Consider the following 55571-nt stretch of genomic DNA (forward strand, 5'->3'; position numbering starts at 1 on the left):
ATGAAGCCGGACCCTCCGAACACGGTGACGAGTGGCGGCAGGTTGGCAAGGGTCATGGCAGGCTCCTCGAAAGGCTCAATTGTTTGGTCGATCTGGTTTCGTCTTAGACCAATCGCGGTGCGACGAAAAGGGCCATCGCGCCGCAGTGGTCATGGCTGAGAACTCGCCTCAGATGCCTTCGACGACGACCATCTCGGCGTCGGCGACTTCCTGGCGGATTTTCGCCGCGATCTGGTATTCCGGCGAATTGTAGCAGTCGACGGCGTGCTGCATCGAAGGAAACTCGATCACCACGTTGCGCGCGCGCGCCTTGCCCTCAAGTTCGGTGATCGCGCCGCCACGGGCGAGAAAGTTGGCGCCATACTTTTCGAAGGCCGGCTTTGCCGCCACGACGTAATCCTTGTAGCGCTCCGCGTCACGAACATCGACGCGCGCAATCCAATATCCTTTTGCCAACTTAGGTGCTCCCTGGCTCACGTGACTATTGAAGGGCCGCCGACATTTCGGCAAGTATTGCGCGGGCCGCTTCTTTGGGTTCGGCCGCCTTGACGATCGGGCGAGCAACGACGAGGTGGCTGGAGCCCGCCTTCAGCGCGGCAGCCGGCGTCATCACGCGCTTCTGGTCGCCCCTGTCGGCGCCGGCAGGGCGAATGCCCGGCGTGACGAGCGCCATATTGGGGCCGATGATCTTGCGGACGGCGGACGCTTCCTCGGCGGAACAGACGATACCACCCATGCCGGCGAGGTGCGCCTGTTCGGCGCGGCGCAGGACGAGCGTGTGCGGATCATATTCGTAGCCGGCCGCGATCAGGTCCTGTTCGTCCATCGACGTCAGGACGGTCACGCCGAGAAGGCAGAGATCGGAGCCCCTTGCGGCCTCCACCGCAGCTTTCATCGCCTTCGGATAGGCGTGCAGCGTCAGCATCGACATGCCCATCTTGACGATGTTCTCGACGCCGGAGGCGACGGTGTTGTCGATGTCGAGCAGCTTCATATCGAGGAAAACCTTCTTGCCGCTCCTGGCAAGGTCGCGCGCAAACTCCAGGCCGCCGGCAAAGACCAGCTGATAGCCGATCTTGTAAAAGACGACGTCGTCGCCGAGCGTGTCGACGATCCGTTCGGCCTCGCCAAGCGTTGGAACATCCAGGCCGACGATCAGCCGCTCGCGTGCATCCATGTCACATCCATCCCTGCCACTCTTCGATAGGCGTCCAGTCGCACGACAGGCGTCGATCCGCAAGGCTGAAACAGTAGAGATTGCCGCCGCCGCCCGGTTGATCGCCATCGCGCCGGATCGGGCGGCCTTGCAAATGGCACTTTAGCAAGGTTCCCACGCCTCCGTGGCCGACGAACGCAATGGGCAGGGCGGGATCATGCGACGCGAGAATATTGGTAGCGGCCGAAATGATACGTCGCTGCGCGTCGATTGCCCGTTCCCAACCCCTGTAGCTGTCTTCGGGATGCGCAAAGAACCAGTTGGCGGCCTTCTCGAACTCAGGTGGCGGCAGGAAGCCGGTTGCCGAGCGATCGTTCTCATGCATGCCGTCGACGATCTCGATGGCCAGCCCGGCCGCGGCGGCAAGGATCTCGGCGGTCTCGATCGCCTTCGTCTCGTCGCTGGAAGCGACGCGCCGCAGCTGTTTTACCCAGTCGCTTTCGGCCGCTTTGTGGGTGCGCGCGGCGCCAAGCTCTGACAGCCCCCATTTCGGTACGGGAACCGCCGGATCGATCCTCACCTGCGGATGCGTGATGTAGAGGCCGAACACAGGGTTCAGCCGCGCCGGTAGATCCAGAGCTGCGCCGGCGGGATGTTACGGACGATAAAGTCGAAGTGCTGGATATGATAGCGATCCGGCCGCGCGATGATCGGCGACACAGGGCCGTACGAAATCTGCACGACAGGCCGGCCTGCCGGAAGGCGGTCGAGCAGGCTCTCGAGAAGCGCGATGCGGGCCTGCATCGGGAAGTTCAGCAGTGGGACAGCGGACACGACGGAATCGAACTTTTGATCCCTCATGGCGCCGAGCGTCTTATCGAGATTGAACGCATCGCCATTGATGAAGTTCACGCCCGGATAGAGCCGGACCAGGTGCTCGTAGAAATCCGTCGAATACTCGACAGCGACCAGGTTCTCCGGCTTCACGCCTCGTCCGAGGATTGCCTTGGTGATCGCCCCGGTGCCTGGCCCGAGCTCGAGGACCGGCAGTCCGGAGTGCAGGTTGATGACGCTCGCCATCTTGCGCGCTGTAATGGAGGAGGTGGGAACAATCGAACCGACAGTCTTCGGCCCCTGCATCATTCCCTTGAAGAAGCGGATCTCTTCGTCAAACTTCTTGCCCAGCCGTTCCTTCAGGCGCAACGCCATTCCACCATCCTCCTAGATATGCAACAAAGCAGCCCGGTCTTTACTTGCAGTTGGTTCGAGCGAAAAACAAGGCCCGACGTCGCAATTGGCAAAGTTTGCACGACAAATGCGACGCGGTTAGACCCGCATCGGCATCAGCACGTAGAGAGCGTCGTCGCCGGTCGTGTCGCGAATGAGCGTCGGCGAGCCGGCATCGGCAAGCAGGAAGATCGCCTCATCGCCGGAAAGCTGCGCCGTAATGTCGAGCAGATATTTCGCATTGAAGCCGATTTCCATCGAGTCGGTATCGTAGCCGACCGCGACTTCCTCCGTCGCGCTGCCGGAATCCGGATTGTTGACGGTGAGCAGCAGTTGACCGTCGGAGAGGGCGAGCTTGACGGCGCGGCCACGCTCCGAAGAGATCGTCGAGACGCGGTCGACGGCTTGCGCAAACGTCGTGCAATCGACACGCATTTCCTTGTCGTTATTGGTCGGAATGACGCGCTGGTAATCCGGGAAGGTGCCGTCGATCAACTTCGAGGTCATGACGATCGAGCCGATACTGAGACGGATCTTAGCGTCGGAAACCTCGACGGTCACGATCGCATCCGGCACATCGACGAGCTTCTGCAGTTCGCCCACGGTCTTACGCGGGATGATGATGCCGGGCATGCCTTCCGAGCCCGATGGCGCATTCACGTCGGCGCGGGCGAGGCGGTGGCCGTCGGTTGCGACGGCGCGCAGCTTCAGGTCGCCGTTGCTCTCGATCGTGTGGAAGAAGATGCCGTTGAGGTAGTAGCGGGTTTCCTCGGTCGAGATCGCGAACTGCGTGCGATCGATCAGCATCTTGAGGTCGGTCGCCTTCAGCTTGAAGGTATGGCTGAAGGTGCCGGCGGTGAGATCCGGGAAGTCGGATTCCGGCAGGCACTGCAGCGAGAACTTCGAGCGGCCGGACTGAACCGTCATCGAGCCGCCGTCGGTACTGGTCGCCAGCAGGACTTCGGAGCCGTCCGGCAGCTTGCGCACGATGTCGTAAAGAAGATGGGCAGGAACGGTCGTGGCACCGGCCTGTTCGACATTGGCGGGGGTCGCTTCGGTCACTTCGAGATCGAGATCGGTCGCCTTCATGTCGAGGTTCTGGCCCTCGGCGCGCAGCAGGATGTTGGACAGGATCGGGATCGTGTTCCGGCGTTCGACCACGCGATGCACGTGGTTCAGCGACTTCAAAAGGTTGGACCGCTCAATTGTAATACGCATGGGATGCTACCGCTTTCGACCGTTACTGCTCGAGCGCACATGTTGCGCGCCGCAAGGAATGCTTTTTGCCCAAGAGGGACCGGAGAGTGGATAGGCAAAATGGCAGGATTTTGCGCCCGATTGCAAGAGGTACCAGCGGAAGCCTCAATGCAATTGCCGTTTTCCCGTGCAATGCTCACAGAAATCGCAGCGGCCTTGCCGAACTGCAAGGCCTCGCCCATAAAGGCGCGAAGCCAAAGAAAGCGAAACTATCTTGAGCAATGACGATGTGATGGCCGAAGGTGGCAGGCAACGCAGCTTCCGCCTGCACAATATGTCCATTCCGGCGCGACCATTGGAACCGGCGCTTTACCTCGTCGCGACGCCGATCGGCAATCTCGGCGACATCACATTGCGGGCACTGGAAACGCTTGCAGGTGCGGATGTGCTGGCCTGCGAAGACACGCGCGTCACCCGCGTCCTGCTTGACCGCTACGGCATTCAAAACCGGCCCTATGCCTACCACGAACACAATGCCGATGAAGCCGGGCCACGGCTCTTGCAGGCGCTGAAATCCGGCAAGTCCGTTGCCCTGGTCTCGGATGCCGGGACGCCGCTGGTCTCGGATCCCGGCTATCGTCTGGCGCAAAACGCCATCGAGGCAGACTATCGCGTCATACCCATTCCAGGGGCCTCCGCGCCGCTCGCCGCTCTGGTTGGCTCGGGCCTGCCCAATGACGCCTTTCTCTTCGCCGGGTTTTTGCCGACCAAGGACAAGGCGCGTCGCGATCGGCTGGCCGAGTTCGAAGCCGTTCCCGCAACGTTGATGTTCTTTGAATCGCCGCATCGCATAGCCGCAACGCTGGCCGCCGCCGCCGATGTGCTCGGCGGTGATCGCGTTGCGTCGGTCTGCCGTGAATTGACAAAGACCTATGAGGAGTTTCGTCGTGGCACGCTGGCGGAGCTTGCTGCCCATTATTCCGGCGTCGATAGCGTCAAAGGCGAGATCGTGCTCGTTATCGGTCCGCCTCCGGAGCGCCCGGTGGAACCCTCGAATGTGGATGCGATCCTGGCCGACCTGGCGAAGACCTTACCGACCTCCAAGGCCGCTGCGGAAGCGTCGCGGCTCACAGGCATTTCCAAGAAGGAGCTCTACCAGCGTCTCCTCGATATGAAGGGCAGCGATGAGCGATAGGGCCAACGACCGCCCCAAGGCGCTTCGCCGGGGCCATGTGTCCGAGTATCTGGCTGCTCTTTATCTCATGCTCAAGGAGCTATCGCATCGTCGCCCTGCGCTATCGCACCAAGCTCGGTGAGATCGGCATTATTGCACGCAAGGGCAATCTGGCGATTTTCGTGGAAGTGAAGGCGCGCCGTGACTAATGAGCGCCATCGACGCCGTATCGCCAACGGCGCAAAACTGCATCAGAGCTGCCAGTGATCCGTGGTTGGCGATGCAACGCGATCATGCTGTGCTTTCGCAGCGTTACGACATCGTGGCTATCCTGCCTGGCCGCCTGCCGCGGCATTTTCCGAATGCCTTCTAATGCAGATTGCAATCGTGTGCAAAAAGGTGTCGATGTAACACTCCTGTCATCAAATCATTAAGGAGGCGTCATGGAAGGCCTCTATTGCACTCCTCACCCCAACAACTGGTGGAGAGGGATTAGCCATGTTCAAGAAAATTTCGATGGCGGCTGTGGCCGTAAGCTTTTCGGCATCGTCGTCCTTTGCTGCGACCAGCATCACGTGGTGGCACGGCATGGGCGGCCGCAACGGCGAAGTCATCAATGAGGTTGCACAGAAGTTCAACGCTTCGCAGTCCGCCTGCGCCCTGACCCCGGTCAGCAAGGGTACCTACGAAGAAGCGCTTGCTGCCGGCATCGCTGCCTTCCGCTCTGGCGAGCAGCCGAACATCCTGCAGGTCTTCGACGCGGGTGCTGCAACCATCATCAACGCTAAGGGCGCCGTCGTTCCAGCCGAAGACCTGATCAAGGACGCCGGCTACAAGTTCGACCGCAACGCCTTCATTCCGGGTGTTCGGTATTTCTACGCTGCTGCTGACGGCAAGTTCGTCGGCATGCCCTTCAACTCTTCCGCGCCGATCATGTACACCAATCCGGAAGCGCTGAAGAAGGCTGGCGTCGAAGCCCCGAAGACCTGGGATGAGTTCGAGGCGATCGCTCCGAAGCTCAAGGCCGCAGGCTACATCCCGCTCGTCCAGTCGCAGCTGACCTGGGAGTTCACCGAGAACTTCTTCTCGCGCAACAACATTCAGTTCGCCACCAACAACAACGGCTACGACAGCGTCGTCGACACCAAGCTCAAGGTCACCGATCCGAACCTCATCATGATGTTCGACAAGCTGAAGGCCTGGTCCGACGAAGGCTACTTCAAGTACTACGGCGCCGGCTGGGCCGACAACCAGAAGCCCTTCGAGGAAGGCAAGGTCGCTCTCTGGATCGGTTCTTCGGGTTCCTTCGGCGGTCTGAAGAAGACGGCAACGATGCCCTTCTCGGCAACCTTCCTGCCCTACTGGGGTTCGATCAAGGGCGCTGGCACCCATAGCTTCATCGGCGGCGCGGCACTCTTTGCCATGTCCGGCAAGTCGGCTGAAGAGAACAAGTGCGTTGCGGACTTCTTCCAGTTCCTGACCTCGCCCGAGATCCAGAAGTTCTACCACCAGGCAACCGGCTACGTCGCCATCACCGAGGCAGCTTACGAACTCGCCAAGAAGGAAGGCTACTACGACAAGGAGCCGGTGGCCGAAGTCGGCATCAAGCAGCTGAAGCTCGAAGACGGCGAGTGGTCGAAGGGCTATCGCCTCGGCTTCTATCCGCAGATCCGCGAAATCATGGAACGCGAATACGGCCGTATCTTCTCGGGCGAAACCTCCGTCAAGGAGGCTTTCGATACCATCGAGAAGGAAGGCAACCAGCTCCTCGAGCGTTTTGCCAAGACTGCCGGCTGATAAAACCCATTGCTGAAAACCACGGTTCCGGAGGCGCTCGCCGTCTCCGGAACCGCTTTGCAAAAAGGTCCCGCCATGAAGCGCGTGCAGTTTTCGTCGCCAACGCTGCCTTATCTCTTCCTGCTGCCGCAGATGGCGGTCATCTTTATTTTCTTCTACTGGCCGTCCATTCAGGCGGTGAAGTCCTCGTTCTTCCTCGAAGACCCGTTCGGCTTCGGCTCCAGCTTCGTCGGCTTCGACAATTACAAGGGCGTTCTCGAAAGCGCCGAGTACCGCTCGATTGCTGGCTTCACAGCCATTTTCACGGCGCTCGTCACCTTCTTCTCGCTGTCGCTAGGCTTGCTTCTCGCCGTCAAGGCCGATGCCGTCATCCGCGGCAGCTCGACCTACAAAACACTGCTGATTTCCGTCTACGCGATCGCCCCGCCGGTCGCCGGCCTGATCGGCATGATGTTCTTCGACCAGCATATTGGTCCCTTCGTGCGTTTCGCCGCCTTGTTCGGCTGGGACATGAAGATCGGTCTCAATTATTTCGACACGGCGTTTGCGATGGTGGTCGTCTCCGTCTGGAAACAGATCCCGTACAATTTCATCTTCTTTCTCTCGGGCCTTCAGGGGATTCCCGTTTCCGTTCGCGAGGCTGCGGCGCTCGACTGCCGCTCGGGTTTCCGGCGGTTCTGGACCGTCATCCTGCCGCTCTTGGCGCCGACCGCCTTCTTCCTCTTCGTCATCAACGTCACCTATTCGCTCTTCGATACTTTCGGCATCGTCGACGTGATGGTGAAGGACAAGGCCGCCAACAACCCGATCACGCTCGTCTACAAGGTCTACATGGATGGCTTCCGTGGCAACGACCTCGGCGGCTCCTCGGCCCAGTCGGTGATCCTGATGATCGTCGTCTTCGTGTTGACCGTCTTCCAGTTCCGCTTCCTTGAGCGGCGCGTTCACTACAATTGAGGAGCGCGGGAATGTACCGTCTCAAGATCGTCGATCACGTCATCCTGCTTCTCGGCGTCTTCGTCATGATGGCGCCTGTCGTCGTTGCCTTCTTCACCTCGACGCACGATGCCGCCGAGATCCATCGGCAAGGTTTGACCCTCACCTGGGGCAACCATTTCGCCGAGACCTACAGCACCGTGCTCAATCGCGAAGGCGGCTTCACCGGGCAGGTGACCGGGACGCGTATGCTGATGAACTCGTTGATCCTCGGCATCGGCTTTGCCATCGGCAAGATCATCCTGTCGATGCTCGCCGCCTATGCGATCGTCTACTTCCGTTTCCGGCTCGGAACGCTGTTCTTCTGGATGATCTTCACGACGCTGCTGCTGCCGCTCGAAGTGCGCATCCTTCCCTCTTACGAGGTGATGCACCAGCTGCACCTGATCAACACCTATACCGGCATGATCGTGCCGCTGCTGGCATCGGCAACCGGCACCTTCTATTTCCGGCAGTTCTTCAAATCGATCCCGGACGAGTTGTTGGAAGCGGCGCGTATCGATGGCGCCGGTCCGATCAAGTTCTTCTTCGACGTGATCGTGCCGCTTTCGAAGACGATGGTGGCCGCCATCTTCATCATCATGTTCGTCTATGGCTGGAACCAGTATCTCTGGCCGATGCTGATGACCAACGACGAGAGCTTCTACACGCTGGTGCGCGGCATCAAGCAGATTCTGCTGGTCTGGGTCGGCGCGCAGATCCCCGATTACAACGAAGCCTTCGCCATCGCGATCCTCGCGATGCTGCCGCCTGTCATCATCGTCGTGGTGTTCCAGCGCTGGTTCATCAAGGGCCTCACCGAAAGCGACAAGTAAAGGAAACGCCGATGGCCGCCATCGAAATCAATCAGGTCTCCAAGATCTATACCGGGGACGTGCATGCGGTGAAATCCGTGAACATCGACATCAAGGACGGTGAGTTCATCGTCCTCGTCGGCCCCTCCGGCTGCGGAAAGTCGACGCTTCTGCGCATGGTCGCCGGGTTGGAGGAAATCTCCAAGGGCGAGGTGAAGATCGGCAACCGCGTCGTCAATAAGGTCGACCCCGCCGAACGCGACATCGCCATGGTGTTTCAGAACTATGCGCTCTATCCGCACATGACGGTCTACGACAACCTCGCTTACGGCCTGCGCAACCGCAAGACGCCGAAGGCCGAGATCGATGCCCGCGTCGCTGAAGCGGCCCGCATGCTGCAGCTCGAAGCCTATCTCGAGCGCAAGCCGCGCGCCCTTTCCGGCGGCCAGCGTCAGCGCGTCGCCATGGGCCGCGCCATCGTCCGCAAGCCCGCCGCCTTCCTGTTCGACGAGCCGCTCTCGAACCTCGATGCAAAGCTGCGGGTCTCGATGCGCGGCGAGATCAAGCGGCTGCAGCGCCGTCTCGGCACCACCTCGATCTACGTCACCCACGATCAGCTGGAGGCGATGACACTCGCCGATCGGCTGGTCGTTCTCAACGGCGGCGAGATCGAGCAGATCGGCGCGCCGCTCGACGTCTACCACACCCCAGCGTCGACCTTCGTCGCGAGCTTCATCGGATCCCCGGCGATGAATCTGCTGCAGGGCGAACTGCATGGCGACAAGCTTGCACTGGGCCCGAACCTGATCGACCTTGGCGGTCATGCACCTGCATCCGGATCTGTCACCGTCGGTATTCGCGCCGAGGACCTGCGCCTCGCAAGCCCTGGCGAACATGCCATGACTGTTGCAGTGGACTATGTGGAAGAGCTCGGCTCCCAGCGTCTCGTGCACGGAAATCTCGGCGATCAATCGCTGACGGCAGCCCTGTCTCCGGAGGCGGAATTAACGTCCGAACTGCGGCTGGTTGTGGGTGCCGAAAGACTGCATTTCTTCACTCACGACACCGGAAAGCGTATCGGCGGGACGGCTCTTCAACGGGCCATGGTGGCAAAGACGGAAATCGCCTAGTCCTTTGGACGTTGCGATCGTTCAAATTGTAGGCACTGCTTGTACGGTGCCTTTACGACTCTCTGCTATCCCGACCAGGATCTGATAGCAGCGGGGGTTGCTCATGGGTATGCAGATGATGCTGGCCAGTGTGGTCGCGATGGCCGCGCGGGTGGTGCCTTTTCCGAATCTGCCGCAACCGGCGGCAAAGACATTTGTGGCGAAGTCCGGCGGCAACCTGGTCATGCACGCGACGCCGATCAATCCAGACTGGATCATCAGCGGCGATCCGCAGGCACGCACCGGTGAGCATTCCCGCAGTAACGATGATGCAGCCTACACGGCGATCTGGGACTGCACGGCCGGCGAATTCCGTTGGTACTTCTACTGGGACGAAACGGTGATGATTCTTGATGGCAGCGTGCACATCCTCGCCGAGGATGGCACGGAGCGCATGCTGGAGGCCGGCGACGTTGCCTTCTTCGCGGCTGGCACCTGGGCGAGCTGGCGCGTCGACAATTACGTGCGCAAGGTCGCGTTCCTCAGGAAGCCGTTTCCGAAGCCAGTTGCGCTTGCCTATCGGCTCCGCAGCCTGCTGCGCGGCGAGGCTCCCAAGAGCGGCATCGCGGCCTGAAGATTTCGTCTCGCGACGCGGGCACGGCGTTGCTTTCAGGGCATCTGCAGCCTACATCTGTCCGGCATTAGCTAAGGGACGGAAATGGCCAAGATCAAGAATGTAGCGGTCCAGATGGACCATGTCGCCGGCATCAATATTGCAGGGGATTCCACCTTCGCGATGAGCCTCGAAGCGCAGGCTCGCGGCTATCGGCTCTTCCACTACACGCCCGAGCGACTGAGCTTCAGGGATGGGAATCTATACGCCACCGTCGAGCCGATGGTGTTGCGCGACGTCAAGGGCGATCACTTCGAGCTCGGAGCGCCCGAACGTGTCGATCTGTCGACGATGGATGTGATCCTGCTGCGCCAGGACCCCCCGTTCGACATGGCCTATATCACCTCGACTCACCTGCTGGAGCGGATCCACCCGAAGACACTCGTCGTCAACGATCCGGCCTGGGTGCGGAACTCTCCCGAGAAGATCTTCGTCACCGAATTTGCCGATCTGATGCCGAAGACGCTGATCACGAAGGACGCGGGCGAAATCCGCCGTTTCCGGGACGAGATGGGCGACATCATTTTGAAGCCGCTCTACGGCAATGGCGGCGCTGGCGTGTTCCACTCGACCAGGGACGACCGCAACCTGTCGTCGCTGCTCGAAATGTTCGGCCAACTGTTCCGCGAACCCTTCATCGCGCAGCAGTACCTTCCCGACGTCCGCAAGGGCGACAAGCGCATCCTGCTCGTCGATGGCGAGCCGGTCGGTGCCATCAATCGCGTCCCCGCCGAGCACGACAGCCGTTCCAACATGCATGTCGGCGGACGTGCCGAGGCAACCGAACTGACGGCACGCGAAGTCGAAATCTGCAAGCGCATCGGCCCTGCGCTCAAGGAACGCGGCTTCCTCTTTGTCGGCATCGATGTCATCGGCGACTACATGACGGAGATCAACGTCACGTCGCCGACAGGTATTCGCGAGGTCCGCAAGTTCGGCGGCGCCGACATTGCCGCTCTGCTTTGGGACGCGATTGAGCGGAAGCGCGTCTAGCGCTCCTTGGCTGCATGGCTTCGTGCGGCGGGGACGGTTTTCGCCGTAAGATGCTGATGGTTGGCCCGCCCGGCTCGGGAAAATCCATGCTCGCGGCACGGCTACCCTCGATCCTGCCGCCGCTTTCCGCCGCCGAACTGCTGGAAGTCTCGACGATCCATTCGGCAGCCGGACAACCATCTGGCGGAAAACTCTCGGATCGCCGCCCCTTCCGGACTCCACATCATTCAGCGACGATGGCCGCCGCCCTGGTGGGAGGCGGCTTGCGCGCCAGGCCGGGCGAGGCGTCGCTCGCCACCATGGCGTGCTGTTCCTTGATGAGTTTCCTGAGTTTTCGCCGCAGGCGCTCGAATCCCTGCGGCAACCGCTGGAGACGGGCGAATGCATCATCGCCCGCGCCAATCATCGTGTGGCCTATCGCCAACATCCAGCTCGTCGCAACCATGAACCCCTGCCGCTGCGGCATGGCGGGCGAACCCGGTCATAGCTGCGCGCGCGGCCCACGCTGCATGACGGACTACCAGGCGCGCATATCAGGCCCGCTGATGGATCGCATCGACATCCGTATCGATGTGCCTGCCGTCTCCGCCGTCGATCTTATCCAACCGATGCCTGCCGAAAGGAGCGCGGATATCGCCCGCCGCTTTGCCCGTGCACGTGACATTCAGCGAAACCGCTTTGAAGCAGCCGGACTCGGAGGCATCGGCACAAACGCTCCGTGTTCGACCGTCATGATCGAGAAATACGCCGCGGATCCTGCTGGCCTGCAGTTGCTCGCGACGCGGCCGAGAAAATGAAGTTCTCGGAGCGAGGCTACCATCGTATGCTGAAAGTGGCGCGCACCTTGGCGGATCTCGATGGCAACGAGACCGTAGGCCGCATTCACCTTGCCGCGGCGAATCGCCGGCGAGCAGCTGACCGCAGCCGCCTGAAACGAAAAGGGGCGCCGAGGCGCCCCAGGTTCATTCAGGATGAGGGCGTTCAGTTGCCGAGGCCGTCGAACAGTGCGGTCGAGAGATAGCGTTCGGCAAAAGACGGAATGATCACGACGAGATTCTTTCCCGCATTCTCCTCGCGGCTGCCGACCGCGATGGCCGCGGCCAGTGCTGCGCCGGAGGAAATGCCAACGGGCACGCCTTCGAGCTTGGCAACCTCGCGGGCAAGTTCCAGCGCCTCGGGACTGCTCACCGTGATGATCTCGTCGTAGATGTGCGTATCGAGGATTGCCGGCGCAAAGCCGGCGCCAATGCCCTGAATCTTGTGAGGTCCCGGCTGGCCGCCGGAAAGAACCGGCGATTCCGCCGGCTCGACGGCGACCACCTTGATGCCGGGCTTCTTCGACTTCAGCACCTGTCCCGCCCCGGTGATGGTGCCGCCGGTGCCGATGCCGGCAACCAGGATGTCAACCGCACCCTCAGTATCGTTCCAGATCTCTTCGGCTGTCGTGCGGCGATGGATTTCCGGGTTGGCCGGGTTCTCGAACTGTTGCGGGATGATGGCATCCGGGAGGGTCGCAGCCAGTTCCTCGGCCTTCGCGATCGCGCCCTTCATGCCCTTCGGGCCTTCGGTCAGAACAAGCTCGGCGCCGAGCAGCGCCAGCATCTTGCGCCGCTCGACGGACATCGTTTCCGGCATCGTCAGGATCAACTTGTATCCCTTGGCGGCCGCAGCAAAGGCGAGCGCAATTCCAGTATTGCCGGATGTCGGCTCGATCAGGGTCGTTTTGCCAGGCGAAATCTTGCCCTGGGACTCCAGCGATTCGATCATGGCAACGCCGATACGGTCCTTGACGGAAGCAATCGGATTGAAGAATTCCAGCTTGGCGAGCAGATTCGCCTTTACGCCCTTCGCCTTGGCGAGCTTGTCGAGCCGCACGATCGGTGTGTCGCCGATGGTTTCGGTGATCGAGGAATAGATACGGCCACGGCCCGGTTTCTTCGACATTCGGCTCTCCCTTGATGAAATGTGCGGAGAGAATAGGGTCAAAGGCGGGTGGAGACCAGTGCGGCATCACTCGCGCGAAGGCGCCTTCGGAGAAAAAATCCTTTGAAAACCGACCTTTGCCGAACGAACTTTTTCAGGCTGCGCGGGTGGCGATGAAGGCGGCCGTGCTGGCGAGAATGCCAGCCGCCATCTTGTTCAGTGCCTGCAGCGCACGCGGTTGCTTCAGCATCAGTCGTGCGCGCGAGGCGAGCAGCATATAGGGAACCAGAACAACCAGCAGGACCACGAAGGTGGTAGCGAGCAGGATGCCATATTCGCGAAGCCCGATGCTGTTGAGGTCGATCAGCGTTGGCACCAGCGCGACGTAGAAAAGCATGGTTTTGGGGTTGCCAAGCGTTACCAGAAGGCCGGACAGGAAGCTCATGCCGATGCTGCTTGCCTTCTTTGCTGCGACGTCCTGCGGCAGCAGCCCGGCCGTCCAGAGCTTATAGGCGATGTAGCCGAGATAGAGCGCACCGGCGATCTTGATGACAATGAAAACTTCCGTGAAGGTTTGTGCCACGAAGGCAAGACCGAGGATAACAGCGGTCAGATAGGTCATGTCGCCAAGGACGAGACCGAGGCCCATGAAGAACGTCTCACGGAAATTCGAGCCCAGCGCGCGGGCAACAATCGCCGTGATGCCCGGCCCCGGAATTGCCGCCGCGATGAAAAGTGCTGCTCCATAAGCGAAAAGGGCGGTGAACGACATGACGGGAGCTCCTGCTTCAACCGCCTTCTACGCCTGCGGCCTGGTACTTTCAAGGATCTGAGTTCTTGTCATCATCCTGCGGTAGCTTGCCGCTATTGACGCTGGCTGTCGCGGTTCTAGTTCCAGGGCGGTGATCGAAGGCTGGTGACAGCCGCCACCTTGTCAACTGCCCCATAACCACCAATTGCCCGCCGCTCACCAAAGGAGACACCTGATGAGCCCCACGTCAGCCGAAAAGCGCAAACTCGCCCCGCTCGCTACCCCCACGGACCTGAAGAGCAATGCCATTCAAGATATCTCAGCCGCTCTGGCTGCGTTGCTGGCGGATGTTTTTGCGCTCTACATTAAGACTAAGAATTTCCATTGGCATATGTCGGGACCGCATTTCCGCGACTATCACCTGATGCTCGACGAGCAGGCCGAGCAGATCTTCGCCACGACCGATGCGATTGCCGAGCGCGCCCGCAAGATCGGCGGCACCACGCTGCGCTCCATCGGCCATATCGGCCGCCTGCAGCGCATCAACGACAATGATGCCGAGTATGTCACGCCGGAAGACATGCTGGCGGAACTGCGCGACGACAACAGGCAGCTGGTCTCGCTGTTGCGCGAGACCCATGATGTCTGCTCCGAGCACAATGACGTCGCCACGACGAGCCTGCTGGAAGTGTGGATCGATGAGGCCGAGCGCCGCACCTGGTTCCTGTTCGAAACGACGCGGCAGCAGAAGTAGTCTCGTTCCGCTTCTCGAATTGTCAGCCTGCCCGCGCGCGCAAAAACTGCGCGGGCGTCCAGCCAAGGTTCATGCCTGCGGCGGCGACAAGGATGACGGCTGCGCCAAGCAGTTGCATCGGCTGCAATGCATGTCCGAAGGCCAGTCGATCCACAAGGATCGCCGCGATCGGGTAGATGAATGACAGCGCGCCGGTCAGATGGATCGGCAGCTTCTGGATCGCACCGTAGAGCAGCACATACATCAGGCCAGTGTGCACGATACCCATGGTGATCAGGATCGACCATGAGGAGCCGTCCGCGGGCAGGTCCGAGAAGTTCATGGTCGGCAGCAGCATGAGTACGCCGGTGGCAACCTGGATCAGCGCGATAACGTGCGGCGGCGTACCCTTCAGCCACTTTGCCGCCAGCGCCGCGAGAGCGTAGAAGAATGCGGCACCAAGCGCCAGCAAGATGCCGAGGCCGTAGCCCTCGTGCCCACCAGCGGTGGCAGGCTTCGCCTCGACGATCGCCGCCATGCCACCAAAGGCCAGCGTCAGCCAGAACAGCTTTGCGGCGGTGATCTTCTCGCCGAGAAACAAGGCGCCCAGCGCAAGCAGCATGAAGGGTTGCGTGTTGTAGACAGTTGTAGCGATCGAAATCGATGCATGGCCGTATGATGCAAAGAGCAGCAGCCAGTTGAGAACGATAGCCACGCCGCCGAAGATCGCGATACCGACCGATTTCAAGCTGATGATACCAGGTCGAAGCAGCCCCATGGCAGCGCAGACCGCAAGCAGGCTGATCGCGCCGAAAAGGCAGCGCCAGAATACCACGCCGCTCACCGGCTGGCCTGACATGACCACGAACCAGCCGATTGTTCCCGATATCAGCATTGCTGCGGTCATTTGGGCGGTGCCGGTGCGGATTTCGCTATGCATCACGTTTCTCCATCTCGATAGATGAAGATTATTGCGGTCCTGTCCCGGTTTATATAGTTTGCATTAGGTTGATTATGCCGCTCTCCTGTCATTGTGAGGAATAATGTCTGTTTCGCCTAATGATAATGCGATCGATGATGTCGATCAGAGAATATTGGAGGCACTGGCGGAAAACGCTCGCATCTCGTTGAAGGAGCTGGCACAGGCTGCCGGGCTTTCTTCACCGAGTGCCGCCGAACGCCTCCGTCGCCTGGAAGAGCGCGGGATCATCGCGGGTTTCACCATTGATATCGACGCTGCAGCACTCGGATACCCGCTGCAGGCGATCGTACGCGTCCGTCCGCTGCCGGGACAGCTGCATGTCGTTCAGCGGATCATCCAGGACACGCCGCAGTTCGTGGAATGCGACAAGGTGACGGGAGACGACTGCTTCATTGCCCGGCTTGTCGTCCGCTCGATGGCGGAGCTCGACACGATCCTCGACAAGGTGGCGGAGAAGGCCGAAACGAGCACCTCGATGGTCAAGGCATCACCCGTCAAGCGTCGGCTGCCGCCGCTCGCAGCAAAGCCCTGAAAGGTAAGTGCTATCGGTTCGAGCGCGCCGAAATGGCAAGCCGCATCAGCTCTCCCATACGGATATGGCTGATGCCGTAATCGACCCGCGCGGCGCGGTGCACAACGACGAGATCGAGTGCCGGAACGACGATGATGTATTGCCCGCCAAAGCCGCTGGCATAAAACAGTGGCGTTTGGATGGAGAGCGGATCCTCCGGCGCATTCGCGTCCGCCGTCAGCCAGAGATAGCCATAGCCCCTGCCGCCCCCGAGATCAGAATGCGGTTGGGTTGACAGGCGAACCCAGTCCTCGGGCACAACCTGTACGCCGTTCCAGCGGCCGCCTCGCAGATAAAGCAGGCCGACCCTTGCGAAGTCGCGAGCACTCATTGCCATCTTGTAAACGGGATGCAGCGATTCCGGTCCATGCTGATAGCGGCAGTCGTCCGGCGAAAAGTCCTGCATGCCGAGGGGCGCGGCGATGCGGGCGGCAAAGTTTTCGAACAGGTTCTCGTCGGTCTGGGCTTCGAGAATCGTGCCGAGGACGTTGAAATCCCAATTGTTGTAAAACCAGAAAGAACCCGGCGGGTGGCTGCCGCGCTCCGGTCGTCCCCGCTTCGTGTCATAGACCGAAGGGAGATACACGCCGGATCGCGCGGCGAGAAGGTTGCGAACCGTGGCCGTCCGTTCCTCTGCCGTCAGCGGTGCGACATCGATGATACCGAGATCGGCGAGCGTGGCGGAAAGGTCGATCCGGCCGGCCCCGGCATGGATGCCGTAGAGCATGCTGATCAGGCTCTTGCGCACTGAAGCGATGCTCGACTTGTAGGCCGTGTCGCCCCAGGAAAAGGCGAGACGTCCGCCGTCGATAATCATCATCGCGGTTGATCCGCCGCGCTCCAGCTCGCGGACGAGGTTTTCCAGCACCGCGGCATCCCAGCCGCCCTCGGTACGCTGCCGCCATTCCTTATCCGGGTAAATGAATGCGGCCTCCGCCATTTCAGCCCTCCTTCGATCTGCGAAAGTCTCGGCTGGCAAACGCGCGGGTGTCAGAAATCGGCCATTGGCGAAAGCATGGCGGGCGCTTCAAGCGCGATTTCGTCGCTGGCGCGAAACATAAAGCACGTGCCGCCTCCGGGTGCCCGCGTTTCGCCTTCCCAGCCAAGCCTGTCAGGGCAGAAGAGCACTTCGGCCATGGCCGGTCGCAGACCGAGGGCGCCGATGATTTCGGCAAGGGCGGCGATTTGCGGTGCCACGACATCGAGCAGAATGAAACGATCGCCATCCGCCTTCCAGGCGACGACCGCCTGCCTGTCCTCGATGAAGCTCAGCCGCACGCTCGGATCGAGCCGGGTGTTGATGAGGAACATCGCCGCGCTTTCCACGACGGCCAGCGTCTCCGACACCGGCACGCGGCGCTTCAAGGCCGCCTGCAACACGGAGAGGTCGGCTGGCCGCGAGGGATCGAGCGTGCGGGCATGACGACCCGAAGCGGCAGGCGCCGGCGCCGGGCCGGAATAGGCGTGCATCGGCAGCGCGTGAAAGCCGTAGGGCTCGTAGAGCGCCGGCTTGTCCGTGTAAAGGACGATGGCTTCGAAGCCCTTTTCCTCGCACCAGGCGAGTGCCTTTTGCGTGAGGTCGCGATAGAGGCCACGTCCGCGCCATGCGGGACGAACGGCACCCGATTGAAATGCGGCGGCATTCACGGTGCGCCCGTTGACCATAAGCGGCATTGCGAGGGCCGAAAGATTGGCGGCAAGCTGGCCGTCACCGGCAAACCAGCCGAAGGGCATGCTGCTCGGGTCAGGCCCGCCCATCTGGTGCAGTGGGCCGATGTCGATATCGAATGTATCCTTCAAGAGATCGACCAGCGCCTGCCAGGCCGTGAGGTCGCCGAAATAGTCTCGGCGGAAGGTCAGGCCGGAATGAACGATGCTCTTGGAGGTCATACTCCGGTCGATCCAAAACCGCCGGCGCCACGCGTCGTTACGCTCGCCTCGGAAATCTCTGAGATATGTGCTTGGATCGCCGGAGCGATCACCATCTGCGCGATGCGCATGCCTCTGGTGATCGCGAACGGCTCATCGCCGAGATTGATCAGCAGCACCTTGACCTCGCCGCGATAGTCGCTGTCGATGGTGCCGGGTGTGTTCAGGCAGGTGAGGCCGTGCTTGAAGGCCAAGCCGGAACGCGGGCGCACCTGGCCTTCGAAACCTTCCGGAATCTCGAAGATGAAGCCCGTTGGCACCAGCGCGCGCTTACCGGGCTCGAGGGTCATCGGTGTAGCGGCGCGCAGGTCCATGCCTGCCGCCCCCTTGCTTTCGTAAGAGGGCAGATCGAGATCCTGGCCGTTGGCAAGGCGGATGATGTTAAGTGTCGGGCGTGCATCGGTATGGATTGTCATGAGGGCATTAGTTTGCGCCCGATGCGCCAAGGTCAATTGCAATGCCGGGCTTTAATCGCTAGATACGCCGCAATTCCACAGGATTCACATTATGGCCGAAAGTCTCGCCGAGGCGGTCTCCCGCCGCCGCACATTCGCTATTATCGCGCACCCGGACGCTGGTAAGACCACGCTCACCGAAAAACTGCTGTTGTTCGGCGGCGCCATCCAGCTTGCCGGCGAAGTCAAGGCAAAGAAGGACCGCATGCAGACGCGCTCCGACTGGATGAAGATCGAGCGCGAGCGTGGCATCTCCGTCGTTACGTCGGTGATGACGTTTGAATATAAAGACAACGTCTTCAACATCCTCGATACGCCCGGCCACGAAGACTTCGCCGACGACACCTATCGCACGCTGACCGCCGTCGATGCCGCGGTCATGGTGATCGACGCCGCCAAGGGTATCGAGCCACGGACGCTGAAGCTGTTCGAAGTCTGCCGCATGCGCGACATTCCAATCATCACCTTCATCAACAAGATGGACCGCGAAAGCCGCGATCCCTTCGAGATCCTGGATGAAGTCGAGGAGAAGCTGGCGCTCGATTGCGCGCCGGTGACATGGCCGATCGGCCGCTCGAAGACGTTCTGCGGCACCTACCACCTCGCCAACAACGAGGTGCGCGCCTCCGACACGCAGGAGATCATGACCAAGGTTACCGATCCCGAGATGGTGTCCCACCGCCTGCCTGAAAACGAGCGGGACGCCTTCGTCGAGGAAACCCTGCTCGCGATCGAGGCCTGCAAGCCGTTTGACAAGAAGGCTTTCCTGGAGGGGCATCTGACGCCGGTTTTCTTCGGCTCGGCGCTGCGCAATTTCGGCGTTCGCGATCTCATCGATGCGCTCGGCGAGTTTGCGCCGCCGCCGCGCGATCAGGTCGCCGATATCCGTACCGTGCATGCGACCGACAACAGGATGACGGCGTTCGTCTTCAAGATCCAGGCGAACATGGACCCGAACCATCGCGACCGCATCGCTTTTGCCCGCATCTGCTCCGGCAAGCTCGAGCGCGGCATGAAGGCGCGGCTGTCGCGCACTGGCAAGCAGCTCGGCCTTACCGCGCCGCAGTTCTTCTTCGCCTCGCAGCGGCAGCTTGCCGATACCGCTTATGCCGGCGACGTCGTCGGCATTCCCAATCACGGCACGCTGCGCATCGGCGATACGCTGACGGAGGGCGAAGCGCTGGTGTTCCAGGGCGTGCCGAACTTTTCGCCGGAAATCCTGCGCCGCGTGCGCCTGGAAGACGCCATGAAGGCGAAGAAATTGAAGGAAGCGCTTCAGCAGATGGCTGAAGAAGGCGTCGTCCAGCTGTTCCAGCCGGAGGATGGTTCGCCGGCTATCGTCGGCGTTGTCGGTGCGCTGCAGCTCGATGTTCTCAAGGAGCGCCTGATGGCCGAATACGGCCTGCCGGTCTCCTTCGAAATGTCGCGCTTCTCCGTCTGCCGCTGGATCTCCGCCGATCAGCCCGCCGAGCTCGAGAAATTCGTCACCGCTCGCCGCGGCGATATCGCGCGGGACTTGGACCACGATCCCGTGTTCCTGGCGCAGGACAGCTTCTCTTTGCGCTACGAAGCTGAACGCTATCCGGCGATCAAGATGGCAGCCCTCAAGGAATATCACGCCGTCAAGGCGGCGTGATATTGGATCGGATATACCGATCTGCCATGATGCCTTTACGAAGAGGAGCGTTTCATGGTTCGCGAGAATGAAATCAGAGAAAACGAAGTCGCCGTCGAACTACCGCCGGCGACCGACGCCGGCCTGGTGTTCATCGGGCGCATCCTGACGCCCTGGACCTCTCGCATGGAGACGCCCCGCCAGGGGCGGCATGACGGTCCGCTCTGCAAAATCGAAATATTCGAGCCGTGGAGACAGGCTCTCCAGGGTGTGGAAGCCTTCGAGCGGCTGGAGGTGCTCTATTGGCTGGATCGGTCGCGGCGCGACCTCGTCCTGCAAAGCCCGGCCAGCAGCGGAAAGGTGCATGGCACGTTTTCTCTTCGCTCGCCGGTGCGCCCGAACCCGATCGGGACCTCCATCGTCAAGCTGGAGGGAGTAGAAGGTGGCGCCCTGCTGGTGCGGGGGATGGATTGTCTTGACGGAACACCGCTGCTCGATCTGAAGCCCGATCGCACACTGTCAAGCCGATAGCGCTGCCGCAGACTGGAGATTTCCAGACTGGCGACGACGTGGCGCATTCTTGCAAGAAGGCCTGACGATCAGTCGACGGCGATCATGACGTCCGAGGCTTTGACGACCGCATAGGCGTCGCCGCCGACGGCGAGCCCCAGTTCATCGACGGCTTCGTTGGTGATGGAGGCCGTGACGATCGACCCGCCGCCGATATCGATTCGGACATGCGCCGTGGTCGCGCCTTTCTTCACCTCGACGATCTTTCCCTTCAGTCGATTCCGTGCGCTGATCTTCATGAGATGTCTCCTGGCTCGGGATGGCAGACTGTATCGGCTCGGCCCCGGGGTCGCAGTCTTACTCGCCGCGCGGGTAGCGTTGGCTTTCTTCCAACACGTTCAAATCCATGTGGTTGCGCATGTAGCGTTCGGAAGCCTTTTGCAGTGGTTGATAGTCCCAGGGATAGTATGCGCCGTTCCGCAGCGCCTCGTAGACGACCCACCGGCGCGCCTGGCTTTCGCGCACGGCAGCATCGAAGCCCTGCAGGTTCCAGCGCTTCTCGGCCAGGGACTTGAGGTTCTCCAGGATTTCGACATGTCCTGCATCGCCGGCAAGGTTATTCAGTTCCTTGGGATCCGCGTCGAGATCGAACAGCAGCGGCGGGTCCTTGTCGCAAAGGGTGAGTTTGAAGCGACCCTCGCGCAGGCAGACGAGAGGGGCCTCGGAACCTTCGGCGGCGTATTCCATCGGCACTGGGCCACGCCCCCCGGTCCCGGTCGCGAGTGGCGCAAGGTCTTCGCCATCCGTCCATGGTGCGAGCTTGGTCATGTCGATGCCCGCCAGTGCGGCTAGCGTCGGCGTCACGTCGAGCGTCGAGACCGGTTGCTGGATGCAGGCGGCATTCCAGCCCGGAGCCGCGATCGTCAAGGGCACTCGTGAGGAGCCGTCGAAGAAGCACATCTTGAACCAGAGGCCACGGTCGCCGAGCATATCGCCATGGTCGGAAACAAACAGCACGATCGTGTTGTCGGCCATCCGCGCGCGCTCGAGGACGTCCAGGATCTCGCCGATCTTGTCGTCGATGTACGAGATGTTGGCGAAGTAGCCTTGGCGCGCGCGCCGGATCTGTTCCGGCGTGATTTCGAACGCATCATAGTCGCAGGCCTTCAAAAGGCGCTGCGAGTGCGGATCCTGCTGGTCGAACGGAATCGCATCGACATCAGGATCGAGCGCCGGGGAGTTCTCGTAGAGGTCCCAATATTTGCGGCGTGCGACATAGGGATCGTGCGGATGGGTGAAGCTTGCCGTCAGGCACCAGGGACGGTCGTCGTGACGGCGCGACAGGTCGTAGAGCTTGCGGGTCGCGTTGTAGGCGACCTCATCGTCGTACTCCATCTGGTTTGTAATCTCGGCAACGCCTGCGCCCGTCACCGAGCCGAGATTGTGGTACCACCAGTCAATGCGCTCGCCGGGCTTGGTGTAGTCGGGCGTCCAGCCGAAATCGGCGGGATAGATGTCAGTCGTCAGACGCTCCTCGAAACCGTGCAATTGGTCGGGGCCGACGAAATGCATCTTTCCGGAGAGGGCAGTATGGTAGCCGGCCGCACGCAGATGGTGCGCGAATGTCGGGATATCAGATGCGAACTCGGCGGCATTGTCATAGACGCGGGTTCTGCTTGGCAGCTGTCCGGACATGAAGGACGCGCGCGCTGGCGCACAAAGAGGACTTGCAGTGTATGTATTTGCGAAGCGCACCGAACGCTCGGCGAGGGCCTTCAGGTGAGGCGCATGGAGAAATTCGGCCGGCCCGTCGGGAAACAGGGTCCCATTGAACTGATCAACCATCAGGATAAGGATATTCGGGCGCGCCATGGGGAGTGTGTCCTTCGGTTCTCGGGGAGCGGAAACTTAGCGGCGTCTGCACAGGTCTTCCAGTCCGCATCGACGGCAATGCATCGCAGACATTTCGGCATCATCTCTTGTTTGCCATTTGATTGCTTTATTGATTATCCATATTGGATCACCTGTGAAGCTGGCATTATTTGATATCCTCTCTAAGGATTTTTTATGGAAAGCCGCCGTGTCGAACTTGGATGGATGCGCATATTCGCTGAGATCGGCAAGGCGGGAAGTCTGTCGGCGGCGGCGAGCGCTCTTGGCCTGACGCAACCTGCCGTCAGCTATCAGATTCGCCGGCTGGAGGAGCAAGTTGGCGTCAGCCTCTTGAAACGCCAGCATCGGGGCGTTGAATTGACGCCGCAGGGCCAACGTCTGCTCGACGTCGTGGCAAAAAGCGTCAGCGAGATTGACGAGCTGGCGCGGCGTTTCCGCGATGAAGCCGATCGGCCAATCATAAGGCTGCGCACGGATTATGCGTTTTCCGCCCTATGGCTGATCCCGCGGATTCACGCGTTCCGCACGCTTTACCCGGATGTCGACATTCAGATTGTCGCGACACAACGAACGGAGAAAGGTCGGTCGGACGACGGCGATGTTGCCGTGGTTTTTGGTCGGCGATCCGAGTTCGATCGCGGCGCGGTTCTGCTCTTGCCGGAAAGGGTCGCGCCCGTCTGCACCCAGGGCTTCCTTGATCGCTACGGCTCGCTCTCGACGCCTGATGACCTTGCGCGAGCACGTTTGATTCATCTCGATACCGAGGAGCCGTCGCCTTGGTTCGACTGGCGACACTATCTCGCGGAGCTCGGTGTCCGCCGCGATGGTCGCGCCGGGCAGGGTGACGTCAGCTTCAATACCTACTCGCTCGTGGTGCAGGCGGCGATCGGCGAGCAGGGCGTTGCCATCGGATGGATGGGCCTTGTCGATTCGCTGCTCGCAACCGGGATGCTGAAGACCACAGGCCCAGCGCTGGAAGCGCCGGATCGGGGTTATTGGCTGCTGCCGCCGCGCACGCGCGATGCCCAAAGCGATCTTCTTGTTGCGTGGCTCATGTTAGAAGCCGGCATTGGCTGAGCACGCCGTCAGGCGACCAAATCGCTGAGAAAATCGTCGCACCAGCGCGACACATCGTACTCCAGCAGATAGTCCATCATCCGCTGCCAACGCTCGCGGCGTTCTTCCAGGGGCATATTTAAGGCACGCGCCAGCGCGTTGGCGGTTCCTTCGATGTCATAGGGATTGACCAGCAACGCCCCCCTCCTCAATTCGCGTGCTGCGCCGGCAAAGCGGGATAGTACGAGTACACCCGGATCTTCGGGATCCTGCGCGGCGACATATTCCTTCGCCACGAGGTTCATGCCGTCACGAAGCGGCGTGACCAAGCCAACCTTGGCCAGTCGATAAAGACCCGCGAGGATCGGACGACTGACGGAGCGGTTGATATAGCGGATCGGCACCCAGTCCACCGTCCCCAGTGCGCCGTTAACTCGACCTGCCTGTTCCGCGACGGTGCGCTGCATTTGTTCGTATTCCGGGACTTCCGAGCGTGATTTCGGTGTGATCTGAAGGTAGGTGACGTTTCGTTGGTGGGCTGGATTGTTGACGACGAAGCGCTCGAAAGCGTCCAGCCGCTGGGTGATGCCCTTGGAGTAATCCAGACGGTCGACGCCGATGATAAGGTCACGGCCCTTGATACTCTGCCGCGCTCTCTGCACCAGATGGTGGCTGCCGGCCTTCTTGGCGAATTCGGCGAAGGCGGCGGTCTCGATGCTGATGCCGTAGGCTCCGCCCTTGAAAACCTTGTCATTCGCTGTGAAGCGGCCGTCGCCGATGGCGTCGCCCATCTCCTCGCGGCGAAGGCAGCCGGCAAAGTTTTCGAGATCGTGGTCCGTCTGAAAGCCGACGAGATCGTAGGCGGCAAGACCGTGCATGATTTCCTCGTGAACCGGCATAGTGTAGAGCACATCGGCAGGCGGCCAGGGAATGTGCAGGAAAAAGCCGATGCGGTTCTTAAAGCCCATTTGCCGCAGTTCCGCGGCGAGCGGGATCAGATGGTAGTCATGGACCCAGATGATGTCGTCTGGCCGCAGCAGCGGCGCAAGCCGATGCGCGAAGAAACGATTGACGCGGAAATACCCCGCCATTTCCTTGCGGCCATACTCCGCGAGGTCCAGGCGGTAGTGACAGATCGGCCAGAGCACGCGATTGGCGAAGCCGTGATAGTATTCGTCGACATCCTTGCCGGTGAGATCCGTAAGTGCATAGGTGATCTTGCCCTCTTCCGTCAGGGAGAGCGGGCCGGGCTCTTCGTTTTCGCTCGATTTTCCGGACCAGCCCATCCAGATGCCGCCGCGTTCTTCGAGTGCCGCTTTGAGCGCTATCGCCAGTCCGCCGGCGGAGGCCGCGCCCTCCTTCACGGGAGCTGGCACGCGATTGGAGACGATGACAAGACGGGTCACGGAGGTTCCTTTCATCGGGAGGGCGGCACATCGTGCATGGATCAAACGGCGAGCTGCCCAATCAGTTCCCGCACCGCCGATGCGGAAGGCAGCGCCAGAGTGGCGGCAGTGTCCGAAGACGGCCCGACACGAACGGAATGGCCGCCAAAGCGATTGGCGACACGGAACATCGCCTCGTCCGTAACGTCGTCACCGATGGCAATCGGACGCCTGCCGGCAAAGGGCGGCATCGACAGAAACGTCTCGACAGCGTGACCTTTGTCGGCGCTCGCGGGTCGGATTTCGAGAACCATCTTGCCCCGCTGCAAGGTCCAGTTCGGCCCGACCTTGGACTGCAGCCTCTCCATGATCAGCTCCACGTCCGCCTGCCTTTGCGGCACGAGGCGATAGTGAGTGGCGACCGCAGCTCCCTTGTCTTCCACGAGTACGCCTTGCAGATTTTCGGTTGCGGCGCGAAGCTCCGCCTTCAATGCCTCGAATGCGGCAGTGGTTTCGGCTTTCATGATCCTGCCGTCCGGCCAACGCAATTCGGCGCCATGCAAGCCGGCGATCGGAAATCGGAATGGTGCGAACAGCTCGTCGGCATAGGCGAGCGCTCGTCCCGTTACCAAGGCTAGTGCCCCGCCGAGCCTTTGCCACGCGGCATAAAGCGCCGCCGGCAGCGACGGGGGCATGACGATCGCATCCGGCACCGCGGCCAGGTCAAGCAATGTGCCATCGATATCGAGAAAAAGAGCGCAGTCTTGAGGGGAGGATAAAACGGCGCTCAGCAATTCCGTCTGCCCTGAGGCCGGTTGCGGCATCATGGCAGGAAATGGCTCACTGGGGTATGACATGGTGACTTACCTATGTCGGCATTCGCCGAAGGCAACCCGTTTTGGCTCAATAATGCGAGGAAATCTCAGATTTTGCCCTGGAATCCGTGCACTGATCAATCGTTCATTCAGCCGGCATTGTGCCGGAATGCTCGGTGAAGAAGGCCTTGGCATCGGCGGTAAAGGCGGCGCGCTGATCGGTCCGCGTGTAAAACATGTGACCGCCGCGATAGACTTTCAGCGCCACCCGCTCGCCGGCAAGCGAAGGCGGCAAGTGGTCGACAACATAACGGCTCACGCCATAAGGCGTGACGAGATCGCTGTAGCCGTGGGCGATCAGCAGGCGGAATTTCGGATTGGAGGCGAGGAACTGGCGAATATCGTCGGTGACGCTCGCCTGCAGCCTGGAACCACCGCCGCGTCCGCCCCACTCCCATCTGCGGCTGATGTCGCCGTCCAGCAGCGAATAGGTCATCTCGGTCTTGAAGCCGAGTTCATTGCGCGCATAGTCGGCGAACGCCCCGCCATAGGCGCGGGTGAAGCCGTCGAGGACGGCGTCGTCGCCACGGTCAGAGTCCGACTCCGGGTAAGGATCGGGCGTCGAGAACGCAGCGTCGTAAGGGCTGACAATTCGATCATCCTGCCCGGTTGATTGCTTCGCATAGGCGTTTCCGAGGAAGCCGCGGTTCTTTGCCACGATATCTGCGGGAATGCCGGTCATGCCGGCAACCTTCCCGTAGAAGGCTTTGGCCGCCTCGCCAGTCGGCGGCGGGCCAGCGAGTATCGTCAGATAGTCGCCAAGCGCAAATTTCTCCGCATCGCGCTGCCGCGCTTCATCGAAGGCATTGCGTCTGTCCATGTTCGCTGCAGCAAGCGACGGAAACTCGAGTGCCGCGCCCAGTGCAAACTGATCGGCATTGAACATCAGTTGCCCTTCGAGCAACGGCGAAAGCATGATCGCGCCCGAGACGATGATGCCTTGGCTATCCTTCAGCGCGCCGACCACCTTGGCGGCGCGGAAGCCGCCATAGCTCTCTCCGAGAAGATACTTGGGCGAACCGGACCGGTTGTTGTGGGCGACATAGAGAGCGATCGCCTTGGCAACGCTCTCCGCGTCGGAATTGACGTTGTAGTATTTGGAGGCGTCGTCGGCCTTGGCGGTTCGGCTCCATCCAGTTCCGATCGGATCGATGAGAACAACGTCGGTAAAGTCGAGCCAGCTCTGCCGATTGTCGGTCAATTTCGCATCGGCCCCATCGGCCCCATCCGGGCCGAAATCCAGGATGCGCGGCCCTACGAGGCCGAGATGCAGGAACGCCGATGCGGCGCCAGGGCCGCCGTTGAAGGCAAAGGTCAGGGGCCGGTCGGACTTCTCGTTCCTGGCGACATAGGCCGTATAGAACACGGCGCCGGCCTTGGAGCCATCTTGCGCAAAGAGATCCAACGTGCCGGCCGTTGCCACATAGTCGAGGGTCCGTCCGCCGATCGTCATTGTGTGTTGGCTGACCGAGTCGCCCGGCAGCAGCTTCAACACGCCCTCGCTCGATGAACCCTGTGTGGCAACCTCGCCTTGACCCTCCTGCGACAAGGCGGGGGGCAGCGGAGCAAGCAAGGCGGTTGCAAGCAGGCTGGCGGATAGGAAACGCAAGACTTCTCCTCCGACGGAAGCGGCATGGGAGGCGTTAGCGTAGCATCGCCCCGTTGGGGGAGAAATCAACAGATGGTGAGGCGGACGTCAGTCCGCCCTCTCGATCGTCTGCGCATTCACATATTGCGCGCGACCGGCGTTCCAGCCGTTGATCGCAGCGCCGGCGCCAAGCACCACGAAAAGCACTGCCGACCATGCGAAGCTTCCGGTCCAGCCGCGGATGAGCCCGACCAAGAGCGGACCGATCGCGGCAAGCAGGTAGCCGACACATTGGGCCATGCCCGAAAGATGGGCCGCGACATGCGGATCGCGCGACCGCAGCACGATCGTCGTCATCGCGACAGCGATCAGGCCGCCCTGGCCAGTGCCCTGCAGCACGGCCCAGACCCAGACGGTGGAGAGCGGCGCAAACAGCAGGCCGAACAACGCGACGACGGCAACGACGCAGAGCGACGCATTGATCACACGCTGATCCTTGCCCCTGATGGCGATCTGCGGGGCAACCAGGCATGCTGCAGCCTGAACCATCACCGATACCGAAACGATCGCTCCCGCGGTGACGCCGTCAAGACCGCGCTCGCGCAGGATCGGGACGAGCCAACCGAACACGCAATAAGCCAGAGCCGACTGCAGGCCCATGAAGAGCGTGACCTGCCAGGCCAGGCGATCCCGCCACAGTCCTTGGACGGAAAAGCCGCTGCGTTTGACTTGATCCTTGGTGGACAGCACCTGCGGCAACCAGACCATCCCGACGATCAATGCAGGCAGACCCCAGGCGGCCAGCGCTCCGGAGAGCGAGCCGCCGAGGATGCGCTCGAGCGGCAGCGTGAAGCCTGCGGCGCTCGCCGCGCCGGCGCATAGCGCCATCGTGTAAAAACCGGTCATTAGCGCGGCGCGATCGGCAAAGTCGCGCTTGACCAGCCCTGGCAGCAGCACGTTCCCGACCGCGATGCAGGCGCCGGCAAGCGCAGTGCCGACGAAGAGCAGCGGAACGGATGATAAGCCACGCAGACCCGTCCCGAGCGCCAGCAGGACGAGGACCGCCAGAAGCGTGCGCTCCGATCCGATCCGCTGGGCAAGCCGCGGCGCCAACGGCGAAAAGGCGCCGAGGCAGACGACGGGCAGGGTGGTCAGCAGGCTGGCACCGAGGGATGAAAGGCCGAGTTCCGTCTTGATTTCGGGCAGCAGCGCGGAGGCGCTGGAGAAGACGGGACGCAGATTGAAGGCGATCAGGACCAGGCTGGCGCCAAGGAGAAAGCGCACCGCTGCGCTGCTGCCAACGGGGGGCTGCGGCTGCGGTACGCTATCGGCTTCGGCGTCGATGAGCTGTTCGTCCGCCAGGTCGTAGACGTGTGCGGCATCCTGAAGGGGCGTGGTCATGAATGGAGCATCCGGTCGAGAGCGCTGATGATAGGGGCCATGAAGTGGCGAACGGCCGCATCGGCCTGTTGCGGATCGCCGGTGGCGATCGCGTCGATGATGTCGGCATGCGCCCGCATATCAGGCTCGGGAATCTCGTCGTTCAATGTCGCCGCGATCGTTTCGGCAATCGAGGCGGAAAAAAACTGATAGATTTCGATCATCGCGCGGTTGGCGGAAGCGGCAATGATCGCCTTGTGGAAGGCAAGATCGCGTTCGACGAAAACGCTCCGGTCGCCGCCTTCGAAATTGCCGCGCTTTACGAGAAGTGCTCGCAACTCCGAAATGATCGCAGGCGTTTGTCGTATCGCTGCCAGCCGTGCGGCCTCGACGTCGAGCGCGCACCGGGCCTCGAAGAGATCGCGCAGACTGGCGCGACGTGCCATGGTGAGCGGCAGTCGCGTGTCCGTGGTCGAGAGCACGTAGGTTCCCGAACCCTGCCGGGTTTCGAGGAGGCCTTGCGACACCAACACCCGCACCGCCTCTCGGATCGTGCCGCGGCTGACGGAGAGCGTGGAAGACAGCGTCGCCTCGTTGGGCAATCTCTCGCCAACGGCCCATCGCTTTCCCAATATCTCGGTGCGGATCGCCTCAATGGCCGTGTCCGCAAGTTTCGTTTTTGCAAGTGGTTGCATCGCTCGTATTCATAAAGTCATCAGATGACTTTATGAATACATCGAAGCCGCTGTCCTCGTCAATCCTGTGCTGAAAAATGAAAAGGGCCGCTCGGGGCGACCCTTTCCATGAGTTCTGGCCTGTAAATGGCCGGACCGTCAAAGCGATCCTAGGAAGGTGGGCTTAGAGCGAGGGCTGCCTCGCTTTCATCACCACTTCCATGCCTTTTACGAGGTCCGAAATCTCATTAGACATTGGATCACCTTCCTTTCGTTCTGTTGAAGATGGGTAAAAGGTAGGATGATTCGCCGGAGATGCAAGAAAAAACGAGGCGTCAGGTGCTGCGCATCTTCCCTGGCAGCGGTGTTTCACGTCACGGGCGCCGGCAATACACTAATGTTTACAATGATGTCCTATATGCTGCCGCAGTGAGCAAACATTGCGGCGGAGGGCTGTGGATTAAACCGGCTCAGTGTGCGGCCTTGATGAAGGTGCCGTTCTGCAACTCTCGCATCGCCTGCATGATCTCCTCTCGCGAGTTCATGACAATCGGCCCATGCCAGGCAACCGGCTCCTCGATCGGCTTGCCTGAAACGAGCAGGAAGCGGATGCCTTCGTCGCCGGCCTGCACCGTCACTTCGTCACCGTTGTCGAAGACCACGAGCGTCCGGTTGCCGGACATGTCGCGAATGTTGAGTTCCTCGCCGTTGACCTCCTTCTCGACACGGACGCCGAACGGCTTGGAGGCGTCGCGGAATGTGCCGGAGCCTGCGAAGATATAAGCAAATGCGTTGCGATAGGTGTCGACGGGCAGGCGCTTCTTCTTCCCCGGAGGGACCGAGACATCGAGATAGATCGGTTCGGCCGCTACGCCGTCAACTGGGCCCGCTTTGCCCCAGAAGTCGCCACAGATAACGCGCACAGCCGTACCGTCGTCATCGACCACCACGGGAATGTCGGCGGATTTGACGTCCTGATAGCGGGGCGCCGTCATCTTCAGCGACGAGGGCAGGTTGGCCCAGAGCTGGAAGCCATGCATGCGTCCGGCAAAATCGCCCTTCGGCATTTCCTGGTGCATGATGCCGCTTCCTGCCGTCATCCACTGGATGTCGCCGGCGCCGAGCAGACCGCGATTGCCGAGGCTGTCGCCGTGCTCGACCGTGCCTGCAAGCACGTAGGTGATCGTCTCGATGCCGCGGTGCGGATGCCAGGGAAAGCCGCGGATATATTCGGCCGGATTGTCATTGCGGAAATCGTCCATCATCAGGAAGGGGTCTGTCATCGACGGATCCCCGAAGCCGAAGACGCGGTGCAGCTTCACACCGGCGCCTTCCATGGTTGGCGTTGCGGTGCTCGTGTGCTTTACGGGACGTATTGACATGGCATCCTCTCGAAGGGTTCAACTTGTCCGAGACTATAGCCGCCGGGCCAGCCTCTGCGAAATTAGCCGCCGCGGGGACGCACTGTTCACAAAAGAAGATGTTGCATTGCGCAATTCGATCGCATCGACCGTCAGAAATTTGTCATCTTCCGCTTGCAAGTCATGAAGCCGTTCAGGTCTTATTAACCATCAGATTCGACAATCGTTGTCGCGTTTCAGCATTTCTCCCGCCTCCGACAACGCGGGTTCTGGAGTGGAAAGAGCATGTGTCGCTGGGCAGCCTATCGCGGAGACCCCCTCTATCTGGAGGAACTGGTGTCCTCACCCGCGCACTCGCTGATCGAGCAATCGCATTGCGCGACACGCGCCAAGACCCCCACCAATGGCGACGGTTTCGGCATTGCCTGGTATGGCGACCGTCCGGAGCCGGGGCGTTATCGCGATACCTTGCCGGCTTGGTCCGACTGCAATCTCAAGAGTTTGGCGCGGCAAATCCGCTCGCCGTTGTTCCTGGCGCATGTACGGGCGGCGACCGGCGGCGGCACCCGTCGTGACAACTGTCACCCCTTCACCTTCGGCAATTGGTCCTTCATGCACAATGGCCAGATCGCAGGTTTCGAACGGCTGCGTCGCCCTATGGAAGCGATGCTTGATGACGAACTCTTCAACGCCCGCGGAGGTACAACCGATTCCGAACTGATGTTCTTGCTCGCCCTGCAGTTCGGCCTGCAGCAGACGCCGATGGCTGCGATGGCGGAGATGATCCGCTTCATCGAAAGCCTTGCCGAGAAACTTCTCGGATCGGTGCTGCTGCGCTACACGGCTGCCTTCTCGGATGGCAAGGCGCTCTACGCGATCCGCTATGCGACCGACCGCAAAGCGCCCACGCTCTATGCCTCTCCGCTCGGCAAGGGCTACTGCTTGGTTTCCGAGCCGCTGAACGATGATGTCGATGCCTGGGCGGAGATCCCGGACGGAAGCGCTGTCACGCTCGGCGAAAATGGCCTTGATATCGCGCCGTTTCGTCCGGCGCAGGCAGTCGCAAAAGCCACCCCGGTCGCGATCACTGCTTGAGTCGTTCGGCGATCATCGTCGCAAGCCTCGTTGCAACCTCTTCCTTCGCCAGATCCGGCCATTGCTCGATGCCGCTGTGGCTGACGATTTTCACCCTGTTGCGGACGCCGCCCATGATGCCGGTTGCCGGCGAAACATCGTTGGCGACGATGATATCGGCACCCTTGCGGTCAAGCTTCGCCCTGGCGTTGCTTTCCACATCCTGCGTCTCTGCCGCGAAGCCGATCACCAGCTTCGGCCGCATCGTGTGATGGCCGACCGTCTTTAAAATATCGGGATTCTCCGTCAGCGCGAGCGTCGGAATGGATTCGCCCGGATGTTTCTTGATCTTCTGGTCGGTGGCTGACGCAACACGCCAGTCGGCGACCGCCGCAACCATTACGGCAACATCCGCGGGAAGCGCGGCAAGCACGGCGTCCCGCATCTGATCCGCGCGCTCGACATGGACGACCTTGACGCCAAAAGGATCGGGAATGGAAACCGGTCCGGAAACGAGGGTCACATCTGCGCCAAGCGCGGCAAGCGCCGCGGCAATCGCATGTCCCTGGCGGCCAGAGGAGCGATTGGCGATGTAACGCACTGGGTCAATCGGCTCATGCGTCGGGCCGGAGGTGACGATCGCCTTGCGGCCGGTAAGCGGCTTCGGCCGATCATGGAGCAAGGCTTCCGCCGCCGCGACGATCTCGAGCGGTTCGGCCATCCGCCCGATGCCCGCTTCGCGGCTCTCGGCCATCTCGCCGGACATCGGCCCGATGAAGCGGATGCGGTCACCGCGCAGCGTCTCGATGTTGCGCCTTGTTGCCGGATGCGCCCACATATGCGGGTTCATGGCGGGGGCCGCGAGCACTGGCCTGTCGGTCGCAAGCAGCACGGTCGACGCAAGGTCGTCGGCAAGCCCGTTCGCCATCTTGGCAAGCAGGTCGGCTGTCGCCGGCGCGATCAGGACAAGGTCGCAATCGCGCGCCAGCCGGATATGGCCGACATCCTGCTCGTCCTGCCGTGAAAACAGGTCGGTGAACACATGGTCGGCAGCAAGCGCGCCGACGGCAAGCGGCGTCACGAATTCCTCCGCGCCTTTGGTCATCAGCGGGCGTACCGATGCGCCCCGCTCCCTTAGCCGTCGGATCAGGTCCAGGCTTTTATAAGCCGCGATCCCGCCTGAAATGATGAGGAGGATGCGTTTGCCGCTGAGAACCATGACGTTCGTCCATCAAATATCTGACTGTGAGACCCTAAGCCTTTGGGGAATAATAAGCAATCGGCAGCGAAGGCCGATCGGTCGCAGTGACAACACCGTGCTGCTGTGGCATGGAACGAAGCATGGGGACCATGCGCAGCATCTTGCGGGATCGGGTATCGGCCAGCGCTGTCGCGCTGCTGGTCGCCTGTCTGCTGCTGATCCAAGGGCTGCTGAGCGGCAATGCTCAGGGCGCCGTGACGGCATCCGCCGTCGATCCCTTCGCGATCATTTGCTCTTCGAGCGGACACGGTTCCGTCGATGATGCCGGCCACGACAATTTGCCGGCCAAGAAAGCGCCGGGGTGCCCGTGTGGCACGCTCTGCCGCCTGGCATCGGTCGCCATGCCAGCAATTCTCGGCGGGCAGCAGGCGGGACCCCTTTACGTCGCAGTCGAGACTGCGATCGACACGACGATCCGAACCGATGCTGTCGTTTCACCTGCCTTACGCGGGCGGATTGCCGAACCGCGTGCGCCCCCCATCACTGCCTGACGTCATCGTTCCGCCTCCGCTCCTGTTGGGCAGAGGCCCGATTTTCTTACGTTGGGAGACCTTCATGTCCGACCTTACCATCGGTCGCGAGAGCGTCGGCGCTTCGGTGCGCTCCGCCTCCGACCTCTATCGCGCCGTCTGGCGTTGGCATTTTTACACCGGCCTTCTCGTCTTGCCTTTCATGATCACGCTGGCAATTACTGGCGGCCTCTATCTTTTCAAGGATGAGATCGATGCGGTGATCCATTCCGATCTCAAGCGCATTGACGTGCAGCAAGGCGCAAGCCGGGTAGCACCTTCCGCAATGGTGACCGCCGCCCTCACCGCCCATCCGGGAATTGCCATCAAGTTCACCGACCCGGCCGCGTCGGATGCGTCCGCTGAAATCACCATCGGCACCGAGGCGGAAGGCAAACTTGCAGTCTACGTAAATCCCTACACCGCCGAGGTGCTGGGCGTGCTGCCTGATCGCGGCACCGTCATGTGGACGATCCGCTACCTTCACAGCCTCAAGCATTTCGGCAACTACGCGCGCATGCTGATCGAGATCGCCGCCGGCTGGTCGATCCTCCTCGTCGCCACCGGCATTTATCTCTGGTGGCCGCGCCGGCAAACAGGTGGCGTTGTCTCCGTTCGCGGTACGCCAAAGCGGCGAGTCTTCTGGCGGGACATGCATGCTGTGACCGGGATCTTCGTCGGCTTCTTCATCGTCTTCCTGGCCATTACGGGAATGCCCTGGTCTGGGGTCTGGGGCGGCAAGGTCAACGAATGGGCAAACGGTAATAACTTCGGCTATCCCGCAGGTGTGCGGGTTGCCGTACCGATGTCCGACGAACATCTCGATCACGTCGCCAAGGCTTCCTGGTCGCTGGAACAGGCGCAGGTGCCGCAGTCTGCCGGGCACGCGCATCATGCACAGCCGATCGGTCTCGATAATGCGGTCGCCACCTTCGACCGTCTTGGCCTGCATCGAGGCTACGCCGTCAACATACCAACGACAGCGGATGGCGTGTTTTCCGGCTCGGTCTATCCGGACGATCTTTCCAAGCAACGGGTCGTGCATCTCGACCAGTACTCGGGGAAGTCGCTGATCGATATGAGTTATGCCGACTACGGTCCGCTGGGGAAATCGCTGGAGTGGGGCATCAATACCCATCTCGGCCAACAATTCGGGCTTGCGAACCAACTCGTGCTGCTTGCCGCCTGCCTGGCGATCATCCTGCTTGCGGTTTCGGCTGTCGTCATGTGGTGGAAGCGACGCCCCGCAGGTTCATTTGGCGTACCGCCGATGCCTGCTGACAAGCGCGTGTTTCGCGGGTTGATTGCGATGCTTGCCGTTGGTGGGATCGTTTTCCCGCTGGTCGGCCTGTCGTTGATCGTCATGCTGGCGGCGGACTGGCTTTATCTTGGAGCCAGAAAGCCGCGATCGGCCTGAGGCGCTCGTTGAAACTGGCCTATAAACGGCAGAAAGGCCGCGGAGGAGAGGAGCCGCGGCCTTTCTCATGCATGCTCTTTTGGGGTCTCGATCCTCAGAGGTTGCTCATCCCGCCATCGATGACGAGTTCACTGCCGACGATGTAGGCAGCCTCATCGGAGGCGAGGAAGACGACGGTCTTCGCAACTTCGCCGGCATCGCCGAACCGGCCGACCGGGATCTGCGACTGGATCTGTGCCGCCATCGCCTTGGAATCGGCTTCCGACATGCCAAGTTTGCCGTAAAGCGGCGTTGCGATCGGGCCGGGGCTGACGGCGTTGACGCGGATGCCGCGACCGATCAGCTCTCCGGAGAGCGTCTTGGCAAGCGTCAAAAGCGCCCCCTTGGTCAGAGCATAAACGCTCGAATTTGGCATGCCGATATGGGCATTGATCGAGGTGTTTAGCACAATCGAAGCCTGCTTCGAAAAGACCGGCAAAAGCGCCTGGATGAGGAAGAATGGGCCCTTGACGTTGATCGCGATCGACTTGTCGAAGGCTTCCTCGCTCCATTGTTCGAGCGGGCCGAATTCGGCCACGCCGGCATTGACGAAAAGAATGTCGAGATCCCCGAAGGCATCCTTGATTGCGCCGGCCACGACTTTCTGGCCGGCCGCGTTGCCGGCATCCGCCTGTATGACCAACGCCTTGTCGCCGAACTCGGCGCGGGCTGCCTCGACGCTCTTCTCGCTGCTGCCGGTGATGGCAACACGAGCGCCTTCGGCAATGAATTGACGGGCGGTTTCGAGGCCGATGCCGCTGGTGCCGCCGGTGATGAGGGCCGTTTGGTTCTTTAAGCGTGTCATTGTCGTGGGTCCTTATGATCCGGTTGATACTGGGAGGATGCGATGCAATTGCCTGTCGCCACGAACCGCTCATCCCCGGAAAATCTCTCCAGTCAGAGCGGATAATCCGCGGCCTCAGGTGCGGGTGATCGACGCGCCGCCGTCGACGAGTGAGGACGTGCCGGTGACGAAGCTTGAATCGTCGGATGCGAGGTAGAGAACCGAGCGCGCAAGCTCATCCGGCGCTGCAACGCGCTTCAACGCATGCAGGTTGGTGATGAAGCTCTGCTTGTCCGACGTGTCGTTCATCGCGCGATACATATCGGTATCGACCGCACCCGGCAGGACGGCGTTGACGCGGACCTGCTTTTGCCCGAATTCGGCGGCGAGCGCCTGCGTCAGACCAATCAGGCCGGACTTGCTGGCAGCATAGGCGGCGACGCCAGGGAAGGCGAAGCTGTAGCCGACGAAGGTCGAGGTGAAGATCACCGAGCCGCCACCGTTCTTTTCCATCTGTCCGATCTGATGCTTGGCGGCAAGAAAAGAGGCCGTCAGGTTGATCGTCAGCGCCTCGGCGAAACCGGCTTGCGAAACGCCGGTGCTGGGTCCAGCTTCGCCAAGGATGCCGGCGTTGTTGAAGGCAACGTCGAGCTTGCCGTAGCGGTCGACGGCGGTGGCGACCAGCGCCTTGTGATAATCTTCCGAGCGAACGTCGCCGGCAACGGCCACGGCCTCTCCGCCGGCTGCCTTGATCTCTTCGACCAGACTGTCGAGTTCTGCGCGGCGGCGGGCGCCGACCACGACCTTTGCTCCTTCGGCAGCAAAGAGTTTGGCGGTTGCGTGGCCGATGCCCGAGCTTGCGCCAGTGATGATGGCGACTTTTCCATTCAAGCGGTTCATTGTTCCATCTCCAGTGTTGGTTTTGGGATGGCGATTGCCGTCCCTTTCGATGGGCTAAAGATGGCATTTTCTTTTCGTTCGGATTAGTCTCCAAATGGTGGAACTCGAATTCGGATTTGCCGAACGATGATCAGGATTGAGGGAATAACGGCCTTCGTGGCGATCGTGGAATCCGGCTCGGTCAGCGAGGCCGCTAGGCGCTTGCGACTTTCAAAGTCGGTCGTCAGCGAAAGGCTCGCGGAACTCGAAAGGTCGCTTGGTGGCGTGCTCCTGCATCGCACCACCCGGAAGCTTACCCTGACAGAAGACGGTACGGCTTTTCTGGAACGCGCGACGCGGGTCGTTCAGGAAATTGAGGAAGCCACCGCAGAGATGGCGGTGCGCCGCGGCACGCTGTCCGGCCCGCTGCGGATAGCCGCCCCCGTCACCTTCGGGCGCATGCACCTTGGCCCCGCGCTCTACCCCTTCGTGGCCGAGCATCCGGAAATCCAACTGGTGCTCGACATCGACGACCGGCGCGTCGATGTCTCGTCCGAAGGTTATGATGCGGTGGTGCGCCATGGCCCAATCGTCGATTCCCGCCTGGTTGTTTGGAAGCTCAGCCGCAGCCGCCGGATTCTCGTCGCTTCTCCGGCTTATCTGGATCGCCATGGCATGCCGAAAACCCTAGCCGATCTCGATGGCCACAAGGGCATTTTCTACACCAATCGTGGCGTTGCGGACTGGCGCTTCCAGACGCCAGATGGCGCGATTGTCGTCCGTGCCAGTCAGGCGCTCGGGATGAACAACGGCGATATGATCCGCGATGCTGCGGCCGCCGGTCTCGGCATCGCGCTTCTTCCCGCTTTCATTGCCGGACGCGCGATCAGCGCAGGGCAGCTCCAGGAGATCGATGTCGGCTACAAACCGGAAGCCGAGTTCATCTACATGGCCCATCCCGAAGGTCGCAATCCCTCCGCTAAGCTGCGTGCCGTCGCCGACCACTTGCGCAAGACCTTCGGCGATCCGCCCTATTGGGATACTGCCGGCTGATCAAATGAGGCTCATCATATTGGCGGCCACCCGCGACCGCTGTGCCTTCAGCACGGCGAGGCCGAGACGCGCGACCAGCGGTGGTCCCTCAATCGGCCGGTAGGCCACGCCGTCGAGCGCCACATGCGCAATCGAAGCCGGCACGATCGACACGCCAAGATCGGCGGCGACAAGATTGACGACAGAGGGAATCTGGGGCGCCTCCTGTGTCACGACAAGCTCGAAGCCGGCATCGCGGCACCCGCGTACGATATCATCGTAGAGACTGAGACCAACCGTGCGCGGGAACAAGATGAAGGGCTCGCCGGCAAGCGCTGAGAGCGGCACCTTGTCGTATTTTGCGAGCGGGTGGTGCGCCGGCAGGGCGATCAGCATCGGCTCATCGGCCAGCCGTTTCAGCGCGACGTCCTTCGGATCCTCCAGCCCGGGCCTGATGAAGGCGACGTCGATTTCCTGGCGCAGCAATTTCTCCATGAGCCAATTGCTGTTCATCTCGGTCAGCGACAGGCTGACATCCGGCCATTGTCCACGAAAACGACGGATTGTGCCGCTGACCGCTGTGTTGAAGGCTGAGGACGCGGTGAAGCCGAGCGCCAGCCTGCCGGTCTCGCCGCGTGTCGCGCGCTGGGCGGCGAGCTTCGCCTTCTCGGCAGCCGCGACGGCAGCGCGTCCTTCCGGCAGGAAGGCGTTGCCGGCCTCTGTCAACTCCGCGCCATGCGGAACGCGATAAAACAGCGCGGCTCCGACTTCGTTTTCGAGATCGCGGATTTGCTGGCTGAGCGGCGGCTGGCCGATGCCGAGCTTCGCCGCGGCGCGAGTGAAATTTCTCTCTTCGGCCACGGCCAGGAAATAGCGGATATGGCGCAACTCCATCGGTATCTCCAAAAGCAATGAAGAATGGCATTTTCATATATTGGACAAATGGCGTGCTGCTGGCTAGATCAAAAGGCGTGAAAGGTTGGTGCCCTCATGCAACGCGCCGCAGACAACTCGCCAGACGTCTCCGAAGTCCATTCGCGTCCAAATCTCCACGTCGTGCGCACGACGGCGGAACCGCAGGACAAGCAGTTTCTGCTGCGCGGCACCTCGTCTTATCGTCGCGCCAGCCTGGCACTCTTCCTCTCCGGTTTTGCGACATTCTCGCTGCTCTATTGCGTGCAGCCACTGATGCCGATCTTTGCTGTGGACTTCGCAGTGAGCCCGGCCGCGAGCTCGCTATCATTGTCCTTGTCGACCGGCTTCCTCGCCTTTGCGATCTTCTGTGCGGCGGCCGTCTCCGAAAGCTTCGGCCGCCGCAGCCTGATGTTCGCCTCGCTGCTCGGCGCTGCCCTTTGCACGATCGCCTGCGCCCTCGTGCCAAGCTGGCACGCGCTCCTTGTTATCCGCGCGCTCGAAGGGTTGTTGCTCGGCGGCGTGCCTGCCGTTGCCATGGCCTATCTCTCCGAGGAAATCGATCCTCGCGGGCTTGGTGCTTCGATGGGCCTTTATATTGCTGGGAACGCTTTCGGCGGCATGGCTGGCCGTGTCGTCACCGGTACGCTGGCTGAATTCTTCTCGTGGCGCATCGCGTTGGGCACGCTCGGCATGCTGGGCCTTGCCGCAGCGATAGGCTTCTTCCTGCTGCTGCCCGCATCGCGCAATTTTACGCCGCGCAAGGGTTTTGACGCCCGCTTTCATGTGAAGGCCTGGGTCGGCCACATCAGCAATCCAGCACTGCCGTTGCTCTTTGCGGTCGGCTTTCTCGCCATGGGCACCTTCGTCACCGTCTATAATTACATCGGCTTCCGCCTCGTTCAGGCACCCTACCATCTCAACCAGACCGAACTCGGCCTGATCTTCACGGTCTATCTCTTTGGTATCGCTGCATCCTGGATCGCCGGACTGCTGGGAGATCGGATTGGCCATTTCATCGTCCTGTCGGCTGGCATTGCCGTTGCGGCCGCCGGTGTCGCGATCACCCTTTCCCCCTCCTTGCCGCTGATCGTGCTTGGCATTGTGCTGCTGACATCAGGCTTCTTCGTCGCTCACTCCGTCGCAAGCGCCCTCGTCGGTCGTCTTGCGCGCGGCACCAAGGGGCATGCCTCCTCCCTCTACCTGCTGTCCTACTACGTAGGCTCCAGCGTCGCCGGTTCGGCCGGCGGTTATTTCTGGGGCGCCGATGGCTGGAATGCTGTCGTGCTCTTCACACTGGCGTTGCTCGCCTTGGGTATGATCGCAGCACTCATTGCCGCACGGTTGGCAAGTCGGTAGAATCGCTCATGATTCGTATTGACCACCTCGATCACCTTGTTCTGACGGTCACCGATGTTGAGGTGACCTGCGGCTTTTACGCGCGGACGCTCGGCATGACCGCCGAAACCTTCGGGGAGGGGCGCAGAGCCCTGAGGTTTGGCGACCAGAAAATCAACCTTCACCAGCATGGCCACGAATTCGAGCCCAAGACGAAGCAGCCGACCCCAGGCTCGGCTGACCTCTGCTTCATCGCCAGCACGCCGCTGGCAGATGTCATCGCGCATCTTCAATCGCAGGGAGTGACAATCGTCGAGGGACCTGTCGATCGCACAGGTGCAGCCGGGCCGATCCGCTCCGTCTATATCAGGGATCCGGATGGCAATCTGATCGAAGTGTCGAATCCGAAACCTGAAGTCTGAAAATAATAAGCCGGCTATACGTTTTTCAGCGTACGTCGCGGCTGAACCCCTCTCATGCCGCTCCACAAATACCAGAAAACGGAGATCAGAATGATCACGCCGCCGATGATCGTGGAAACAGCGGGTGTCTCGGCGAAGGCAAGCCAGACCCAGAGTGGGCCGAGCACCACGTCCAGCAGCCCGATCAACCCGGCCTCGCTCGAGGGAATGTAGCGACCGCCGGTCATGAACAGCAGATAAGCGATTCCCGATGTCGTCGACCCGAAAACGGCAAGCACGAGGATTTCCTGCAGGCTCGGCATCGCATGAGACATCAGGGGCAGGCAGAGCAGCACGCAGAAGCCGGATCCAAGCGCATTGACCGGCGCCAGCCGCAGGGCGGGATAGCGCCGCGCCGCAACAAGCAGGATACTGAAGGTGACGGTCATCAGAAAGGCGAGCGCGTTGCCTGCGATATCGTCGGGCTTCGCGCCGAAACCGGCGACGATCAGGACGCCGACGAACGCGATCAGGCTGGCGGTAAGCACCCGTCTGCTGATGGTCTCCTTCAGCCAGACATAAGCGATACCCGCTGCGACAAAGGGAACAGTTGCGTAAATCGCAAGGACGTTGGCGACAGTCGTCAGCTTCAGCGCGCCGACATAGCCATACATCGACGTTGCGGCCATCAGCCCAAACAGCGGATAGAAATACAACGGCACCTTGCCGGGCTCCGAGCTGATCCGCTGCTTTGCCAGAATGATGATCGTCAGCGCCAGCCCGCCGAACAGCGAGCGCCAGCCGAGTACGGTCCAGACGTCGAGATCGAGCGCCCGCACGAAGAGCCCCGCGGTGCTCCACATGATCGTAGCGATGCCGACGAGGAGCATACCGTAAGTGCGGGGCTGCATGGCGAGGTCCGTTCGTTGGAAGGGCAGGCGAATCGACATCCGATCTCTATCAGACACGCGCGACTCGCGATCGATCCGTTGCGCCACGCCATAGCGTAATCCGACGGAAAATTTGGATGACGGACCTCGGTGCGATCCTATCCAAGACGGATGTAAGGAACGTCCTTCTTTGCCACCTCGTCCAGCGCCTCGTCATAGCCGGCATCGGCATAGCGCATGACGCCAAGCGCCGTGTCGTTGGTGAGCGCATGGTCTAGCCGCTCGTCGGCGGCGTGGGTGCCATCGGCCACCACGGTTACGCCGCAGCTCGTCATGTAGCCGGCATAACCTCCGCCGCCGGAATGGACGACGACGAGATCGGCCATCGATGAGCAGAGCATCATCGCATCGATCAACGGCCAGTCGGCGATCGCGTCGGAGCCGTCTTTCATCCGCTCGGTCATGATGTTCGGATGCGCCATCGCACCGGCGTCGAGATGATCACGCGAGAAGGCAATAGGTCCCCTCAACTCACCGCGTGCGACCAGCTCGTTGACCCGGCGGGCCAGCATCGTGCGTTCGCCGTGGCCGAGCCAGGCAATGCGCGCCGGCAAGCCCTCGAAGGGCACGTGCTCTCGCGCCAGCCGGATCCAGTTGGTGATGATCTTGTTCTCGGGAAACATTTCCAGCAGCAAATCGTCGATCCGCGCGATGTCGCTTTCCTCGCCTGACAGTGCCATCCAGCGGAAGGGACCGATTGCCCGCGCAAAGAGCGGCCGGAGATAGGCTTCGGTGAAGATCGGAATGTCGAAGGCGTTGGCTAAGCCGCCTTCTTTCGCCTGGGTGCGGATCAGGTTGCCGTTGTCGAAGACTTCCGAGCCCTTGTTCTGGAAGTCCAGCATTGCTGTCACATGCTGGACGATCGAGGCGCGGCTTGCCGCCATCAACTGTCCCTGGCCGTCGTCGCGCAGCTCACGAACCTGCGCAAGGCTCATGCCCTTCGGCACGTAGCCGTAGACGAGGTCGTGGGCGGAGGTCTGGTCGGTGACGATATCGGGAACGATGCCGCGCCGCGCGATTTCGGGATAGATCTCCGCCGCATTGCCGACAAGCCCGACCGACAACGCCCGCCTATCCTGCAAGGCAGCATCGATCATGGCGAGCGCGGTATCGAGATCCGACGCGATTTCCTGCAGGTAGCCGATCTCCTGCCGCTTCTTCGCGCGCTCGGGATCGATGTCGACGCAGAGGATAGCGGCACCCGCCATGCGGCCGGCGAGCGGCTGCGCGCCGCCCATGCCGCCGAGCCCCGCCGTCAGCACGAAGCGTCCGAAGAGATCGCCGCCAAACCGGCGCTCGGCGATCCGCATGAAGATTTCATAAGTGCCCTGAATGACGCCCTGGCTGCCGATGTACTGCCAGGCGCCGGCCGTCAGCCCGCCCCAGCAGATCAGTCCCTTGCGCTGCAGCTCGTAGAAGACCTCCGCCTTCGCCCATTGCCCGACGATGTTGCAGTTCGCCATGATCACCAATGGCGCCTTCGCGTGCGTCTTCACAAGGCCGATCGGCTTGCCGGACTGGATGAGCAGCGTCTGGTCCTCGTCCATTTCGGTCAGCGCCTTGACGATGCCCTTGTGCGCCGCCCAGTTGCGGGCGGCTTTGCCGAGTGCGGCGTACACGACGAGATTATCCGGATCCTCGCCGACCGAGAGAACATTTTCCAGAAGCCGCAGCAGCGCCTCCTGCCGCCAACCCTTGGCGCGTAATTCCGGTCCGCCCGGAATCGGAAATTTCGGATGACGTGGATTGGGCTTCGGCATCTTGGTCGTTCCTCTATCTCTGTCTTTTTGGGCCTCTTGGCTCCATGTCCCGCTCACTTGGCGGGTAGTGAGCGCACAAAGGTTATGGCGGCCTCCAGGAGACGGCGCCGCATATCGTCATCGCCGTAAATCTCCGCGCCGACCCTGACCCAGCCGTGCATCGCACGACCGCCGGAAAGCATTTGCGCGGCGCCGGGCAAATTGAGCGCCCAGCCGTCGTTGCCTTTGCCGAGACGGATCAGCATGCCGTCTGCTCGGGCGCCGCAAAGGAGATTTCCGTCAAGCAGGAAGGCCAAGCCGCCGAACATCGGCTTCCAGCTGAGACCGGAAATAGTGCCTAGCTCCTCCCTCAGCAATTCCTCGAGGCCGACGTCCCGCGCCATGAGATCAGGCCTCTGCCGCGAGCGCGTAGCGGGCAAGCTCGATGCCCATCGCTTTCTCCACCGGGGGATATACGGTCGGGTCAAGAACGCTGGCCGACAGCGGAATGATGCTCATCGGCACATGCAGGATGAAGACATGCATGCCGCCCTTCAACTGGCCGACGCTCAGCGGCTCTCCGTCAGGCGAGAGCGTCGTGATAACAGAGGGGAAGGTCGCGACCCGTTTGCCCTCGATGTCGTCGACGGCCATGTATTCGTTCATCACATGCATGGTCACTGCCTTGTCGCCGGAGCCGACGACGATCGTGCCGATGTCGAAGGCCTCATTGGTATAGACGACGTCCTTCTTGGTGATGATGCCTTCCGCCAGGATGTGCCCGCCGGTTGTCTTGCAGATGGCGTCGATCACGGCCGAGCCACCGATCTTCTCCGCCGCGATGATCGCCTCGCCAAGCGCCAATGCCATTGAGATGCCCCCAAGCGCCGCGTGGGTACGCACATAAGAGGCGCGCAGCGGATTGCGGCAACTGGCGATAAAGCCACCGGACTGATCGGAAGCCGCCCGCAGGATCGGCGAGATCTTCGCCGTCGCGCCCTTCACGACAAGCTCGATGTATCGGTTTTCGGCGCGGTTCCCGCCGACCGCCGTCTGGATCATCTGTTCAGGCGAGCCCGCCATGCCGATCGAGCCCATGTCGCCGGTCGGATGCGCGCGGATATCGCCGACGGCATCGACGACCTTGGTTCCGAGAATGGCGGAGGGCAGCCAGCCGTTCAGCGTCGATGACTTGCCGTTTTGGCCGATGATCAGGCCGGAAAGCTTCTCCCCGAGTTCGTCCTGCAGCAACTGCACGGCCTTCACGTAGTCGACGCCCTGCATTTCCCAGGGGGTCGTGGAGGCGGGCGCGCCGATCGCGGCGGCAGTAGCGATCCAGTCGTCGTCCTTCAACTCATCGATCGAAACGAGTTCCGGCTTGCCGACGTTGACGGCGGCATAGCCGAGCATGCGGCCATGATCGGCCCAGCCGCCGCCACCGGCGGCATAGACCGATCCGCCCTTGACAGCTGCTTCGACATCCTTCTCAACGAGTATGCGTCCCATCAGGCGTTCTCCTGCTTCAAGCTCTTGTCCATGTCTAAGACGGCTTCGAAAAGCACGGCGGCCCCAAGCGCGATATCATCGTTTTCCGCCCATTCGTCAGCGGAGTGACTGCGCCCCTCCTTGCAGGGCACGAAGATCATGGCCGCGGCCGCCACCTTGGCAATCCAGGCCATGTCGTGGCCGGCGCCCGATGCCATGCGCCGGTGCTTGGCGCCGACGGTTTCGCACGCCTTTTCGAGCGTCTTCAATAGTCCGGCATCGCTCGGCGTCGGATAATTGTCGGAGACGCGCATGGGGCTCTTGATCGACACTTCGTAAGCGATGGCTAACTTAATGACGTGTTCGTCCAGCCACTCACTGAAGGCTTCCATGTCATTGCGAACCTCGGCGCGTCCATCGATCAGCAGGACGACCTTCGAGGGAACGACGTTGGCCGCATTCGGCTCGATCCGGAATTCGCCGACTGTCGCCGCAAAATGCCCAGGCGTCTTTGCCCGGGCGGCCGCGGCATTGCGGATATCGAGAACCAGTTGCGCGGCGGCGACCAGCGCATCCGAGCGACTATCCATCGGCGTCGTGCCGGCATGGTCCGCGCGCCCCTCGACGATGATCTCAATCCGGGTGATCCCGGCGATCGCCGTGACGATGCCGATATCCTTCTTCTCGTTCTCAAGGACCGGTCCCTGCTCGATATGCAGTTCGAGAAAGCCGGCAATATCGGGCCTGTTCTGCTGCGGCAGCACGCCCGGGCGCCCGCCGACCTCGGCAATCGCCTCGGCCAGATCACGCCCGTCCGTCACGCGGGAAAGCCAGGCTTCCGGCAGTTGCCCGGTCATGCCTCGGCTGCCGATACAGGAGACGCCGAAAATGCTGACCTCCTCCGCAAGGAAGTCGACGATCTCCAGGTCGTGATCGAGTTCAATGCCCTGATCGCTGAGCGCACGCGCGACTTCCAGCGCCGCCACCACGCCGGCAGTGCCGTCGAAGCGCCCACCATCCGGCACAGTGTCCGAATGCGATCCGAGCATGATCGTGCCGAGCCCGTCTACGGCGCCCCGTCGCTTGCCGATCAGGTTGCCGGCGGCATCGGTCCTTGTCTCAAGGCCAGCCGCCCGCATGCGCGCTTCGATATAGGAGCGCCCCTCGAGAAAGAGAGGGGAGAAGGCGCGGCGCGTCCACGGACGGGACGGCTCGGTAATCCCGGCCAGAGCGTCGATATCCTCCGCGATACGGCCGGCATTGACCGGCAGGTTTCGGGTCATTCTGCGGCTCCGGCGATCACCTGCCTTGGCAGCGGACGCACAAATTGGCCGGTCCCCGGCTCAGCCAACACGGTCGCGCCATCGGTGATCTTGCTACCCCGCAGATAGGTCGCGGAGACCGTCCAGGGAAGGCGAATGCCATTGTAAGGGCTCCAGCCGACCACGTTGTTGCCGCTTGCTGCCGCATCATAGACCGTTTCGCGCGGCTCGAGCACGACGATATCGGCGTCCTTGCCTGATGTGAGCGCGCCCTTCACGTGATCGAGGCGGAAATGCTTCGCCGGGTTTTCCGCCATCAGCTTTGCCGCCCATGTCAGCGGGATGCCGCGCTCGGAGGCGCCCTTGATGAAGAGCGGCACCATCACTTCGAGCCCGGGCACGCCTGACGCGTTTGCGAGCATGTCAGGGTTGGTCTTGCGATTTTCGGACCAGCTGACGTGATCTGTCGAGACCAGCCAGACATTGCCCTCGGCGACCCTGCGCCACAGCGCCTCGACCTCGGCGCGCGGCCGGATCGGCGGATTGATCTTCGCCTTGCCGCCGAGGCGTTTGACGTCGTTTTCCTCGTCCAGCGTCAGATAATGAATGCAGCATTCCACCGTCGCCTCGAAGCCATCGCGGCGGTAGGCGCGTGCGATGTCGTAGCCGCGTCCGAGGGAGCAATGCACCACATGCGACGGGCATCCAGTATTGGCGCCGGTTTCGAAGATGGTGTGCATCGCCAGCAGCTCGGTGATCGGCGGCCGGGACAGTCCATGCGCCCGCCAATCCGTGATCCCGCTTGCTTTCACGCGCTCCATATAGGTGCGAACAGCTTCGTCATCCTCGTTGTGAACGCCGGCGGTCAGCCCCGTCGGTGCGATCGCGGCAAAGCACTCGTCCAGAAGGGCAGGGGGGATGCGCGGGAAACGTTTCGGGTCCGTACCGAACGTCGAGAACTTGAAGGCGGCAACGCCGGCATCCACCATTTCGGCTACCCGCTTGGCGCCTTCCTCAGGATCCACGGTTCCGTAGAGCGCAAAATCGACCCGCGCCTGCGGAACGGCATGGGCGATCTTCTTCTTCACGGCTTTCGCCGATGAGACAAGGTTGCCTTCATCGTAGGGCATATCGACGATCGTCGTCACGCCGCCGGCAGCAGCCGAGCGGGTCGACCAGATGAAATCCTCCTGGTCCTTTTGCGACAGCGAGTGAACCTGGGCGTCGATTGCTCCTGGCAGGATCAATGCCTTGCCGAGGAGGTGGCGCTCGCGCGCGGCAGGCGGCACGCCGAGACCGATTTCCGCAATCTTGCCATCGCGGACGGCGACGTAGCCGGCTTCCAGGATCCGCTCCGGCAAAACGACCGTGCCTTGCAGAACGAGATCGAAATCAGCCATGCCGCTTTCTCCGTGGCGAATATTGAAGGGATCAGATAGCGACCGGTTCCTGGGTCAGGCGCTGTTCGATGCGCTCCAGCGAGCCGAGCGCAAAGAAATCGTCGAACGAAGCGATCGGCACCTCTTCGATGAGTTTGGACATGAAGGCGCTGGAACCAAGCTCGTCCTCGATCGCTTCCACCTCGGCAGAGAGCGGCCGGTCGACCGTATAAAAGTCCGCATGCTTGCGAACGACGTCATAAAGCATACCGCCGACGCCCTTCGGCTTGTCGCTGAGGATGTCCACGGCCTGCGCCGAAAGCAGTGCTTCGAGAGCGGCAAGTCGCATCAGAGCTCGCATCTGGCGCTCGAAACGCTCGATCACCAGCGGCAGGAAGGCAGCCTCATCCTCAAGGCCCGCCGCAACGACCAGAGACTGCGCCGACACCGGGTTTGACATCGACAGCACGCGCGAGAAAATCTCGCCGGCCAGCTTGATGATTGGGCCGAAACCTGTGGCGATACGGCCGGGCGGCACGAGATTGACGGGCAGGTCGCGGCGCTGGCCGTTGCCGAGCAGGACGCATCGGTTGAAAGCGTTGCGGGCGGCGTGCGCCATGCAGAGAGCCGCCGATTCCAGCAGGATCGTCACATCGAGCGGCAGCGACCCGCCCGAGGTCATGACCCGACCCTCGACGACGACAGGGTTGTCGTCGGAGCGTCCGGTGGCGGCGAGGATCTTGTGTCCTGTTGTCAGCAGGTTCTCAATCACCGCGCCGAAGACCTGCGCGATCATGCGCAGGCTCAACGGGTCTTGGACGTGGGTTTTGACCGGCCAATCCCAAGCGTCCGAGGCGTTGCAGAGCCAGGAGCCGATCAAAGCCTCCCGGGAGGTGCCGACATGGCGGACGGAAAGCCACGGATCGCGGGACGCGCCAAGCGCGCCTGATGCCATCATGCCGGAGGCCAGCAGCACGCGAATGGAGGCTGCGGCATTGCGTGTCGCATCCGCCGCTGCCGCGAAGCTCACGGCGTTGACGCTGAGCGAGGCGAGGCTGTCGCGCGGAGCCATGGTGAAGGGCTTCATGCCGGCTGCCGCGAAGGCATCGGCCGCCTGCATGCGCTTGCCACGATGGACGGCTTCCCCGACGCCGGTCAGCACGGCGCCGATCTGTCCCATGAGGCCGATGTCGGCGCAACCAATGGAGCCGGTACGGCGGACGACCGGAATGATGTCAGCTTCCAGCATCCGCATATAGGCGTCGACGAGTTCACGCGTGCAGCCGACCTGCCCTGTCAGAGCGGTATTGATGCGGATGGCCATCGCATTGCGCACAACGGAGCTCGAAAACGGCGTCCCTGTGCCGAAGTGATGCGCACGCACGAGCCCGAGATTGAAAGCGTCCAAATCCTCCGGGGACCACTCGACATCCTTCATGGCGCCGACGCCGGTCGTCGCACCGTAGACGGGCATCCCGGCGTTGATCGCATCCTCGACAATTCCGCGCGCGATCTCGACACGGGCCATGCCCGTTGCCGAAGCTGAAAGCGCCACCTTGCCCGATCCGATCCTCACCATCTCAGCAAAGCTGAGCGGCTGCCCGGAAAGTTCGATGCGGGGGCGTTCATGCTTCATCTGCCATATCTCCTTGAAAAGTGAGACTATGCGACGGCGCTACTCGATGGGATATCCCAAATATCGAACACAACATGCATTGCTGCGATGGATCAGGTCACCACCCAGGCTATATAGAGAAGGGCGAGCGCGATAATCCAGAGGGCGAACCGACCGGAGCGATTGTGGCGCGCTTCGGATTTGCCGATGGCCTCGGCCGTTTCCGCATCGAACCGGAGCCCGTGTTCGCTCATGTGCAGCAACTCGTGATGAAACTTCTCGGTCTTGGCGGCAATCTCAGGCGCGGCTTCGGCAAGCTTGACCGCCGCCTTCAACCCATCCTTGAGGTCGGTAACGATGCGCTTCGGGCCGAGATTGTTGCGGATCCAGTCGCCGACCACGGGTTCGGACGCTTTCCACATGTTGAAGCGCGGATTGAGCATGCGCGACACGCCTTCGACCACGACCATCGTCTTCTGCAACATGACCAGTTCTGGCCGCGTCGCCATGTCGAAGAGTTCGGTCACCTCGAAGAGGAGCGTCAGCAGCTTGCCCATCGAGATGGTTTCGGCAGGCTGTCCGTGTATGGGCTCGCCGATCGCGCGGATCGCCTGCGCGAAGCTCTCGACATTGTGGTGGCCCGGCACGTAGCCCGCCTCGAAGTGGACCTCCGCCACCCGGATATAGTCACGGGTGATGAAACCGAACAGAATTTCGGCAAGGAAGCGGCGCTCCTTCTTCCCCAGCCTTCCCACGATCCCCATGTCGACAGCAACGATATCGCCGTGCTCGTCGACAAAGAGATTGCCGGGATGCATGTCGGCATGGAAGAAGCCGTCGCGCAGCGTATGACGCAGGAAGGACTGGATCAGCGCATCCGCAAGCATATTGAGATCATGACCGGCTGCGCGCAAGCCATCGACGTCGGACATCTTGACGCCGTCGATCCACTCCATGGTGATCACGTCGCGGCCGGTGCGCTCCCAATCGACCTTCGGCACACGGAAGCCCGGGTCCTTCTCGGTGTTTTCGGCGATCTCGGAAAGGGCCGCAGCCTCCAGGCGCAGGTCCATTTCCACTTTGGTCGTCTGCTCCAGGGTCTTCGTCACTTCGACCGGCCTCAACCGCCGGCTTGAAGGCATGAAGCGCTCCTGCATGTGAGCGACGAGATACATCGCCTCAATGTCATGGGAGAAACGCTGACGCACGCCTGGGCGTACAACCTTGACCGCAACCTTCTTGCGTCCGGCAGCCGTATCGACCTCGGCGGGGTGGACCTGGGCGATCGAAGCGGCCGCAATCGGGTCGCCGAAGCTTGCATATAGCTCCTCGATCGGGCGGCCGAGAGACCCGGAGATGCTCGCCTTGGCGGCGGCAAGCGGAAAGAACGCCATGCGGTCCTGGAGCTGCGACAGATCGTCGGCGAACTCGACGCCAACGACATCCGGGCGCGTTGCCAGGAACTGGCCGATCTTCACATAGGAGGGGCCGAGCCGCTCAACGGCCTGCGCCAGCCGGTCGCTGCGCTTCTTCGATTTCGAACGATTGCGCGCGAAGAGGCCGACAAACGACTTGGCAAGGCCGACCGAGGGCGGAAGATCGTCCGACGGAAGGGCCGAAATCACGCCTTCGCGCACGAGAATCCAGCCAACACGCCAGAGCCGGAAATATGCTCCCAAGGTGCTCATGCCGGATTGCCTGCCTGCGAACGCAAGCGGGTGAACGATTGTTCTCGAACCATCCCTCAGAGCTTCCAGCCGGAGTGGAGAGCTGCGATCCCACCGGTGTAGTTCGTGAAGTTCACGCGCGAGAAGCCGGCGTTGCGGATCATGTCCGCAAAATTCTCCTGGTTGGGGAACTTGCGGATGGATTCGACGAGATACTGATAGGGCTCAGCCTCGCCTGTGATCGCCTTGCCGAACTTTGGAATGGCATTGAAGGACCAGCTGTCATAGATGCGGTCGAGTAGCGGCATATCCACTTCTGAAAACTCGAGTACGAGCAGCCGGCCGCCGCGCTTCAGCACGCGATAGGCTTCACTCAGCGCCACGTCGATGCGCGGCACATTGCGGATACCGAAGGCGATCGTATAGGCGTCGAAGCTGTTCGGCTCGAATGGCAGCTCCTCAGCGTTTGCCTCGACGAAAGTCAGGTTGTCCGAAAGCTTCTTCTTGGCGGCGCGCTCGGCGCCGACCGCCAGCATGGAGCCGTTGATGTCGAGCACGGTCGCATGCGCCTGCCGGTTGGACGCCTCAACGATGCGAAATGCGATGTCGCCGGTGCCGCCGGCAACGTCGAGAACCTTGTAGCCGGGCTCCTTGCGCGGATTGAGCGCTGCAATCATCGCGTCCTTCCAGACGCGGTGCATGCCGACCGACATGACGTCGTTCATGATGTCGTAGCGTTTGGCGACCTTGTGGAAGACCTCGTTGACCAAGCCCTGCTTTTCACCATCCGCCACTTCGCGGAAGCCGTAGGATGTTTCCATGCCGCCTTCGGCAGACGTACGGCTTTCTGACATCGAAATACTCCATCTCTCTGAAATCGGCGCGGCGACCATAGCGAACGGACGCGCGCGGCGCTATCTGTGGGCCATGGTCAAAGCCGCGGCACCTTGGCGCTATAGCGCACAACGCTCGAGGTTGAAACATGTTAGATATAGATGGGTTAAGATGCCGGAATTGCCAGAAGTCGAAACCGTCAGACGCGGGCTTGCCCCGACCATGGAAGGCGCGCGGATCGCCCGCCTGGAGCTACGTCGCAAGGACCTGCGGTTTCCCTTTCCCGACGGTTTGGAAGCGCGCGTGACAGGCCGCAGGATCGTCGCGCTCGGTCGGCGCGCTAAATATCTGCTGATTGACCTCGACGACGGCGCGACGATCATCTCGCATCTCGGCATGTCCGGCTCGTTCCGCATCGAGGCGGGACCGCTTTCCGATGCGCCGGGCGAATTTTATCATCCGCGCTCGAAGGACGAAAAGCATGATCATGCGATCTTCCATCTGGAAGGGCCGAATGGTGTCAGCCGCGTTATCTATAACGACCCGCGTCGCTTCGGCTTCATGGATATGGCGCAGCGTTCCGAACTGGAGCTCAATCCGTTCCTCTTCGGCCTCGGGCCGGAGCCGACGGGCAACGAACTCAGTGCCGCCTATCTGGCGGAACGTTTCGCCCGCAAGGCGCAGCCGCTAAAGAGCGCGCTGCTGGATCAAAAGACCATTGCCGGGCTCGGCAATATATATGTCTGCGAGGCGCTGTGGCGTTCGCACCTGCGTCCCACCCGTGCTGCGGCGACGCTTGTCACCAAGACAGGCAAGCCGAACAAGCAGATGGACCTTCTGGTCGCCTCCATTCGCGACGTCATCGCCGACGCCATCAAGGCTGGCGGCTCGTCACTGCGCGACCATATCCAGACCGATGGCTCGCTCGGTTATTTCCAGCATTCCTTCTCTGTCTATGACCGCGAAAGTCTACCTTGCCGCACCCCGGGCTGTGGCGGTACGGTCGCCCGCATTGTCCAGGCGGGGCGCTCGACCTTCTATTGCCCTGCCTGTCAAAAGTAACGGGAGGATTGTCCATGGCCTATGAAACGCTGATCGTCGAAACCCGCGGCGCGGTCGGCCTGATCACGCTGAACCGTCCACAGGCGCTGAACGCGCTGAACTCGACCGTGCTGAAGGAGCTTCTTCAGGCCTACGAAGCCTTCCAGGCCGATGATGCCGTTGGCGCGATGGTCCTGACCGGTTCCGAGCGCGCATTCGCCGCCGGTGCCGACATCAAGGAAATGCAGCCGCTGGACTATGTCGATGTCTACAGCCGCGATCTGATGAGCGGATGGGACGACGTCGCGAAGGTACGCAAGCCCGTGATCGCGGCCGTCAGCGGCTTTGCGCTTGGCGGCGGCTGCGAGCTGGCAATGATGTGCGACATCATCATCGCCTCGGAGACTGCCAAGTTCGGCCAGCCGGAGATCACCCTCGGCGTCATTCCTGGCATGGGCGGCTCGCAGCGACTTACGCGCGCTGTTGGCAGGTACAAGGCCATGGATCTGATCCTCACCGGCCGCATGATGGACGCTGCCGAAGCCGAGCGCTCAGGACTCGTTTCGCGTGTGGTGGCGCCCGGGCGGCTGCTGGATGAGGCATTGGAGGCAGCCGCCAAGATCGCCTCGCTATCGCGTCCTTCCGTGCTGATGGCGAAGGAGGCCGTAAACCGCGCACTGGAGACCACTTTGGAGGAAGGTCTGCGCTTCGAGCGTCGCCTTTTCCATAGCCTCTTTTCCACCGAAGACCAGAAAGAAGGGATGACGGCCTTCATCGAAAAGCGTAAACCCGCCTTCAAGAACCGCTGAGCCTTGGAGAAAGGCGGCGTTTCCTCGAAAATGCGCGTTGACGTGGGTCGGCTTTAGGGTTATATGCCCGCCCACGGTTCGGGAAGCCACTCCGGTTTTCCGATTATGCTCCCGCATTGCTGTATGAAGTGGCCGCAAGGCCCGCGGTGATGACGGAGTTTGTTCGAATTCTTAGAGAGGCATCCATGGCCAATACAACTTCGGCGAAAAAAGCGACCCGCAAGATCGCCCGCCGTACCGACGTCAATAAGGCTCGTCGCTCGCGCGTTCGTACTTTCGTTCGCAAGGTCGAAGAGGCAATCGCATCCGGCGATGCTGCCAAGGCAAAGGAAGCATTCCTCGCCGCGCAGCCGGAACTGGCGCGCGCCGCAGGCAAGGGCGTGCTGCACGCCAACACGGCTTCCCGCAAGGTCTCGCGCCTGGCAGCTCGTGTGAAGGCTCTGTCGGTTTCTGCGACCGCATAATCTTTCATTAATAAACGCGTCGTTATGATTAGCCCGGCAACTTTGTCGGGCTTTTTCGATTCCGCCGACTGGCTTCCGTATGGTTAATTCGGCGACGATTTCATGTCGAGCGTGTGACACGAAAAATTCAATAAAAACAAGTACTTGCTGTAGGATACTTCAGGTGGGCTCGACTCAGGGCCTACAATCTGCGGTCTGAGCTGAGTCAAGAAGCTTTTTTATTTTTTTCTTTTTATGCGTGTCAAAAATGCCGGCAGGACGAATCTCCTTGATTCAAAAGCGATTCTTTTTTGACACGGATGTGACGCCCAAAGACTGCCCCCGGAGTCAACGGCCCGCTCTTAATTTTGCGTAAAATTCATCGTTGATTCCCGCATTCGATCCTGCCTAAATGCCGATCAACAAGGGGTCCAGACATCACCTGTGAAGGCTTGGTCTGAAACTGCCACGTCGGCAGGACGATGAAGCTGTGCCACTTGTTACGGAGAGTCTAAAGTCTCCGGTTTTTCACGCACTTGAGCATTTTTAACTGCGACGTGGCTGTCGCGGAATGGTGATGTTTTGTGTGTTGGTTTGCACGCGTTGCGTGAAACCGGAATGGGGAAGAGAAGTCGTGGCAAGACGACCGGACGCCAGCTGACGAGGAGCGGTATCCAGTCCGACAGAAGGTAGTCGAAGCCGCATGAGGCGGACTCGCGCTTTCTTGGAAAGTCTTGTGAGTGGGGCAGTATTTGAGTGAACCGGCAGGCGAGTGGCTCATGAGGGTGCCACTTTCTGGTCATAGCGGGGAAATAATCGGGCGACGAACAAAGTCGGCCGACGAATGGAAGGCGGCATGATGCAGATGAATACAATGACGGCGGATGCCCTGGAGAGTGGGGACAATGAACCGCAGGCGTTTGGCTCTATTTGTGCTGGAGCGGCAGGGGAAAAGGGAGACATGAAGCATGGTGTACTTTTCGAGCGTGTCAGCGCCCGCCTGAAGGCGCAAGTCGGTCCGGATGTCTATGCAAGCTGGTTTGCGCGGCTGAAATTGCATTCGGTTTCCAAGAGCGTCGTGCGCCTGACGGTGCCGACAACTTTTCTGAAGTCCTGGATCAACAACCGGTATCTCGAGCTGATCACCAGCCTGTTCCAGGCCGAAGACTCCGAAATCCTGAAAGTCGAAATTCTTGTTCGCACGGCAACGCGTGGCGTTGGCAAGCCGGCCGAAGAGCCGGTTTCCGCTGAGCCTGTTGCCACTACGCAGACGCGCCGCCCAGCGGCGCAGCATGCCGGCCAGATTGTGCAGCAGGCGGTATCGTCCGCAGCCGCTGCGCGTCCGGCCAGTGCCGGCCAGCCGCTCTTTGGTTCGCCGCTCGACTCGCGCTTCACCTTCGACACTTTCGTCGAAGGCAGCTCGAACCGTGTAGCACTTGCTGCTGCCAAGACGATCGCGGAAGCCGGGCAGGGCGCTGTCCGCTTCAATCCGCTCTTCGTCCATTCCAGCGTTGGTCTCGGCAAGTCGCATCTTCTGCAGGCGATTGCCAATGCCGCGGTTCAGAACCCGCGCGCACTGCGCGTCGTCTATCTGACGGCAGAGTATTTCATGTGGCGTTTCGCAACGGCGATCCGCGACAATGATGCTTTGACCCTGAAGGACTCGCTGCGCAACATCGACCTTCTGATCATCGATGACATGCAGTTCCTGCAGGGCAAGATGATCCAGCACGAGTTCTGCCACCTGCTGAACATGCTGCTCGACAGTGCCAAGCAGGTTGTGGTCGCTGCTGACCGCGCTCCCTGGGAGCTGGAATCGCTTGATCCACGCGTCCGCTCGCGTCTTCAGGGGGGTGTGGCCATCGAGCTCGATGCGCCGGACTACGAAATGCGCCTCGAGATCC

The 55571-nt window shown here is 61.3% G+C and carries 54 protein-coding genes and 3 pseudogenes (2 of these 57 running past the window's edge); 24 read left to right on the plus strand and 33 right to left on the minus strand.

Features of this window, described 5'->3' with window-relative positions; all coding sequences use genetic code 11:
• The 6 genes from K9B32_RS06580 to dnaN all read right to left on the minus strand — a co-directional run.
• Window positions 1-56 carry the 5' portion of a complex I NDUFA9 subunit family protein gene (locus K9B32_RS06580; protein WP_224561075.1) on the minus strand. 925 nt of this gene lie to the left of the window's left edge, so the window shows 56 of its 981 coding nt (coding positions 1-56); its start codon is at window positions 54-56; its stop codon lies beyond the left edge, outside the window.
• Between the two features lie 112 nt (window positions 57-168).
• A complete protein-coding gene (locus K9B32_RS06585) occupies window positions 169-456 on the minus strand; it encodes a DUF1330 domain-containing protein (protein ID WP_224561076.1) in 288 nt (95 codons plus the stop codon).
• A gap of 25 nt (window positions 457-481) precedes the next feature.
• The gene (gene pyrF / locus K9B32_RS06590) at window positions 482-1177 is read right to left on the minus strand and encodes an orotidine-5'-phosphate decarboxylase (protein ID WP_224561077.1); all 696 of its coding nucleotides are present in this window, start codon (window positions 1175-1177) and stop codon (window positions 482-484) included.
• A gap of 1 nt (window position 1178) precedes the next feature.
• A complete protein-coding gene (locus K9B32_RS06595; RefSeq protein WP_224561078.1) occupies window positions 1179-1766 on the minus strand; it encodes a histidine phosphatase family protein in 588 nt (195 codons plus the stop codon).
• A gap of 5 nt (window positions 1767-1771) precedes the next feature.
• Complete coding sequence (gene pmtA / locus K9B32_RS06600) at window positions 1772-2365, minus strand: phospholipid N-methyltransferase PmtA (RefSeq protein ID WP_007799509.1); 594 nt, start codon at window positions 2363-2365, stop codon at window positions 1772-1774.
• 117 nt (window positions 2366-2482) lie between these two features.
• Window positions 2483-3601: a DNA polymerase III subunit beta gene (gene dnaN / locus K9B32_RS06605; RefSeq protein WP_224561079.1), complete on the minus strand. Its 1119-nt coding sequence runs from the start codon at window positions 3599-3601 to the stop codon at window positions 2483-2485.
• 271 nt (window positions 3602-3872) lie between these two features.
• Here dnaN and rsmI point away from each other — a divergent pair, with 271 nt between their 5' ends.
• From rsmI to K9B32_RS06650, 9 genes and pseudogenes are all read left to right on the plus strand, one after another.
• The gene (gene rsmI / locus K9B32_RS06610; protein WP_224561300.1) at window positions 3873-4775 is read left to right on the plus strand and encodes a 16S rRNA (cytidine(1402)-2'-O)-methyltransferase; all 903 of its coding nucleotides are present in this window, start codon (window positions 3873-3875) and stop codon (window positions 4773-4775) included.
• Window positions 4765-5127 (plus strand): annotated as a pseudogene (locus K9B32_RS06615) (YraN family protein). Before rsmI ends, K9B32_RS06615 begins: the two are co-directional and overlap by 11 nt.
• Before the next feature lie 125 nt (window positions 5128-5252).
• Entirely contained in the window at window positions 5253-6551 is a 1299-nt protein-coding gene (locus tag K9B32_RS06620) for an extracellular solute-binding protein (RefSeq protein ID WP_224561080.1), read from the plus strand.
• 75 nt (window positions 6552-6626) lie between these two features.
• A complete protein-coding gene (locus K9B32_RS06625) occupies window positions 6627-7508 on the plus strand; it encodes an ABC transporter permease subunit (protein ID WP_224561301.1) in 882 nt (293 codons plus the stop codon).
• A gap of 11 nt (window positions 7509-7519) precedes the next feature.
• Window positions 7520-8362: a sn-glycerol-3-phosphate ABC transporter permease UgpE gene (gene ugpE / locus K9B32_RS06630; protein WP_224561081.1), complete on the plus strand. Its 843-nt coding sequence runs from the start codon at window positions 7520-7522 to the stop codon at window positions 8360-8362.
• Window positions 8363-8373: 11 nt separating this feature from the next.
• The gene (locus K9B32_RS06635) at window positions 8374-9471 is read left to right on the plus strand and encodes an ABC transporter ATP-binding protein (RefSeq protein WP_224561082.1); all 1098 of its coding nucleotides are present in this window, start codon (window positions 8374-8376) and stop codon (window positions 9469-9471) included.
• Between the two features lie 103 nt (window positions 9472-9574).
• Window positions 9575-10084, plus strand: a complete 510-nt coding sequence (locus K9B32_RS06640) for a cupin domain-containing protein (RefSeq protein ID WP_224561083.1) — start codon at window positions 9575-9577, stop codon at window positions 10082-10084.
• Window positions 10085-10168: 84 nt separating this feature from the next.
• Window positions 10169-11116 (plus strand): glutathione synthase, encoded by a 948-nt coding sequence (gshB, locus tag K9B32_RS06645; RefSeq protein ID WP_224561084.1) that lies wholly within the window; start codon window positions 10169-10171, stop codon window positions 11114-11116.
• A 50-nt stretch (window positions 11117-11166) separates the two neighbouring features.
• Window positions 11167-12048, plus strand: a pseudogene (locus tag K9B32_RS06650) (YifB family Mg chelatase-like AAA ATPase); the annotation flags it as partial.
• A gap of 49 nt (window positions 12049-12097) precedes the next feature.
• Here K9B32_RS06650 and cysK read toward each other — a convergent pair.
• On the minus strand, window positions 12098-13060 hold the full coding sequence (cysK, locus tag K9B32_RS06655; protein WP_132591891.1) for a cysteine synthase A: 963 nt from the start codon (window positions 13058-13060) through the stop codon (window positions 12098-12100).
• Between the two features lie 133 nt (window positions 13061-13193).
• Window positions 13194-13811 carry a LysE family translocator gene (locus K9B32_RS06660; RefSeq protein WP_224561085.1) on the minus strand — a complete coding sequence of 206 codons (618 nt, stop codon included), beginning with the start codon at window positions 13809-13811 and terminating at the stop codon, window positions 13194-13196.
• A 214-nt stretch (window positions 13812-14025) separates the two neighbouring features.
• Here K9B32_RS06660 and K9B32_RS06665 point away from each other — a divergent pair, with 214 nt between their 5' ends.
• Entirely contained in the window at window positions 14026-14544 is a 519-nt protein-coding gene (locus tag K9B32_RS06665) for a Dps family protein (RefSeq protein ID WP_224561086.1), read from the plus strand.
• A gap of 22 nt (window positions 14545-14566) precedes the next feature.
• Here the strand turns inward: K9B32_RS06665 and K9B32_RS06670 are convergent, their stop codons facing one another.
• Window positions 14567-15463 carry a DMT family transporter gene (locus tag K9B32_RS06670; RefSeq protein ID WP_224561087.1) on the minus strand — a complete coding sequence of 299 codons (897 nt, stop codon included), beginning with the start codon at window positions 15461-15463 and terminating at the stop codon, window positions 14567-14569.
• A gap of 103 nt (window positions 15464-15566) precedes the next feature.
• Here K9B32_RS06670 and K9B32_RS06675 point away from each other — a divergent pair, with 103 nt between their 5' ends.
• Entirely contained in the window at window positions 15567-16037 is a 471-nt protein-coding gene (locus K9B32_RS06675) for an Lrp/AsnC family transcriptional regulator (protein WP_007799543.1), read from the plus strand.
• Window positions 16038-16047: 10 nt separating this feature from the next.
• On the opposite strand, the gene K9B32_RS06680 is transcribed toward K9B32_RS06675, so the two are convergent.
• Genes K9B32_RS06680 through dut form a run of 3 tightly spaced genes read right to left on the minus strand, consistent with a single transcriptional unit; the run spans window position 16048 to window position 18421 of the window.
• The gene (locus K9B32_RS06680) at window positions 16048-17016 is read right to left on the minus strand and encodes a serine hydrolase domain-containing protein (RefSeq protein WP_224561088.1); all 969 of its coding nucleotides are present in this window, start codon (window positions 17014-17016) and stop codon (window positions 16048-16050) included.
• 50 nt (window positions 17017-17066) lie between these two features.
• Window positions 17067-17966, minus strand: a complete 900-nt coding sequence (locus K9B32_RS06685; protein WP_224561089.1) for a GNAT family N-acetyltransferase — start codon at window positions 17964-17966, stop codon at window positions 17067-17069.
• Window positions 17963-18421, minus strand: coding sequence for a dUTP diphosphatase (gene dut / locus K9B32_RS06690; protein ID WP_224561090.1), 459 nt, complete (start codon window positions 18419-18421; stop codon window positions 17963-17965). The genes K9B32_RS06685 and dut overlap by 4 nt, the downstream gene beginning before the upstream one ends.
• A 91-nt stretch (window positions 18422-18512) precedes the next feature.
• Between dut and K9B32_RS06695 the strand changes: the two genes are divergently transcribed.
• Together K9B32_RS06695 and tsaA are read left to right on the plus strand one after the other, a co-directional pair.
• Window positions 18513-20096: a peptide chain release factor 3 gene (locus tag K9B32_RS06695; RefSeq protein ID WP_224561091.1), complete on the plus strand. Its 1584-nt coding sequence runs from the start codon at window positions 18513-18515 to the stop codon at window positions 20094-20096.
• Between the two features lie 54 nt (window positions 20097-20150).
• Window positions 20151-20671 (plus strand): annotated as a pseudogene (gene tsaA / locus K9B32_RS06700) (tRNA (N6-threonylcarbamoyladenosine(37)-N6)-methyltransferase TrmO).
• Window positions 20672-20674: 3 nt separating this feature from the next.
• Here the strand turns inward: tsaA and K9B32_RS06705 are convergent.
• Both K9B32_RS06705 and betC read right to left on the minus strand, forming a co-directional pair.
• Window positions 20675-20884 (minus strand): molybdopterin-binding protein, encoded by a 210-nt coding sequence (locus tag K9B32_RS06705; RefSeq protein ID WP_224561092.1) that lies wholly within the window; start codon window positions 20882-20884, stop codon window positions 20675-20677.
• A 58-nt stretch (window positions 20885-20942) separates the two neighbouring features.
• Complete coding sequence (gene betC, locus K9B32_RS06710) at window positions 20943-22457, minus strand: choline-sulfatase (RefSeq protein WP_224561093.1); 1515 nt, start codon at window positions 22455-22457, stop codon at window positions 20943-20945.
• Window positions 22458-22652: 195 nt separating this feature from the next.
• On the opposite strand from betC, the gene K9B32_RS06715 reads away from it, so the two are divergent.
• Entirely contained in the window at window positions 22653-23555 is a 903-nt protein-coding gene (locus K9B32_RS06715; protein WP_224561094.1) for a choline sulfate utilization transcriptional regulator, read from the plus strand.
• A gap of 8 nt (window positions 23556-23563) precedes the next feature.
• Here the strand turns inward: K9B32_RS06715 and otsA are convergent, their stop codons facing one another.
• From otsA to K9B32_RS06745, 6 genes are all read right to left on the minus strand, one after another.
• Window positions 23564-24940 (minus strand): alpha,alpha-trehalose-phosphate synthase (UDP-forming), encoded by a 1377-nt coding sequence (otsA, locus tag K9B32_RS06720; RefSeq protein ID WP_224561095.1) that lies wholly within the window; start codon window positions 24938-24940, stop codon window positions 23564-23566.
• Window positions 24941-24981: 41 nt separating this feature from the next.
• Window positions 24982-25776: a trehalose-phosphatase gene (gene otsB / locus K9B32_RS06725; protein WP_224561096.1), complete on the minus strand. Its 795-nt coding sequence runs from the start codon at window positions 25774-25776 to the stop codon at window positions 24982-24984.
• A 103-nt stretch (window positions 25777-25879) separates the two neighbouring features.
• Window positions 25880-27403: a S10 family peptidase gene (locus tag K9B32_RS06730; RefSeq protein ID WP_224561097.1), complete on the minus strand. Its 1524-nt coding sequence runs from the start codon at window positions 27401-27403 to the stop codon at window positions 25880-25882.
• An 87-nt stretch (window positions 27404-27490) separates the two neighbouring features.
• Window positions 27491-28783 (minus strand): CynX/NimT family MFS transporter, encoded by a 1293-nt coding sequence (locus K9B32_RS06735; RefSeq protein WP_224561098.1) that lies wholly within the window; start codon window positions 28781-28783, stop codon window positions 27491-27493.
• On the minus strand, window positions 28780-29457 hold the full coding sequence (locus K9B32_RS06740) for a FadR/GntR family transcriptional regulator (protein ID WP_224561099.1): 678 nt from the start codon (window positions 29455-29457) through the stop codon (window positions 28780-28782). The genes K9B32_RS06735 and K9B32_RS06740 overlap by 4 nt, the downstream gene beginning before the upstream one ends.
• A 449-nt stretch (window positions 29458-29906) precedes the next feature.
• On the minus strand, window positions 29907-30818 hold the full coding sequence (locus K9B32_RS06745; protein WP_224561100.1) for a pirin family protein: 912 nt from the start codon (window positions 30816-30818) through the stop codon (window positions 29907-29909).
• A gap of 264 nt (window positions 30819-31082) precedes the next feature.
• Between K9B32_RS06745 and K9B32_RS06750 the strand changes: the two genes are divergently transcribed.
• Complete coding sequence (locus K9B32_RS06750; RefSeq protein WP_224561101.1) at window positions 31083-31892, plus strand: class II glutamine amidotransferase; 810 nt, start codon at window positions 31083-31085, stop codon at window positions 31890-31892.
• Here K9B32_RS06750 and coaBC read toward each other — a convergent pair.
• The gene (gene coaBC, locus K9B32_RS06755) at window positions 31882-33090 is read right to left on the minus strand and encodes a bifunctional phosphopantothenoylcysteine decarboxylase/phosphopantothenate--cysteine ligase CoaBC (RefSeq protein ID WP_224561102.1); all 1209 of its coding nucleotides are present in this window, start codon (window positions 33088-33090) and stop codon (window positions 31882-31884) included. The two genes, K9B32_RS06750 and coaBC, sit on opposite strands and share 11 nt — an antisense overlap.
• Before the next feature lie 131 nt (window positions 33091-33221).
• Between coaBC and K9B32_RS06760 the strand changes: the two genes are divergently transcribed.
• Together K9B32_RS06760 and K9B32_RS06765 are read left to right on the plus strand one after the other, a co-directional pair.
• Window positions 33222-33623 carry a hypothetical protein gene (locus K9B32_RS06760; RefSeq protein ID WP_224561103.1) on the plus strand — a complete coding sequence of 134 codons (402 nt, stop codon included), beginning with the start codon at window positions 33222-33224 and terminating at the stop codon, window positions 33621-33623.
• A 64-nt stretch (window positions 33624-33687) separates the two neighbouring features.
• Window positions 33688-35058, plus strand: a complete 1371-nt coding sequence (locus tag K9B32_RS06765) for a PepSY-associated TM helix domain-containing protein (protein ID WP_224561104.1) — start codon at window positions 33688-33690, stop codon at window positions 35056-35058.
• A 94-nt stretch (window positions 35059-35152) separates the two neighbouring features.
• On the opposite strand, the gene K9B32_RS06770 is transcribed toward K9B32_RS06765, so the two are convergent.
• Both K9B32_RS06770 and K9B32_RS06775 read right to left on the minus strand, forming a co-directional pair.
• Complete coding sequence (locus K9B32_RS06770; RefSeq protein ID WP_224561105.1) at window positions 35153-35902, minus strand: SDR family oxidoreductase; 750 nt, start codon at window positions 35900-35902, stop codon at window positions 35153-35155.
• Window positions 35903-36016: 114 nt separating this feature from the next.
• Complete coding sequence (locus K9B32_RS06775; protein WP_224561106.1) at window positions 36017-36781, minus strand: SDR family oxidoreductase; 765 nt, start codon at window positions 36779-36781, stop codon at window positions 36017-36019.
• Window positions 36782-36907: 126 nt separating this feature from the next.
• Here K9B32_RS06775 and K9B32_RS06780 point away from each other — a divergent pair, with 126 nt between their 5' ends.
• On the plus strand, window positions 36908-37813 hold the full coding sequence (locus tag K9B32_RS06780; protein ID WP_224561107.1) for a LysR family transcriptional regulator: 906 nt from the start codon (window positions 36908-36910) through the stop codon (window positions 37811-37813).
• Here K9B32_RS06780 and K9B32_RS06785 read toward each other — a convergent pair whose 3' ends face one another.
• A complete protein-coding gene (locus K9B32_RS06785; RefSeq protein ID WP_224561108.1) occupies window positions 37814-38686 on the minus strand; it encodes a LysR family transcriptional regulator in 873 nt (290 codons plus the stop codon).
• A 96-nt stretch (window positions 38687-38782) separates the two neighbouring features.
• Between K9B32_RS06785 and K9B32_RS06790 the strand changes: the two genes are divergently transcribed.
• Both K9B32_RS06790 and K9B32_RS06795 read left to right on the plus strand, forming a co-directional pair.
• Window positions 38783-40063: an MFS transporter gene (locus K9B32_RS06790; RefSeq protein WP_224561109.1), complete on the plus strand. Its 1281-nt coding sequence runs from the start codon at window positions 38783-38785 to the stop codon at window positions 40061-40063.
• Between the two features lie 8 nt (window positions 40064-40071).
• Entirely contained in the window at window positions 40072-40464 is a 393-nt protein-coding gene (locus K9B32_RS06795; protein WP_224561110.1) for a VOC family protein, read from the plus strand.
• A 14-nt stretch (window positions 40465-40478) separates the two neighbouring features.
• On the opposite strand, the gene K9B32_RS06800 is transcribed toward K9B32_RS06795, so the two are convergent.
• The 9 genes from K9B32_RS06800 to ubiE all read right to left on the minus strand — a co-directional run bounded on the left by K9B32_RS06800 (window position 40479) and on the right by ubiE (window position 51394).
• Window positions 40479-41393 carry a DMT family transporter gene (locus K9B32_RS06800; protein WP_224561111.1) on the minus strand — a complete coding sequence of 305 codons (915 nt, stop codon included), beginning with the start codon at window positions 41391-41393 and terminating at the stop codon, window positions 40479-40481.
• A 98-nt stretch (window positions 41394-41491) separates the two neighbouring features.
• Complete coding sequence (locus K9B32_RS06805; RefSeq protein WP_224561112.1) at window positions 41492-43153, minus strand: urocanate hydratase; 1662 nt, start codon at window positions 43151-43153, stop codon at window positions 41492-41494.
• 53 nt (window positions 43154-43206) lie between these two features.
• The gene (locus K9B32_RS06810; protein WP_224561113.1) at window positions 43207-43536 is read right to left on the minus strand and encodes a TfoX/Sxy family protein; all 330 of its coding nucleotides are present in this window, start codon (window positions 43534-43536) and stop codon (window positions 43207-43209) included.
• A 4-nt stretch (window positions 43537-43540) separates the two neighbouring features.
• Window positions 43541-44638: a DUF917 domain-containing protein gene (locus K9B32_RS06815; RefSeq protein WP_224561114.1), complete on the minus strand. Its 1098-nt coding sequence runs from the start codon at window positions 44636-44638 to the stop codon at window positions 43541-43543.
• Window positions 44638-45900: a Zn-dependent hydrolase gene (locus tag K9B32_RS06820; protein ID WP_224561115.1), complete on the minus strand. Its 1263-nt coding sequence runs from the start codon at window positions 45898-45900 to the stop codon at window positions 44638-44640. Before K9B32_RS06820 ends, K9B32_RS06815 begins: the two co-directional genes overlap by 1 nt.
• Complete coding sequence (locus K9B32_RS06825) at window positions 45897-47279, minus strand: dihydroorotase (protein ID WP_224561116.1); 1383 nt, start codon at window positions 47277-47279, stop codon at window positions 45897-45899. The genes K9B32_RS06820 and K9B32_RS06825 overlap by 4 nt, the downstream gene beginning before the upstream one ends.
• A 31-nt stretch (window positions 47280-47310) precedes the next feature.
• Complete coding sequence (locus K9B32_RS06830; RefSeq protein ID WP_224561117.1) at window positions 47311-48894, minus strand: aromatic amino acid lyase; 1584 nt, start codon at window positions 48892-48894, stop codon at window positions 47311-47313.
• Between the two features lie 92 nt (window positions 48895-48986).
• Entirely contained in the window at window positions 48987-50561 is a 1575-nt protein-coding gene (gene ubiB / locus K9B32_RS06835; RefSeq protein ID WP_224561118.1) for a 2-polyprenylphenol 6-hydroxylase, read from the minus strand.
• A gap of 56 nt (window positions 50562-50617) precedes the next feature.
• Window positions 50618-51394 carry a bifunctional demethylmenaquinone methyltransferase/2-methoxy-6-polyprenyl-1,4-benzoquinol methylase UbiE gene (gene ubiE, locus K9B32_RS06840; RefSeq protein ID WP_224561119.1) on the minus strand — a complete coding sequence of 259 codons (777 nt, stop codon included), beginning with the start codon at window positions 51392-51394 and terminating at the stop codon, window positions 50618-50620.
• Window positions 51395-51545: 151 nt separating this feature from the next.
• Between ubiE and mutM the strand changes: the two genes are divergently transcribed.
• From mutM to dnaA, 4 genes are all read left to right on the plus strand, one after another.
• Entirely contained in the window at window positions 51546-52436 is an 891-nt protein-coding gene (gene mutM, locus K9B32_RS06845) for a bifunctional DNA-formamidopyrimidine glycosylase/DNA-(apurinic or apyrimidinic site) lyase (protein ID WP_224561120.1), read from the plus strand.
• Between the two features lie 14 nt (window positions 52437-52450).
• The gene (locus tag K9B32_RS06850; RefSeq protein ID WP_224561121.1) at window positions 52451-53224 is read left to right on the plus strand and encodes an enoyl-CoA hydratase; all 774 of its coding nucleotides are present in this window, start codon (window positions 52451-52453) and stop codon (window positions 53222-53224) included.
• Window positions 53225-53409: 185 nt separating this feature from the next.
• Window positions 53410-53688, plus strand: a complete 279-nt coding sequence (gene rpsT, locus K9B32_RS06855; RefSeq protein ID WP_007799616.1) for a 30S ribosomal protein S20 — start codon at window positions 53410-53412, stop codon at window positions 53686-53688.
• Window positions 53689-54526: 838 nt separating this feature from the next.
• On the plus strand, window positions 54527-55571 hold the 5' portion of the coding sequence (gene dnaA / locus K9B32_RS06860; protein WP_007799619.1) for a chromosomal replication initiator protein DnaA. It continues 503 nt past the right edge of the window; only the first 1045 of its 1548 coding nucleotides appear in the window; its start codon is at window positions 54527-54529; the stop codon falls past the right edge of the window.

The sequence above is a fragment of the Rhizobium sp. 3T7 genome, from assembly GCF_020166565.1.
GTDB lineage: Bacteria > Pseudomonadota > Alphaproteobacteria > Rhizobiales > Rhizobiaceae > Rhizobium.

Excerpts from the sequence above, each read along its gene's own strand:
- pyrF (WP_224561077.1), bottom strand. The coding sequence starts at position 1,177 with ATGGATGCACGCGAGCGGCTGATCGTCGGCCTGGATGTTCCAACGCTT.
- pmtA (WP_007799509.1), bottom strand. The coding sequence starts at position 2,365 with ATGGCGTTGCGCCTGAAGGAACGGCTGGGCAAGAAGTTTGACGAAGAG.
- dnaN (WP_224561079.1), bottom strand. The coding sequence starts at position 3,601 with ATGCGTATTACAATTGAGCGGTCCAACCTTTTGAAGTCGCTGAACCAC.
- rsmI (WP_224561300.1), top strand. The coding sequence starts at position 3,873 with ATGGCCGAAGGTGGCAGGCAACGCAGCTTCCGCCTGCACAATATGTCC.
- K9B32_RS06620 (WP_224561080.1), top strand. The coding sequence starts at position 5,253 with ATGTTCAAGAAAATTTCGATGGCGGCTGTGGCCGTAAGCTTTTCGGCA.
- K9B32_RS06625 (WP_224561301.1), top strand. The coding sequence starts at position 6,627 with ATGAAGCGCGTGCAGTTTTCGTCGCCAACGCTGCCTTATCTCTTCCTG.
- ugpE (WP_224561081.1), top strand. The coding sequence starts at position 7,520 with ATGTACCGTCTCAAGATCGTCGATCACGTCATCCTGCTTCTCGGCGTC.
- K9B32_RS06635 (WP_224561082.1), top strand. The coding sequence starts at position 8,374 with ATGGCCGCCATCGAAATCAATCAGGTCTCCAAGATCTATACCGGGGAC.
- K9B32_RS06640 (WP_224561083.1), top strand. The coding sequence starts at position 9,575 with ATGGGTATGCAGATGATGCTGGCCAGTGTGGTCGCGATGGCCGCGCGG.
- gshB (WP_224561084.1), top strand. The coding sequence starts at position 10,169 with ATGGCCAAGATCAAGAATGTAGCGGTCCAGATGGACCATGTCGCCGGC.
- cysK (WP_132591891.1), bottom strand. The coding sequence starts at position 13,060 with ATGTCGAAGAAACCGGGCCGTGGCCGTATCTATTCCTCGATCACCGAA.
- K9B32_RS06660 (WP_224561085.1), bottom strand. The coding sequence starts at position 13,811 with ATGTCGTTCACCGCCCTTTTCGCTTATGGAGCAGCACTTTTCATCGCG.
- K9B32_RS06665 (WP_224561086.1), top strand. The coding sequence starts at position 14,026 with ATGAGCCCCACGTCAGCCGAAAAGCGCAAACTCGCCCCGCTCGCTACC.
- K9B32_RS06670 (WP_224561087.1), bottom strand. The coding sequence starts at position 15,463 with ATGCATAGCGAAATCCGCACCGGCACCGCCCAAATGACCGCAGCAATG.
- K9B32_RS06675 (WP_007799543.1), top strand. The coding sequence starts at position 15,567 with ATGTCTGTTTCGCCTAATGATAATGCGATCGATGATGTCGATCAGAGA.
- K9B32_RS06680 (WP_224561088.1), bottom strand. The coding sequence starts at position 17,016 with ATGGCGGAGGCCGCATTCATTTACCCGGATAAGGAATGGCGGCAGCGT.
- K9B32_RS06685 (WP_224561089.1), bottom strand. The coding sequence starts at position 17,966 with ATGACCTCCAAGAGCATCGTTCATTCCGGCCTGACCTTCCGCCGAGAC.
- dut (WP_224561090.1), bottom strand. The coding sequence starts at position 18,421 with ATGACAATCCATACCGATGCACGCCCGACACTTAACATCATCCGCCTT.
- K9B32_RS06695 (WP_224561091.1), top strand. The coding sequence starts at position 18,513 with ATGGCCGAAAGTCTCGCCGAGGCGGTCTCCCGCCGCCGCACATTCGCT.
- K9B32_RS06705 (WP_224561092.1), bottom strand. The coding sequence starts at position 20,884 with ATGAAGATCAGCGCACGGAATCGACTGAAGGGAAAGATCGTCGAGGTG.
- betC (WP_224561093.1), bottom strand. The coding sequence starts at position 22,457 with ATGGCGCGCCCGAATATCCTTATCCTGATGGTTGATCAGTTCAATGGG.
- K9B32_RS06715 (WP_224561094.1), top strand. The coding sequence starts at position 22,653 with ATGGAAAGCCGCCGTGTCGAACTTGGATGGATGCGCATATTCGCTGAG.
- otsB (WP_224561096.1), bottom strand. The coding sequence starts at position 25,776 with ATGTCATACCCCAGTGAGCCATTTCCTGCCATGATGCCGCAACCGGCC.
- K9B32_RS06735 (WP_224561098.1), bottom strand. The coding sequence starts at position 28,783 with ATGACCACGCCCCTTCAGGATGCCGCACACGTCTACGACCTGGCGGAC.
- K9B32_RS06740 (WP_224561099.1), bottom strand. The coding sequence starts at position 29,457 with ATGCAACCACTTGCAAAAACGAAACTTGCGGACACGGCCATTGAGGCG.
- K9B32_RS06745 (WP_224561100.1), bottom strand. The coding sequence starts at position 30,818 with ATGTCAATACGTCCCGTAAAGCACACGAGCACCGCAACGCCAACCATG.
- K9B32_RS06750 (WP_224561101.1), top strand. The coding sequence starts at position 31,083 with ATGTGTCGCTGGGCAGCCTATCGCGGAGACCCCCTCTATCTGGAGGAA.
- coaBC (WP_224561102.1), bottom strand. The coding sequence starts at position 33,090 with ATGGTTCTCAGCGGCAAACGCATCCTCCTCATCATTTCAGGCGGGATC.
- K9B32_RS06760 (WP_224561103.1), top strand. The coding sequence starts at position 33,222 with ATGCGCAGCATCTTGCGGGATCGGGTATCGGCCAGCGCTGTCGCGCTG.
- K9B32_RS06765 (WP_224561104.1), top strand. The coding sequence starts at position 33,688 with ATGTCCGACCTTACCATCGGTCGCGAGAGCGTCGGCGCTTCGGTGCGC.
- K9B32_RS06770 (WP_224561105.1), bottom strand. The coding sequence starts at position 35,902 with ATGACACGCTTAAAGAACCAAACGGCCCTCATCACCGGCGGCACCAGC.
- K9B32_RS06775 (WP_224561106.1), bottom strand. The coding sequence starts at position 36,781 with ATGAACCGCTTGAATGGAAAAGTCGCCATCATCACTGGCGCAAGCTCG.
- K9B32_RS06780 (WP_224561107.1), top strand. The coding sequence starts at position 36,908 with ATGATCAGGATTGAGGGAATAACGGCCTTCGTGGCGATCGTGGAATCC.
- K9B32_RS06785 (WP_224561108.1), bottom strand. The coding sequence starts at position 38,686 with ATGGAGTTGCGCCATATCCGCTATTTCCTGGCCGTGGCCGAAGAGAGA.
- K9B32_RS06790 (WP_224561109.1), top strand. The coding sequence starts at position 38,783 with ATGCAACGCGCCGCAGACAACTCGCCAGACGTCTCCGAAGTCCATTCG.
- K9B32_RS06795 (WP_224561110.1), top strand. The coding sequence starts at position 40,072 with ATGATTCGTATTGACCACCTCGATCACCTTGTTCTGACGGTCACCGAT.
- K9B32_RS06800 (WP_224561111.1), bottom strand. The coding sequence starts at position 41,393 with ATGTCGATTCGCCTGCCCTTCCAACGAACGGACCTCGCCATGCAGCCC.
- K9B32_RS06805 (WP_224561112.1), bottom strand. The coding sequence starts at position 43,153 with ATGCCGAAGCCCAATCCACGTCATCCGAAATTTCCGATTCCGGGCGGA.
- K9B32_RS06810 (WP_224561113.1), bottom strand. The coding sequence starts at position 43,536 with ATGGCGCGGGACGTCGGCCTCGAGGAATTGCTGAGGGAGGAGCTAGGC.
- K9B32_RS06815 (WP_224561114.1), bottom strand. The coding sequence starts at position 44,638 with ATGGGACGCATACTCGTTGAGAAGGATGTCGAAGCAGCTGTCAAGGGC.
- K9B32_RS06820 (WP_224561115.1), bottom strand. The coding sequence starts at position 45,900 with ATGACCCGAAACCTGCCGGTCAATGCCGGCCGTATCGCGGAGGATATC.
- K9B32_RS06825 (WP_224561116.1), bottom strand. The coding sequence starts at position 47,279 with ATGGCTGATTTCGATCTCGTTCTGCAAGGCACGGTCGTTTTGCCGGAG.
- K9B32_RS06830 (WP_224561117.1), bottom strand. The coding sequence starts at position 48,894 with ATGAAGCATGAACGCCCCCGCATCGAACTTTCCGGGCAGCCGCTCAGC.
- ubiB (WP_224561118.1), bottom strand. The coding sequence starts at position 50,561 with ATGAGCACCTTGGGAGCATATTTCCGGCTCTGGCGTGTTGGCTGGATT.
- ubiE (WP_224561119.1), bottom strand. The coding sequence starts at position 51,394 with ATGTCAGAAAGCCGTACGTCTGCCGAAGGCGGCATGGAAACATCCTAC.
- mutM (WP_224561120.1), top strand. The coding sequence starts at position 51,546 with ATGCCGGAATTGCCAGAAGTCGAAACCGTCAGACGCGGGCTTGCCCCG.
- K9B32_RS06850 (WP_224561121.1), top strand. The coding sequence starts at position 52,451 with ATGGCCTATGAAACGCTGATCGTCGAAACCCGCGGCGCGGTCGGCCTG.
- rpsT (WP_007799616.1), top strand. The coding sequence starts at position 53,410 with ATGGCCAATACAACTTCGGCGAAAAAAGCGACCCGCAAGATCGCCCGC.